The following is a 57,671-nucleotide window of genomic DNA, read 5'->3' as shown; positions in this document are numbered from 1 at the left end:
AAGATAGAAATATAACACAGGGGATAGCATTAGGAACTTCTGCTATGTCTTTGGTAGGGTCAACGGCAGTAGGTGATACAGCTGAAGCTGTATCAAAATTTAGTATAGCTATTGGCGCACACGCACGCGTTGACTTTGACACTCCCAATGCTATTGCGGTAGGATATCAATCTAATGTAAATGGAAACAATTCTGTTGCATTAGGTAGTAAGTCAATAGTTACTAGAGTATCAAATAATTCTGTTGCATTAGGTAGTAATTCTGTTGCAGATAAAGACAATATTGTATCAATCGGAAGCAGTGGCGATCATAAGGACGTTGACGGTGATATAAAGATACTACGGAAGCTAGTGAATCTTGATGACGGTGACATTTCGGCTGACTCAAAAGAGGCTATCAATGGTTCCCAATTGCAGACGGTACAGGATACTATAGAAGCTAACAAAAAGGATATTGAATCTAATAAGGATCTGCTTGATACGACAAATCTGATGACAGAGGAAAACGCAAGGAATATCATCGATATCATAACGAGAGTTAGTACGCTGGAAAAAAAGTGCAATCCATAGGTCACTAATTTGGCTTGATTGATTGATTGATTGATTGATTTCGAATTTATGTTGTTGGTAACATACAAGTGTAATATAGAATAATGTATGGTTGTGTACAATATCAAGATGAATTTTATTGATAAATAAAAGGCTGGGAATCTATTTCTCAGCCTTAATTATTATAAAAATAGATACAATAAATAGTTAGATTAGTTTATTAAAAATAGTGTTTATATTCAATAAAGATTATTATCACTGTATTGTGCATGAGATAAGCAACACAGCGCTGATCGCTATATAATAACGAATACCAGCAGAAAACGTTGAATTTACCTTCCAACAGATTATTCACTTGGCGAATAGACAGGTTTTATAATATGAATCCGTATATTAATTCGAATTAATTACTGTGTGACTGCATTCTATTGAGATTAAATTTAACTTAAGTAATATCAACTGGCAGTTTAGCAGTAGGATGAAACGACCTTTTACTTTAATGAATAATAAGTGAGGAAATTATGTCTGATGTAAAAAATAACGATTCGGTTGGGTTAAGTAGTGATTCAACTAATGATTCCCTGTTGAAATATATGCAGCAAGCTATAGATGATAATAAAAAGGATATTGAGAATAACAGAAAGGATATTGAGAATAACTCAATCGCTATTGCTGTCAATAAACAAGAGTTAGATGATACGCTTCCTTTGCTAAGAAAGTCCGTAACGGATCTCTCAACGTCTATTACTGCCAATCAGCAAGCGGTAGATAATAAGGTCGCTTCGCTAGAGCAGTCCGTAGCGAATTTCTCAAAGTCTATTGACGTTATTACTGCCAATCAGCAAGCAGTAGATAATAAGGTTGCTTCGCTAGAGCAGTCCGTAGCGAATCTCTCAAAAGAGGTTATCAATGGTTCCCAATTGCAGACGGTACAGGATACTATAGAAGCTAACAAAAAGGATATTGAATCTAATAAGGATCTGCTTGATACGACAAATCTGATGACAGAGGAAAATGCAAGGAATATCATCGATATCATAACGAGAGTTAGTACGCTGGAAAAAAGAATACAATCCATAGGTCACTAACTTGGCCGGATTGATTTATTTCGACTTTATGTTGTTGGTAACATACAAGTGTAATATAGAATAATGTATGGTTGTGTAAAATATCAAGATGAATTTTATTGATAAATAAAAGGCTGGGAATTTATTTCTCAGCCTTAATTATAATAAATATTACCCACATTCAAGCAAACTAACCGCTGCACTAATACGAGGTGTCATATCTGTTTCTGGCAATGGTGGAAGAATACCCAGTGCCATTTTTATGAGTGGTTCTGCAATTACCATCGAGATGATAAGTTCACTGATAATATGAAAATCCATTTTTTTTAGTAACCCTTTTTGATACTGGCGCTCAAGCCAATTTGCCAATATATTCCTGCTTTTTTCAATTCCACTTTGTTGATATTTATCCAATAATACTTCACGATGAGGAAAATCAGATTGTAATAATTTAAATAATCCTACTGCTTCTATAGATAAAGATTTCTCTGCTATTTCAGTCAGAAATATTTTCAATGACTTCATCAATTGCTGAAAATTATTAGCGTCTTTCTTAAAAGCGGGAATAAAATTATCTTCCCAACCCATAACCACTTGTTCAAGCAGATCTTCTCGGTTTTTGACAAAACGGTAGAGCGTTTTTTTAGCAATGCCGGCTTTTTTAGCAACCTCATCCATGGTTGTTTTGTTATAACCTTGATTAATCAGAAGTAGAAAGGTGACGTTGTGAATTTTTTGGCGTAAGACTTGCTCTGGAATGGTGGGGCGGCCTCGTGGACGTGGATGATTTTCTGCCATTTTAGCACCTTATAAGTTGTGAATATTTGTACTGCACTGGCGTGATCCTATATAAACAGAACAGACTGATACACAACTCTCAGGTACTTGTCAATCCTATCAAAGCGTGATTATCCGTTCATAAAATAACAGAATAGGGTGGGACCACGGTCCCACTTGGAGAGAGCAGTGTCATCGATTAGGGATGACGGTAATATAATCGCTGACAAAATCGATTAACTTGTCATCATTCGTGATGAGTGGAATCTTGTTGTGTTTTGCCTGAGCGACAATTAACCGATCAAATGGGTCTTTATGTAACTGTTCCGGTAAATCGCATACAACGAGCGTATGATCGCTTTTAATGGGGATTTCAATCAAACCAGCGTCAAACAGCCCATCCCTGAACTGTTCGGAATCTATGGAAAAATCAGGTTTGTTTAAATTGCTTTTAATGACCACCTCCCATATAGACGCCGCGCTAAAACACAAGGTTTTGCTGGTATCTTCCAGCAGATCAGTAAGATCAGCTTTCAGTTTTTCCGGTTCATATGCCATAAACAGCAATATGTTGGTATCTAACAGGAATTCCACTATGAATATTTCCCTTCGCACATATCAACAATTTCGGCGCTGTTCATATCGTCAAAATTGGCGGGAACACTACCCTTGCCTTTGAGGAAGCCTAATTTGCGTTTGGGCTGCTCTTCTCTGTATGCAATAACTTTAACCAGTGCATGACCATTTTTGGCGATCACGACCGGTTCTCCGGTGCGGGCGACTTTCTGAACAATTCTGGATAGGTTGGTTTTTGCATCGTAGATGTTAATTTGTTCCATAACATTACCTATTGATGTTTTAATGTACACAATTTTAGGATATTTATTCTTATTAGTCTGGTCAAGTTGACCAGACCTGTATCGCCCAAATACGTTCTCCATGCTCGAATCATAGCATTTTTTATTACCCACCCATTATTTATAACTTACTGTTTTTAATAAGTTATTGTCATAATTGATATTGTTGAATCATAGGGAATATTTCTATGATGTGACGTTCATCACAAGATGGCATTTTTTGCTAATTTTTGTTAGCAAAAGGTTTGTTTAGATCTTAGTATCGTCATTACTTGTTACAAATTTAACATTAAATTAACCAAAACAAGTAAAATACTCCGCCCACCTGATTATTGACTATTCCAGAGCAAGTTGTTCTTGGGATATGAATATTTTGGCGGTGGCTAAATAATAACAAGACTAATGAGGATTATGATAATGATAAAACGCAACGCACTCGCAATGGCAATTCCGGTACTTCTTATTACGGGGGGAGCAAATGCTGCTGAAATTTATAATAAAGATGGAAATAAAATAGATTTATATGGAAAAGCCGATGTACAAAGAACTTTCTCCAAATCAAATAGCCAGTCTGGTGATGGTTCTGTCGGTCGTATCGGTATTAAAGGTTCAACCCAAATTACAGATATACTCACTGGCTTCGGGCGCTGGGAATTCAATATGGGTGCCAATGGTACAGAAGTGGAAAGTGGGGCAAACACCAGAACACGTTTGGCTTTCGCTGGGTTGAAATTTGGCGAATACGGTTCGTTGGATTACGGGCGCAATTATGGTGTGGTTTATGATGCCAACGCATGGACAGATGCATTGCCAATATTTGGTGGTGATTCCATGGCCGCAACCGATAACTTTCTGATGGGGCGTTCAACCGGGTTATTAACCTATCGTAACACTGACTTTTTTGGTTTGGTCAATGGCCTGAACTTTGCCTTGCAGTATCAGGCTAAAAATGATGATGGTACTAAAAATGGCCGTAGCGATGTTGCAAGGCAGAATGGTGATGGTTTTGGCCTTTCCAGCACCTATGACTTTGGTAATGGCTTCAACATTGGGGCGTCATACGGCAACTCTAACCGGACTTCGGTACAGAAACTGGGTTCTACTGCCGCTAAGGTTCTGGCAAAAGGGAATAAAGCCGAAGCATGGATCGTTTCTGCCAAGTATGACAAAGATAATGTCTATCTGGCAGCCATGTATGGTGAAACCCGTAATATGACCCGATTTGGCAGCTCTGTGAATAACTACACGATGTTTGCCAATAAAACCCAAAACATTGAGTTGACGGCTCAGTATCAGTTTGATTTTGGTTTGCGTCCCTCTGTCGCTTTTGTTTATTCCAAAGGTAAAGATTTGGGTAATGACCTGGCTGATAAGAGCATACTGACAGACAAGGGATCTGAAGATTTGGTGAAATATGTTTCAGTCGGTGCCTTCTATAATTTTAACAAAAATATGGGCACGTATGCTGAATATCAATTTAACTTATTGAAAGACAATGATTTCACTAAGAAAGCGAAGACCAGTACTGACGACGTCTTTGGTGTTGGTTTAGTTTATCGCTTCTAATTGTCATTTTTTGCCGAACTGCCTTAATGGATTTAACTGTTAAGGCAGTTCGCTTGCCATTATCTTTCGGCTTCACCGCCCAGCGCATCAATCGTATTTTTGATCAATGCACTGAGTTCACCCGTCATTAAGGTAAAATCAGCATCTAATCGTTGGGCAACATCTTCACGATCGATATCATCATTTTGTTCACGTAAAGTTTCGCTAAATTTAATCCGTTTGAAAGCGCCATCATCTGACAGCATAAACTGAATACGCTCTTCCCAATCCAGGGCCAACTTAGTGACATATTTGCCAGATTCAATATGTGCTGCAATTTCATCTGAAACCAAATCCTGCTTCTTACAGCGGATCACGCCACCTTCTTCCAAAATGGCTTTGAGTTCGGCTTCATCCATCAGGGCATAACCGGTAGGAAGATCACCTGAACGTACCCACTCGGTTAGCGTCAATTCAATGGGATTGGTGAAAGTAAGAGGAACAACGGGCAGTGATCCCAATGTTTTTCTCAACAGTGCCAGATTATCTTCGGCCCGTTTTGCGCTGGCGGCATCAACGATAATTAAATGATTGACGGTATCGATCCAAATATAAGTTTGGCTGAAACGGCTGAATGCTCTTGGCAGCAGCGTATGAATGACTTCATCTTTCAGTGAATCTTTTTCTGTCTTTTTCAGTTTGCGATGTTGTTCACCTTCCAGACGGGCTATTTTGTCCTGTAATTCCTGCTTAATCACCGGAGAAGGCAGCATTTTTTCTTCTTTGCGTGCGCAGATCAGAATTTGATTGCCGGAAGCATGGGTTAATGCTTCACCGTGCGATCCCATTGGCGAAACCCAGCCCGTTTTCATCATATCCTGGCTGCCGCATGGGGTGAATGCCAATGGGCTTAATTGTTTTTCCAGTTCATCCGCAGAAAGAGAAATCTCTCGGTTTAAACGGTAAATCATTAAATTTTTGAACCATAACATGCGGTTACCCCATATTGTTGCGCATTGTGACAAAGGTCATCTTAAAAACATAAGGGGTATGATAACGAATCATGTGATGAAGCCCTAGAACTTCATGAGTTTCCTATAATCACATCTTCATTCTCATATTGGACCCGGATGTAATTGTACTTGGCGGTGGCATGAGCCATGTTGATCGCCTTTACCAAACGTTACCCGATTTAGTCAAAGAGTGGATTTTTGGTGGCGAGTGTGCAACACCAATCAGAAAAGCAATGCATGGGGATTCCAGTGGTGTGCGTGGGGCGGCATGGTTATGGCCTATTTGTTGAAACGGTTTATTATGATGCCTGGAAGCAATTCTATAAAGGGGCATAGTGATGAAGAATATGTTGAAAAGTAAGAACGTGTTGACAATGTCAACGCTGGCAATGCTGGTGGCATTCAATGTGAACGCGGCAACCGTTGATTTAAGGGTGATGGAAACCTCAGATATTCACGGCAATCTGATGGATTTCGATTACTTTAAAGATAAAACCACAGAGCAATTTGGTTTGGTTCGCACTGTAAACTTAATTAAGGCAGCCAAAGCGGAGGCAACCAATGCGATCTTGGTAGATAACGGTGACTTGATTCAAGGTAGCCCGCTTGCGGATTACATGGTGGCAAAGGGATTGAAACAAGGGGAGATTCATCCAGCCTACAAATTGATGAATACGATGGACTATACCGTCGGCAACTTTGGTAACCATGAATTCAACTTTGGATTGGCTTATCTGAAACAGGCCATCGCCGGTGCCAAATTCCCTTATATCAATGCGAATATCATCGATGCCAAAACCGGTAAAAACTACTTTACGCCGTATATTATCGTTGATACTCCAGTCAAAGATCGCGAAGGCAAAGAGCACACGATTAAGATCGGTTATATCGGTTTTGTGCCACCCCAAATCACAATTTGGGACAAAGCCAATCTCAATGGCAAAGTCGTTGTTAATGACATTACTGAAACCGCGAAAAAATTCGTCCCTCAAATGAAGAAAGCGGGTGCAGAGCTGATTATCGCCATTCCCCATTCTGGTTTCTCTCAAGATCCTTATAAAGCGATGGCAGAAAACTCGGTTTACTATTTGAGTGAAGTTCCCGGCATTAATGCCATTATGTTTGGTCATGCTCACGGCGTGTTCCCAGGCAAGGAATATACAGGTATCAAGGGGGTTAATGTCGCTAATGGCACGATTAATGGTATCCCTGCCGTTATGCCGGGGCAGTGGGGGGATCATCTGGGGGTTGTCGATATGGTAATCAATAACGGCAGTGGTGAATGGAAAGTCGAATCTGCTAAAGCGGAGGCTCGCCCTATCTATGACAAAACCCATAAAAAAGCATTGGTTGAACGCGATAATAAACTGGCTTCCATCATCGAAAAAGATCACTTGGGAACGCGCAAATTCGTGAGTAAATTCATTGGAAAAGCCACTGACAACATGTACAGCTATCTGGCGCTGATCCAGAGCGATCCAACTGTTCAGATCGTCAATGATGCGCAGGTAGATTACACCAAACGCTTTATCCAGGGCGATCCAAATCTGGATGGGCTTCCTGTTTTAGCGGCGGCGGCACCTTTCAAAGCGGGCGGGCGTAAAAATTCACCATCTGACTTTGTGGAAGTGGAAAAAGGGGATCTGACTTTCCGTAACGCGGCCGATTTATACCTCTACCCAAATACATTGGTGGTAGTGAAAGCAACGGGGGCGAATGTGGTCGAGTGGCTGGAATGCTCGGCGGGCATGTTTAACCAGATTGATGCAAACTCCACCAAACCACAAGAATTGCTGAACTGGGAGGGTTTCCGTACTTACAACTTCGATACCATAAGCGGGGTTAACTATAAGATAGACCTGACTCAACCCGCTAAATACGACACCGATTGTCAGCTTATCAATAAAGATGCGAACCGTATCAAAGATGTTACCTATCAGGGTAAGCCGATTGATCCGAAAGCCACTTTCCTGATCGCCACCAATAACTACCGTGGATACGGCGGTAAATTTGCCGGCACCGGAGAGGATCACATCGCATTTGCTTCACCGGATGAAAACCGTACTATTTTGGCTTCTTACATTTCCAGAATGACCAAAGAGCAGGGCGTAGTATCAACTCAGGTTGAAAACAATTGGTCATTCTTACCAATCAAAACAGATAAAAAATTAAATATCCGTTTCGAAACTTCTCCAACAGAAAAAGCGGCGAAGTTCATTAAACAACACGCCCAATACCCGATGAAGTACTTAAAAAATGATGATACCGGTTTTTCCATCTACCAAATTGATTTAACAGAGAAAAAATAAAACTTACTGAACGTAATCATATGAATGCCTGCTCTCCTGCATAGCTAAAGGGCAGGCAAATTTTGGACGTTAAGAGATAACAAAATGAATTATAAATATACCAATCTAACTTTAAGATGCATATGATTTCTCCCCGCGAAGCGGGGAAGAAATCACGTTTCATATAGTGTTGTAAATTGCAACTTGAAGTTTAATGCGTATATAAATAACTTCCGATTGCGATTTTGATATCGGAACAAAATAATGTGACGGGGATAAAAGATAACGCAGATCGGCGTAGATAAAACCAATAGATCAAAGATACTGTAACAGTTGTTTGATCCAGATCAGAAATGCAACGCTAATTATTATGTGTTGCATTTTAGTATGAGAATAAATTTCAAGTTACTTGAATAGATTACTCAATATAGTCATCTTGGTAATAGTCATAAGGTAATAATGATGTATGTATTGATGATTTAATAATGAAAACAATTATGGAGACCACTAATATGCAGACAATGTTGGTAAGGATAATAAAAAATAAAATAGCTAAAATATTTATCTGTTCTGTCAGTCTGATTCTGGGAAATATTACGTTCTCATATGCTGCGATTGTCCCTCCCAATGTGCAATTGGCGGATAAGCAGGAAATTACCCGCAATAATTTTTCCGAACCTGCTTCATTAGATCCGCATAAATCTGAGGGTAGCAGTGAATTTGATATTTTGCGGGATTTTTTTGATCGCTTAGTTGATACAGATAAAGAAGAGAATATTATCCCCGCTTTGGCTGAGCGCTGGGAAACCAAAGATAATAAAACGTGGATCTTCTATTTAAGAAAAGGGATTAAATGGTCTGACGGTACACCGATTACCGCCCATGATGTGGTTTTTTCTTTACGACGTCTGGTGACACCTGACACGATTTCGCCTTACGGTAGTTACCTGATTCAGGCAGCTGTCGTAAACGCACGTGATGTACTATCTGGTAAGAAAAAACCGCAAGAACTCGGTGTTAAGGCACTGGATGATACAACGGTAGAAATTGTACTGGAAAAGCCAAAAACCGTTTTTTTGCAAATGTTAGCGCATCCCGCCATGTCTCCGGTGAGTGAACAGGCTATTAAAAAATATGGCAGTAAATGGACTCAGCCCCAACATTTTGTTAGCAATGGGCCTTTTAAACTCTCTGAATGGGTAGTGAATGAAAAAATTGTTGGTGTCAGAAATTCCTATTATTGGGATGATAAAAATACCGTCATTAATAAAGTCACTTACTTGCCATTATCAGATTATAAAGCGGATCTAAACCGCTATATGACAGGAGAGATTGATATATCTAACGGAGGGCCATCGGAATTCTTGCCAATCGTTAAGAAGAAATTTGGTGATCAATTGCATGTTAAGCCCATGATGAGTGTTTATTATTATCTTTTTAATACACAAAAACCGCCCTTTAATGATATTCGGGTCAGACAAGCGTTGGCTTTAGCATTGGACAGAAATATTATCACTGACAAGGTATTAGGTAATGGTCAAAAGCCCGCTTATGATGTGGTGTCTCCGGGGGCTGGGGGGATTTATTTAAAACAGCCTGAATATGCCTCATGGACACAGGAACAGCGCATTGCCAAGGCCAAAACGCTACTGAATGAGGCTGGTTTTAATGAAAAGAATCCACTCAAGTTGACCTTATTATATAATACCTCTGATGGACATAAAAAAATTGCCATTGCTGCCACCTCAGCGTGGAAAAAGAATCTGGGGGTTGGAGTTATCTTACAAAATCAGGAAACTAAAACGCAGAATGATAGTATGACGCAGGGTAACTTTGAGCTGACGAGATACGCATGGAATGCTGATTATAATAGCCCAACTAGCTTTTTAGATATTTTCACATCAGGGAATACCAATAACCATATGAGATATCAAAATAAGGAATTTGATCGATGGGCTTTAAAAGCAGATGAAACGAATGATCCCGCTGATTACCAACAAGCCATTGATATTCTCAATGAAGAAATACCCGCCATCCCCGTTTATTATTATGTCCGTGTAAAACTCGTTAAGCCTTATGTTGGTGGTTTTTACGTAGATTCGATGGGAAATATCCCGACAAAAGATCTCTATATTATTAAATACTGATTTTTGCTTAATAAGATCCTGTTTTTATTAGGCTCTTGTTGCTTAATAAAGTTAGTTGAAATTATAAGTTAAATAAAAATGGTAGCGTAATGTAATAATGAAAATAGCAATTAATGGAGATTCAAAATATGAAAAAAATCATGGCGGGTTTAATGAAAAATAAGCTCCCCCAAATACTCACCTGCTTGATAGGAATACTATTAACAAACATCACACCCTCTTATGCTGCCGTTGTTCCACCAGGAATGCAATTGGCTGAGAAACAAGAAATTGTGCGTAACAATGGTTCTTTCCCCGCTTCTTTAGATGTCCATAAAGTAGAAAGTAATGTTGAGTTGAATATTATCCATGATTTTTTTGATGGTTTGGTTTACACCAACAGAAAAGGCCATATTGAACCCAGATTGGCTGAACGCTGGGAAACGAATGACAACCAAACCTGGCTCTTTCATTTAAGAAAAGGCGTTAAATGGTCTGATGGCTCGCCGATTACTGCCCATGATGTGGTATTTAGCTGGCGACGTCTGCTTGATCCCGAAATGGGTTCGCCTTATGGCAGCTACCTTGGAACAGCTCATGTAGTGAATGCAAACGACATATTGTCAGGCAAGAAAAAAGCGGAAGAGCTTGGCGTAAAGGCGCTGGATGATTTCACCTTGGAAGTGAAACTTGATAAACCTGTAGCTTATTTCTTGCAAATGCTCACCCATCCAATCTTGGTTCCGGTGAGTGCAACAGCGGTTAAAAAATATGGTGACAAATGGACACATCCTGATGTTTTTGTTGGCAGTGGTGCATTTAAGCTATCTGAATGGAAAGTGAATGAAAATGTGATTGGGGTCAGGAATCCCCATTATTGGGATGATAAAAACACGGTAATTAATAAAGTGACTTACCTTGCTATTACATCAGAAAAGTCGGATTTAAACCGCTATCTCGCCGGTGAAATTGATATGACGATGACCATTCCTCTGGATTCTTTTGCATCATTAAAGAAAACATTGGGTGATCAAGTTCATGTGAGTTCTATGCTCAGTACTTACTATTACGTGTTTAATACGCAAAAACCGCCGTTTAATGATGTTAGAGTTCGGAAAGCATTAGGTTTAGCCATAGATAGAGATGTGATTGCTGATAAAGTATTGGGAATGGGACAATTGCCCGCTTACGATATTTTGCCTCCTAATATTGGTGGTATCACATTAACCCCACCAGAATATGCCTCCTGGACACAGGAACAGCGGATTAAAAAAGCGAAAGAGCTATTGAATGAAGCGGGTTTTAACGAGAAAAATCCACTCAAATTCAACTTGCTTTATAACACGAGAGAATCCCATAAAAAACTTGCTATCGCTGTCACTTCAATGTGGAAACAGAACTTAGGTGTTCAAGCCAGTTTACAAAATCAGGAATGGAAAGTGATGTTGGATAATATGCACCAGAACAAGTTTGATGTAGTCAGATATGCATGGACGGCGGATTACAACAGCCCAATGTCTTTTTTGGATACTTTCCTGACGGGAAGCAGTCATAATATACCACAATATGCCAATAATGATTTTGATCAGATGGTTATTAAAGCAGGTGAAACGAATGATATCGCTTATTATCAAAAAGCGATGGCTATTTTTAATCATGATATACCGGTGATCCCTGTCTATTATTATGTCAGTAATCGCCTGGTGAAGCCTTATATTGGTGGGTTTTACGTTACCCCAATGGATTATATTTCTACAAAAGATCTTTATATTATTGAACATTAATAACTATACCAATCTAACTTCAAGATGTGTGTGATTTCTCCCCGCTTCGCGGGGAGAAATCAGGTTTCATAGAGTGTTGTAAATGGCAACTTGAAGTTTAATGCGTATATAGTGGATCGAGGCAACTATTAAAAGGAAAAGCAATAGCTGCTTTTCCTTTCAGGGTCATACAATTAAAAATAAATATTATTTAGAAATCAAAGATTCTTCATATTGTTTAGCTTTTTGCTGGTCAAATTGTTTTTCCCACTTAGCCACAACAAGTGCAGCGAGTGCATTACCGACTACATTTAATGCGGTACGAGCCATATCAAGAATCCGGTCAATACCCGCAATGAAGGCTAAACCTTCTAATGGAATGCCCACACTGCCCAGCGTTGCTAACAGAACAACGAAAGAGACCCCAGGAACGCCGGCAATTCCCTTTGAGGTAATAATCAATGTGAGGACAAGCGTAATTTCTTGCCAAAGGGATAAATCAATTCCATAGAGCTGAGCAATAAAAATGGCGGCTATACTCTGATACAGCGTTGAGCCATCAAGGTTAAATGAATAACCAATCGGAATAACAAAGCTGGTCACTGATTTTGAAGCCCCATATTGTTCCATTTTATCCATGATACGGGGTAATACGGTTTCTGAGCTGGCAGTAGAATAGGCTAACAGTAGCTCATCTTTTAGGATCTTAAAGAGTATAAAAATATTGATATTGCAGTAGCGGGCAATCAAACCAAGAATGACAATAGCAAAAAATAAAATTGCACAGTGAACCAAAATAACTAATTTTATTAATGGTAATAATGAGCTAAACCCGAAGTTAGCCACTGTTACTGAAATCAACGAAAATACCCCGATTGGAGCATACATCATGATAATATGAGTCACTCTAAACATTGTTTCAGAGAATGTTTGTAATACCGTTAATAATGGTTCTTTTTTTTCCTTCGGAAGTGATGATAAACCTAAACCAAATAATACGGCAAAGAAAATAACGGGCAACATGTCGCCACTGGACATCGCCGCAAAAATATTATCGGGTACTAATGATAGAATGGTATTAACAATACCGTGTGAATGACTTTCAACCTGCTGTGTTGTGTGTTCATATTGAGATATATCTACTTGATGGAGAGCAGACATATCAATACCTACACCAGGCTTAAACGTATTTGCCAAAAAAATGCCTACAATTATTGCAATTGTTGTGACAATCTCAAAATACAAAATTGTTTTTAAGCCTAGTTTTCCTAATTGCTTAGTATTACCAACACCGGCAATACCAACAACCAATGTTGAAATTACAATTGGAACAACAATCATCTTAATAAGCTGGATAAATATTTTCCCGGCAGGAGAAAGCACATTAACAATTATCCACTGTTTGTGTTCATTGTCATGTAAAACGGCTCCTGCAATAATTCCCAATATAAGCGCAGCTAAAATCTGCCAGCCTAACCCAAATTTAAATTTCTTTTTATTAACTGTTTCGGTCTTATTCATTAGACAACCTTATGCTTTCTTTTCTTTACTCCTCTTTCTTATACAATAACCTTGACCTAATGCACAATAAAATCTGAGATAATCTTTTAAACAATGTATAAATGATACTCGTAATCATTTAAGATGTTTATTTATCATTCAAATTAGAGCATGCTAGTGGTCATGAGAATCCATCTGACACTAACCCAGGAATAATTCCTTGGATTGATGCATCAACATTATCATTTTGGCTTCTGAGGTCAGATGATTGCTCAAGCCCTGTGTATTCATTAAAGTACGGTGAATAGTCACCTGGAAAGTTAATAATCATCTCTTTTTGCCTCTGTGCTGAAATTTGAAAACTATTGTGTATAAATACATAGCTATAAATACAGTATTTAAAAAAATTATTATTGTTGAACTAAATGATTTATTGAGTAATAAATAACATGTCATTCTGCAATATGGATTGAAAATAAAATAAAGGACAAAAAATAATTACAGCACAGCTATGGGGAGACATGACATGTTAAATCAAACCAGTAAAAAAACGGTTGAAACATTAGTTTGTTCTATCAGTATTATATTGGGTAGTACAACACTGTCTTATGCCGCAGTTATTCCACCTGGTACACAATTGGCGGAAAAACAAGAGATTGTTCGCAATAATGGTGCCGAACCTGCATCACTGGATGTCGATAAAGTTGAAGGTAATATTGCATTAAACATTATCAATGATTTTTTTGATACGTTAGTGGGAACAGATAAGCAAGGCCAGATCATACCTAAACTGGCTGCAAGCTGGGAAACTAAGGATAATAAAACGTGGATTTTCCATTTAAGGAAAGGAATCAAATGGTCTGATGGTACACCAATTACCGCTCATGATGTTGTTTTTAGCTGGCGACGGCTGACAAATCCTAAAACACTTTCTCCATATGGTAGCTATTTTGTTGATGCTTCAGTGGGTAATGCTAAAGAGATTTTAGCAGGGAAGAAAAAAGTGGAGGAACTTGGTGTTAAAGCCCTGGATGATTCGACATTGGAGGTCAGGCTAGAAAAACCGGTTGGATATTTTTTACAGATGCTGGCATTTAATATTGCGGCTCCGATTAGCGAAAAAGTCGTCGAAAAATACGGAGATAAATGGACTCAGCCGGAATTTTTTGTTTCTAGTGGCGCATTTAAATTAGCAGAGTGGAAAGTGAATGAAAAAATTGTTGGAGTAAGAAATCCTTATTATTGGGATAATAAAAATACCATTATTAATAAAGTCACTTATCTTCCACTTTCATCAGATACATCAGATTTAAACCGTTATCTGGCCGGAGAAATAGATATTACATTTACGATCCCGTTAGAATCGTTTGCCTCATTAAAGAAAAACATGAGTTCACAAGTTCATATTTCACCAATACTTAGCACATATTACTATCAGTTTAACAATAAAAAACCACTGCTTAAAGACAGTAAGATCCGACAAGCACTAAGTCTTGCTTTGGATAGAAATATTATTGCTAATAAAGTTGTTGCTCAAGGGCAAATACCTGCGTATATAATTTTACCTCCTGGCATTGGGGGTTTTAAATTTAAACAACCTGATTATGTATCATGGACACAAGCTCAACGTAATGAAAAAGCTAAACAATTATTGAATGAAGCGGGCTTTAATAAAAATAATCCCCTTAAATTTAATTTGGTTTACAACTCATCAAACTTACATAAAAAAGTTGCTATTGCTGCAACCTCGATGTGGAAAAAGAATCTCGGTGTTATTGCCAATATACAAACTGAAGAGTGGAAAGTGATGCTGGAGAACGAACATCAAGGGAAATTTGATGTCGTTAGAGGTGGATGGATTGGCGATTATAATAATCCGATGGCTTTTTTTAATATATTTACAACAAATCAAACCAATAATACTTCATTTTATTCTAATAAAGACTTCGATAATTGGATTCGTAAAGCAGGAGCAACAAATAAACAAGAAGATTTTCAACATGCACTCGATATTATGACAAGAGATACGCCTATTATTCCCATTTATTACTATGTTACTGCGATATTGGTTAAGCCTTATATTGGTGGCTATTACGCTGATCTTTTGGGAAGAATATCAACGAAAGATCTTTATGTTATTAAGCACTAAATTAAAGAGCCTGCTTAAGCAGGCTCTTCATAATCTATTGTAGTGCTTTACGAGCAGCCAGGGCTAAAAACCCACTGCGGCTACCATATTCGGGATGTTGTTTAACTTTCGCATCAATGCGATTGATTAAACGCAATGGCAGCGTAATATTAATCCGCTCTATTTTGTCTTCGAACTGGCTCATATCAACAGGAATTAAAAGCCATTGCCCATTTTTGTATTCATCGGCTTTTTCTGTAAGGTGTTGTTGCATGGCTTTTGGAAATGGGAATTCCAAGTTTTGTTCTTTCATTAACTCGAAATGTGCATTGATCGCAGATTGTGCATCAGAATGTGCTTTTTCAAGTGTGTCACCAGCAAAGATGCACCCTGCAACGTCAGGAAACCAGCCACTGGCATTACCATCTTGATCTATTTCGACAAATGCTGGATATAACATAATCTTATTCCATTTTTATTTACAGGCTTTTTCTGGGTACTTCGTCATCCATTAACTGGATTGTTTGAGTTTTGCATCTTTCAGAATCTTGCTAAGAGTTCCTGGTTTGATGTCTCTACGTGGATGAGGAACTGTTCAAGCAGCCTCCTTTCCACTTTAAATATTATATACACACTATACACATTTATCAAACGGTTGTTATTACTTGATTTCTATGTTTAAACTCGAAATTCTGCGGCTAATTGACTGAAACCTAAGCCATTCTTTTTTTCCACTTTTATTTGAACAGGAATTCGCTCTTTTAATGCTTCTACATGGCTAATGACTCCGATAGTTTTTCCTGATGCGTTAAGGTGGTCCAGTGCATCCAAAGCGATATCCAGGGTTTCAGGATCAAGCGTGCCAAACCCTTCATCAAGGAACAGGGATTCTATTTGTGTCTTGTTACTCACCAGATCAGACAAGGCGAGTGCAAGCGCCAGGCTGACAAGAAAACTTTCTCCTCCAGAAAGCGTTTTGGTATCTCTCATGGCTTCTGCTTGCCAGGTGTCAACGACTTGTAATTCTAGCCCGCTGTCATCTTTGCGTTGCAAGTAGTAACGCCCATGTAATTTTTCCAAGCGGATATTTGCCAGATGTACGAGATGATCCAATGTCAGACCTTGAGCAAAACGGCGGAATTTAGCGCCATCGGCAGAGCCAATGAGATTATTAAGATAACTCCAGTCATCATATGTTTGTTGTAAGCGTGCGATCTGTGCCAGTAACTCTTGTTGGTGTTGGCGGCGAATTGCATCACTGTTCAATAGGGTTCTGGCTTCACCTTGTTGCTGGTTGTTGTGTTTCAACTGAGCCGTAACGTCAGTCAATATGGCGGATAATTGTTGAGGTTCATACTGGTTAAGCAATTGCGGCTGTGTTTCCGTATGTCGTTGTAAAGTTACTTCTGATTCATGATGGCGTGTTTGGGCTTGCAATTGTTGCTGTTCAAGTTTTTCTTGTAATTGTTGTAATTTTTCCCGTTGTGCCGGTTCCAGTAAGGCACGTTCAAAGGATGATTGATCGGCAAAGCCTTGTTGTTCTAAACCTGTTTGGAAATGGCTGGCAGCAAGTTTGTAGTTTGCTTCGGCGGCAGTGTAGCTTTTTTCTATTTCACTGGCAGCACCAGTTAATTGGCTCATTTTGTTTTGTAATGTTTGCAGATGGAAAATGGCCTGTTTGTGGCTTGTTTCCAGTTCATTAGTTTTTTGCTGCAAAGCCTGACGAACGGTAATGATAGATTGGTCACCAAATAAACGATGACGTTCCAGGCGTGTTTGTTCCAATAACTGTATTTGTTGTTTCTGCTGTTCATTCAAAGCATGAAGCTGAGTGGAGAGCTTATTTTTTTGTTTGTCTAGTTCACCCAGTTTGCTTTGCAAGGCTGCTTGTTCTTTTTGTAGTTGCTGCCCTTTTTTTTGTGAATCGTGGTAGTGTTTTAATTCCTGTTCACGCTGTTGCAGCCAGTTTTCTGTTTCATGAGGGGCAGGGAGTGTGAAAGGTGTTGGTTGTAATTCCGTGTTTAACTGTTGTGCAGTCGCTGTGTAGTCAGCTTCTATTTGTTGAGCTTCTGCCGTCTTTTCTGCTAATTGTTTTTGGGCTGAATCCTGTTTGAACTTTTCCAATTCAATATTCTTTTTACAAGCCAGGTATTGCTCCCGGCTGGCAGCAAGTGCTTTTTCGGCCGTTTGATGGTTTTTCTCTGCCTGTAAGATTGTTGCCTGTTGAGCCTGATATTGGTGATAGGCAGATTGTCGCTGACTGATAAAATGCTTAACTTTATCTGCATCTATCGGTAATTCTGTAGCCTGTAACTGCTGGCAATGGTGTTTCCATTGTTTAATCAATACCGTCGATCTAGCACTGTATTGTGCAATATTTTGCTGCAATTGTTCGCAGTGCTGTTGTTGAAGCTGCTGTTTCTGCTGTAAGGCTGTACGATTTTCTTGCAGTTGATCAATCTGTTGGCGCAGGTTTTTTAAGCGCTCTTCTGAATGTGGTAGAGCAATATTCTGGTATTCGTTAATTAAAGGATGGTGAGTTGAACCACAAAGTGGGCAAGATTCCCCTGCTTTTAATTGTGCCCGTTCTTTTTCCAGGCTGACTATTTGTTGCTCCAAACGCATTCGATTGGAGAGATCGTCATAATGTTGCTGCTTATCTGCCAACTGTTGATTGAGGATTGCGATCTGATCAGGTAAGGCTTTTACCAATGCTTGAGATTGGATCAAGTGGCTTTGGTCGGCTGAGATCGCGGTTTGTAACTGCTGAAATTGAGGAAGCAAGATCTCCAGTTGGTTCTGTGATACCAATTGTTTCTGATAATTGTCTAAATTTTTCTGCAATTGTTCCAATGGATGCTTTTGTTGCAAAGTTGTGAGTTGATTTGCAGCAACGGCAAGGTTGTTGTGCAGTATTCGGCTCTGTTCATGTTGTTGAGCTAACTCTGCATTCAAGGTATGTAAATAATCGGTTGTCTGGGCAAGCTCTGAGCCAATTTGTTGGGTGCTTTGGGTAAGCTGATCTACTTTTTCTTGTCGTTCTTTCTGGCGAGTGAATAGCTGTTTCCATTCAGGCAGTTTGCTGTCCAAATTGCAGTAATAAGGATGCTGCTCATAGTAGGACTCCAATGCCTTTTGTTCACTATTTAGGGTTACCGTTCGATCCTGTGTAGCTTGGTATTGGGATAAAATCTCTGTGAGATCGCGGCCTTGCCCTGCAATCTCTTGTTCAAGTTTCAGTAGATCTTTAGATTGAGTTTCAATTGTATGATCGAGCGGCATAATTTGCTCTGAGATGAGCTTTTCTTGCTGATTTTGCTGCTGTTGATGCGCTTCCTGCTTTTTCTCCAACTGTGCCAGTTGCTGTTCGGCAGGTTGCAGCATTGTCAGTTGCTGTTGGCGTTCATGCGCTATTTTTGTGCGTTGTTCCACGATCCGCCGTTTTTCATGAGTGGCTCGGTTTTGTTCATCCCATAATGGGCGGATTTTCTCTGCTGGTTCTCCGGCAGCAAGTTGTTGCAATTGAGGTTGTGCTTCTTGAATTTCTTGTTCAGTTTGTTGTAAAAGTGAAGCACTGCTGGTCAGTGATTGCTGTAGCTCATCCTGTCGCAAAAGCCACTGCTCTGCTGTTTGTAATGCTTTCATTTGTTGGCTGAGTTGGTTTTCTTCTGCAATAAGCTGTTGTTGCTGGTTTTTGTATGTCTGTTGTTGTTCTGCCGTGAGTAATTCAATGGAAGAGGCTTTGGCTTGTTGGATATTCAGCTCAGATTGTATCTCTTTATGGCGTTGATAAATTTCCTGGGACAGGATGCCGTAAATTTCTGTACCGGTTAGCTCTTCCAGTAGATCGGCCCTGTCTTTATCCTGTGCATTTAAAAATGCAGCAAAATTTCCCTGTGACAAAAGCATGGATTTAGTAAAACGGCTAAAATCCAGCCCAGTTATTTCGGCAATTTTTTCTTTTTTCTCTGGAATTTTATCAGCCAGGATTTTTCCCTCTTTTTTGAGAGCCAATTCTCCTTTTGGGGGTTGGAGTTTGCCATTTGCCTGGTTGCGGGCACGGCGCTGACTCCAAAATGCCCGATAAGCAATGCCTTTGACTTCAAATTCTACTTCAGCAAGGCACTCTGCGGTATGACGGGTCATTAATTCATTTTGTGAGGCTGAAATGGTGTTGAGCCTTGGCGTCTCATGATAAAGGGCGAGGCAAATGGCATCCAATAAGGAGGTTTTTCCTGCACCCGTTGGGCCGATAATGGCAAACAATCCATTACTGGCAAGTGGTTCTGCCGTAAAGTCAATTTTCCATTCACCTTGCAGGGAATTGATATTTTTCAGCCGTAAGCTAAGAATTTTCATGACGGGTTCTCTTCAGATTATTGCTGAGAAATATCATCCAGCGTTTGTTTAAACAGGGTAGTTAGGCGTTGTTTTTGCGCGGGATCGTCGATTTCAGCCAGTGCTAAACGACGTTCAAAGACCTCATTGATGCTCAGTTCAGTAAGTGTTTCTTTATTTTGTGCAGACAGTGACAGTTGGCGAGCGCTTTTGCTGCGGCGTAGCAAGATAATTTCAACAGGCAGGCCTTCACTTAGGGCTTGAATGCGTTTTTGGATATCGGGCAGGTAATCCTGGGTTGCGACTTCAATATCCAGCCAAACCGGGCGCTTTCCTTGATATTCCTTGAAAAAGTGTAATTGCTCTTCGATTTGTTTCAAATTACCACGAATAAACTGCATAGGCTGATAATGTGGGATCGGTAACAGTGTGATGTTATCGAGTTTGCCTGATTTAAAGTCCACTAAGCAGACACTTTTCTCCTGTCCCACTTCATCAAAACTGAGTGGGATAGGGGAACCGCTGTAGCGGATATGCTCTGATTTACCGATGACTTGCGGGCGGTGGATATGCCCCAGTGCAATATAGTCAGCAGGAGGAAATGACTGTGCGGGGAAAGCCTCTAATGTGCCAATGTAAATATCGCGAACGGAATCCGTAGTGGAAGCGCCTACCGTAGTGAGGTGACCAGTGGCGATAATCGGTAATGGCTGGCCGAACTGTTCTCGTAATGCACAGGCTTGCTGGTAGAGTCTGTGGTAGTGTTCGGTGATAGCATCCTGTAGCGCCTGTTGTTTTTGTGCGCCAGATTGCCCCGCCTGGCTGGTGATGATATCCCGTGGACGCAGATAGGGAATGGCACAGAGAATTGCTCCTGCAAGACCCTCTCTGTTATTCAGGATCTTTATCTGCTGTGTTATATCTTCGATTTCAGCATGGGCAATCACAGTCGTATTCAGGTAAGAGAGAAGGGATTTTGATTCGTTGAGTGTGGCAACGGAATCATGGTTTCCACCGAGAATGACAAGTTGGCAGCCTGTGGGCTGTAGTGCCACAATAAATTGATTATAAAGTTCACGTGCATAGCTGGGAGGAGAACCGGTATCAAAAATATCGCCAGCAATAATCAGCGCGTCAACCTGATGCTGCACGATTTTTTCAATCAGCCACTGCAAAAAGTGTTTATGTTCAGCGGCACGGCTTTTAGTAAAGAAATATTGGCCAAGATGCCAGTCAGATGTGTGAATAATTCTCATGATTTTCCCGCCGTTGCCCGAATGTTTTTCTTACCTGTGACTTCTTATCTGTTGCAGGGGCTAATTATAATGGCAGCGTGAGGAATGTCCTGTGCAATTCGACATCCTTTACTGAATTTTCGAGCGACTTCGCATCCATAGTGAAATATAACAAAGGTGCAAGATTTTCTTTGCGAACCAGTTTGACTCTTGATGATTGAGAAATAAAGAATTTCATAAAAGTGTCATAAAATTGACTCATAATATTTGCAGTAAAAGCCGCTAACCTTAATGATATTAACGGGATTAACCATGGTTAAACGCATTTTGGTAGTTGAAGATGAAGTGCCGATTCGTGAAATGGTTTGTTTTGCATTGGAACAAAACGGTTATGAAGCCATTGAAGCCGAAGATTACGATACAGCAATAAGACGTTTGTCTGAACCTTATCCTGATTTGGTATTATTGGACTGGATGCTGCCAGGCGGTTCCGGGATACAACTTATCCGGCAAATGAAGCGGGATAATAACGCGAAGGCGATCCCTGTCATTATGGTCACGGCTCGGGTGGAAGAAGAAGATCGGGTACGTGGTTTAGATGTCGGTGCAGATGACTATATCACGAAGCCTTTTTCACCTAAGGAATTGATTGCCAGGGTTAAGGCTGTTTTGCGTCGCATTTCACCTATAGAGTCGGAAGACATTATTGATATGGATGGATTGATTCTGGATCCATCATCCCACCGCGTTTCCAGTCATGGACAAGATTTGGATATGGGGCCAACTGAATTCAAACTTCTCCACTTTTTTATGACTCATTCTGAGCGTGTTTATAGTCGTGAACAGCTACTCAACTATGTGTGGGGAACAAATGTTTATGTGGAAGATCGTACGGTTGATGTGCATATTCGACGCTTGCGTAAGGTGTTAGAGATAGGGGGTCACGCCAGGATGGTACAGACGGTGCGTGGTACAGGTTATCGCTTTTCTACCCGCTATTAACTGTTTGGAGTAAGGTCGCGTGCTTGAGCGTTTATCTTGGAAAAAGTTAGTATGGGGACTTGTGCTTTTTTGCTTGCCCGCTGTCATTTTGTCTTTTTTTATCGGTCAATTGGCATGGCTGCTGGTTATCGCGCTATTTTTGGCTCTGATATGGCATGGCTATAATTTGCTGAAATTATCCGATTGGTTATGGCTGGATCGCAATATGTTACCGCCAGCTGGTCGTGGCGGCTGGGAACCTATCTTTTATGGTATTTATCAGTTGCAGCAACGCAATCGCAAACGACGTCGTGAACTCGCATTACTCATCAAGCGCTTTCGTAGTGGGGCTGAATCGTTGCCGGATGCCATTGTGATAATGACCACGGAGGGCAATATTTTTTGGTGTAATCGTCTGGCACAGCATTTACTTGGGTTCCGCTGGCCTGACGACAATGGTCAGCATATTTTCAACTTGCTTCGCTATCCTGATTTTAGCCGTTATATTACCGCGAATGATTTTTCCCACCCTCTGTCCATCGAATTGAATAATGGCAATATGATGGAGTTCCGCATTATGCCTTATTCTGAGAAACAATTATTGATGGTCGCGCGCGACATCACCCAAAAACGGCAATTGGAAAATGCCAGACAGGATTTTTTTGCCAATGTGAGTCATGAACTCAAAACCCCTCTTACTGTACTGCAAGGTTATCTGGAAATGATGGAAGATCAGGCGTTCGACAATAAAGTGAACCCAAAGATTATCGGTACGATGCGGGAGCAAATACGAAGGATGGATGGTTTGGTGCAACAACTGCTGCATCTTTCCAAAATTGAAGGGGGGCCACAAGTGAACATAAATGAAGTCGTGGATGTTCCCAACATATTGAAAACATTGCAACGGGAAGCGTTAACCTTGGGAAATGGACAGTATGATATTGTGTTTGATATTGATGAAAAGCTGAAAGTGTTTGGTAATGAAGAACAACTACGCAGTGCAATGTCCAACCTTGTTTATAATGCCATTAGACATACTCCTCCGGGTACAAGGATTGAAGTGAATTGGCAAAATATTTCCCAAGGCGCACTGTTCAAAGTGAAAGACAATGGCGGTGGGATTAGCGTGGAACATTTACCACGTCTGACAGAACGTTTTTATCGCGTCGATCGGGCCCGTTCACGTCAAACTGGGGGGAATGGGTTAGGTTTGGCGATAGTGAAACATGCATTGCATCACCACAATACTCATCTTGATATTGTAAGTACTTTAGGGAAGGGCTCAGTTTTTAGCTTTTTATTGGCGCCTCGGCTTATTGCCACTGCCAAAAACAATTTTGTAAGAACATGATTTATTAATTAGCATGAACAAAAAATGCGCACGAACAGAAAATGAACAAATCATATAGTGTGTATTCAATGATAGGTAACAATAATAACTGATTTTAAAAACCACTTCAGAACATTGTTCTGGTTTTTGGTTTTACACTTGCCTTTTAGCGCTATAAAAGTTTTACTTGGGGGCAGTTATTGGCGATTCTAGCTGTTATTACTACTATCATTCTGTATCTTGCGATTATCAGTGAATATTATATCGATCACTGACTGTTAAATCAGAATTCGGTCTCGCCAGTGAAAATTCAAGTGCTTGCGATAGTGAATGTCGCAGATGCATCTCTTTTGACAATAATACATTAACAATCATTATGGCATACCGTTTATCATCTAAAGATATTTGGGCATTAGGTTTTATGACCTTTGCCTTGTTTGTTGGTGCGGGAAATATTATTTTTCCGCCTATGGTTGGCTTGCAGGCAGGAGAGAACGTTTGGATCTCAGCAGCCGGCTTTTTGCTAACCGCTGTTGGCTTGCCAGTCATTACCGTCATCGCGTTGGCAAAAGTGGGTGGGGGCATTGAAGCACTCAGCATACCGATTGGAAAAACTGCGGGTCTGATTCTGGCAACTGTCTGCTATTTAGCTGTCGGCCCCCTGTTTGCAACTCCCAGGACTGCAACGGTTTCTTTTGAAGTGGGTATTGCACCACTTACTGGAACCGGTGATCTTCCTCTATTTATCTATAGTGTGCTCTATTTTGCACTCGTGGTGCTGATTTCGTTGTATCCGGGCAAACTACTGGATAGTGTTGGCCATATATTGGCTCCAATCAAAATCGTAGCGTTAGCCATTTTGGGAATTGCGGCGGTGTTGTGGCCAGCAGGTGGCCCTGTTCCTGCTATTGAAACTTATCGGGAAATTCCGTTCTCAAATGGCTTTGTCAATGGCTATTTGACAATGGATACACTGGCTGCAATGGTATTCGGTATTGTTATTGTTAACGCTGCCCGTTCCAGAGGGGTTGCGGCTTCTTCCCTGTTGACACGCTATGCTATGTGGGCTGGCGTGATTGCCGGTCTTGGCTTGACGCTGGTGTACCTCTCTTTGTTCAAACTTGGGGAAGGCAGTGGCACATTAGTGCCTACCGCAGATAATGGGGCTGCGATTTTGCACGCCTATGTCCAAAGCATTTTTGGTAACTACGGCAGTTTCTTCCTCGCGGTATTGATTTTCGTTGCTTGTATGGTGACTGCTGTTGGCTTGACGTGTGCTTGCTCTGAGTTTTTCAGCCGTTATTTGCCATTATCCTATCGTACTCTGGTGCTGATTTTAGGCACATTCTCCATGTTGGTTTCTAACATGGGCTTAAGCCATTTGATTAAGTTCTCACTTCCCGTACTGACTGCCATTTATCCTCCCTGTATCGTGCTGATATTACTGAGCTTTACAATCCATTGGTGGAATAACTGCACACGTATTTTGGCTCCTGCCATGTCTATTAGTTTGCTGTTTGGGGTTTTGGATGCCATAAAAGTTTCTGAGTACTTCACCCATTTACTGCCTAAGTGGGCGAAGCATCTGCCATTAGCGGATCAAGGTTTGGCTTGGTTACTGCCTACTGTGCTGGCGATTGTTGTATGCGCTATTTATGACCGCGTCGTAGGAGGCGTCGTAAAGCTCCCAAAGTATGAAGTGCAGCCTGAAGAGAAGTAGGAATGAAGTCTGTTCATGATAAACATGGATAAGTGATGTTATAAGATGATAAAGGTGAGCTGCTGAAAACAGCCCACCTTTTTTGTTGATTTGTGCTGGATTAATAACCAATGGCGGCACCAGCAGGTCGCCGTGCATCGTTGGCACCGTAGATGTAGCCTTCACGAACAATACCTGATACGGCTGAATCGTTGCCTGAGGATTGTGGCGTCACACCAGCGGCACCCGGCAATCCAATCATAATTAATTCTGCTGCTCCCCAAGGGGTCTGTTCCACCATTTTGTAGCCCATTTTTTCCAGTAAGTTTAAGGTGTCTTTCGATAAGCCACGTTGCTCATAATAGACTTCGTCAGGTAACCACTGATGGTGGATCCGTGGGCTATTGACGGCTTCTTGTGGCGGCATATTGAATTCGATGATATTCAGTGCAGTTTGTAAAGTGATGGAGATAATGCGTGAGCCTCCCGGAGAGCCTAAAACCAGAAAGATTTTATTATCCTTGGTCACGAGGGTTGGACTCATTGATGATAGTGGGCGCTTACCAGGGGCGATTGAGTTGGTTGCTCCTTGCACTAGTCCATACAGGTTTTTCGCACCAACTTTAGTTGTGAAGTCATCCATTTCATCGTTGAGGAAAAAACCAGTTCCTGGTGCAATCACCCCAGCACCAAAGCGTCCATTGATGGTGTAAGTTGTTGATACCGCGTTTCCTTCTTTATCTACCACGGAATAGTGGGTCGTTTCCGGTTTTTCATGGGGACCAATGCCTGGCTGAATATTTACCGATGGAGTGGCTTTATTGGGCTGAATCTCTTTTCTGATCGATTCGGCGTAACTTTTACTCAACAGTCGATCAAGCGGGTTGTTGATAAAGGCGGGATCGCCCAGATAGGTATTTCTATCCATATAGGCGTGGCGCATGGCTTCTGTCAATGTATGAATATAAGCAGCGGAATTGAATCCCATAGACTTAAGGTCGTAGCCTTCAATGATGTTTAATATCTCGCATAATGTCACTCCGCCAGAGCTGGGAGGTGGAGAAGAGATAAACTTGTAGCCTCGATAGCTACAGGTGACGGGGGTTGTCTCTGTGATGTGGTAATTGGCGAAATCCGCCGCGGTAATAATTCCGCCTGATTTTTTTGATGCTTCTGCAACTAATTGGGGAATTTTGCCGTGATAAAAAGCATCAGGCCCATGTTTGGCAATCATTTCCAGCGTGTTGGCTAAATCGGTTTGGATGAGCCTGTCCCCTGGTTCGAACGGCGTGCCATTCTTGCGCAGGAAAATACGGGCAGCTTCTGGATCTTGAGCGAAACGCTTAACTGTGGTGTTCAGAATATCGGTATCGCCACGGGTCAGTATATAGCCTTCGCGCGCCAGTTTGATAGCGGGTGCCATGACTTGTTCACGAGTTAATGTGCCGTACTTTTTCAATGCCGCTTCAAATCCCATGACTGTGCCTGGTACAGCAATCGCTTTATAACCATACAAGCTGGCACCTTTGATAACTTTTCCATCTTTATCCAAATACATATCAGCGTTAGCGGCGGCAGGGGCTGTTTCACGGAAATTGATGAAAGTATCTTTTCCATTAGCGAGATGGATGGTCATAAAGCCACCACCACCAATATTGCCGCAGCAGGGATTCACCACGGCCTGAGCATATCCGACGGCAACAGCGGCATCAATGGCGTTCCCACCCATTTTGAGAATATCGATGCCAGCTTGTGAAGCAAGGCGTTGTGAGCTGACAACCATGCCTTGTTTAGCTTCAACAGCCGGCTCAGTGGCAGAATAAAGAGGAGTAGAAATAAGCAGGGATACAGCGATAAGGGGTATTTTCCATGCTTTGAACATGTGTTGTTCTCCTGAGGATAGGTCAACTGTTAATTGATTTGACGTTTTGTGGTATTTTTGTTGCGAATACGCAATTTACCTTATCTAAAGCTCAGGATTTTTGAAAGTAAAAAACCAGCCGATAGGCGGCTGGTTTGGAATGCTTCATAACATAAAGTTATGAACAGATTGAATCCTAACGGGATTACAGTTTGTCAGCGTTTTTGGTCAGGTATTTTGCGACGCCTTCAGGTGAAGCGCCCATACCTTCCTGGCCTTTCTCCCACTGTGCAGGGCAAACTTCACCGTGCTCTTCATGGAATTGCAGAGCGTCAACCATACGCAGCATTTCATCGATGTTACGGCCCAGTGGCAGATCGTTAACGACTTGATGGCGAACAACACCATTTTTGTCAATCAAGAAAGAACCACGCAGAGCAACGCCAGCTTCTGGGTGCTCAATGCCGTAAGCTTTCATGATGTCACGTTTGATGTCAGCAACCATTGGATATTTGACTTCGCCGATGCCACCTTCGCTGATTGAAGTTTTACGCCATGCGTTGTGAACGAATTCAGAGTCGAAGGAGACACCAACAACTTCAACACCACGTTTCTGGAATTCTTCATAGCGATGATCGAAAGCAATCAGCTCAGAAGGGCAGACGAAAGTGAAATCCATTGGCCAGAAGAAAATAACAGCAGCACGGCCATTCAGGTGTTTTTTCAGATTGAAGTTATTAACAATTTCACCGTTACCGAGAACTGCGGCAGCTGTAAAGTCAGGGGCTTGGCGGGTTACTAAAACCATAATTGACTCCTGTGATTTTAAAAGGTGTTATGTAAAAATGGGTTACAGCATAAGGAATTAGGGTATAGCAATAAAGGATAAAATACCAATCGCTATAATAGGTTTTGCCTATTAATAAGTTATTTTTAATTCCTTTTAGACTACATAAGATAAAACTATTTATGAAAAGTTCAAGATAGTTGCTACTCAAGTAGATGCTTATTTGTTGCTAGTGCCATCATTTCTGGATAGAACTGGAAAAATAGTGCTTCAAAATCAAAGTAATGATTTTCTATATCCTGATACGATCCTGCCAATGCGGATAATTTTGGGCGCCTGCGTGCCATGCTCTGCAAGACATTGGCGATGCATGACATATCGGTATAACGGATGAATAAGTTTTGTGACCAGAGGTAGTTGTTCAGTTCCTGAAATTTTTCAGGGGTTGAAGCGAGATGAGGCTCTATAGTGTTGCGGGCAAGATTGACAAATTCGACCAGGGAGTATTTTTTTTCAAATTTGTCCCAATGCCGAGAAAGAAAATGATCCCAGATGATATCAAGGGTAATGGGGGCAACGCGCCGATATTCGGGGCGAAATAATTTGCGAGCTTTCAGGACAAGTGGATGCTTGTCCGTCAGGCTGTCTACCCGACGGTGCATACGGATACCCGCTACAATATCAGAACGGAATGCGCCTTCTGGTGAGCCGCGGATGAAATCCGCCATCAAATTTCCCAGTAAGGAACTTTCCGCTAATGCAGCTAAATGAAGGTGTGCGAGAAAATTCATAGCGAGAGTATACCGTAAAGAGTGCACCGTAAATAGTTAAACCCGATGCTTCTTTGTTGCACCCTTACGCTTGCAGCACTAGACTAGTCCGCCTGTTTTTTTGAATGATACAGATAAAATGCGTGTCGCTGATTTTACATTTGAACTGCCAGAAGAGCTGATTGCTCACTATCCCCAGCCACAGCGAAGTGCTTGCCGCCTGCTTTCCCTTGATGGTGAAACAGGCAAGCTGGCACACGGTGTTTTTACTGATGTGCTGGATAAGCTGGAAGCCGGTGATCTATTAGTTTTCAATAATACCCGCGTTATCCCCGCGCGCCTGTTTGGCCGTAAAGCGACGGGGGGAAAGTTGGAAGTTTTAGTCGAAAGGATGTTGGATAATAAGCGAGTGCTTGCTCACGTTCGTGCTTCCAAGGCACCGAAAGAAGGTGCTGAACTTATCCTCGGTGAAGCGGAGAACATTAAGGCAACGATGCTGGCGCGTCATGATACGTTGTTTGAAATCCGTTTTGATGATGAGCGTGATGTGTTGACTATTTTGGAGCAGATTGGTCATATGCCTTTGCCGCCTTATATCGCTCGTCCTGATGAAGATGCGGATCGTGAATTGTACCAGACAGTCTACAGTGAACGTCCAGGAGCCGTGGCTGCACCGACTGCCGGATTACATTTTGATGAACCTCTTTTGGCTGCCTTGCGAGAAAAAGGCATTGAAATGGCCTTTGTCACCCTGCACGTTGGTGCCGGCACTTTTCAGCCTGTGCGAGTGGAAACCATCGAAGATCATGTGATGCATGCCGAATATGCAGAAGTGCCACAGGATGTCGTGGATGCTGTACTGGCATGTAAAGCGCGTGGTAATCGGGTGATTGCTGTAGGAACAACATCGGTTCGTTCACTGGAAAGTGCCGCAAGAGCTTGTCAGGATGGGATTATTGCGCCATTTTGTGATGATACCCAAATCTTTATCTATCCTGGGTTTGAATATCAGGTTGTAGATGCACTGATCACCAATTTCCATCTGCCAGAATCCACACTTATCATGCTGGTTTCTGCGTTTGCCGGTTATAAGAATACCATGAACGCCTACAAAGAAGCGGTAGCAAAAGAATATCGCTTTTTTAGTTATGGTGATGCAATGTTTATTAATCGCAATAAAATGGCCGCAAAAGAACGGATATCAGAAGAGTGAGTACCGCAAGAAACGGTGCTGATATAGATTAAATGCTTTGCAATAAAAGATTTTAAAATCAAAATACTTTTCATTTCGGCTTCGCTGATTTGAATGGCGTCTAAACATAGCATCAGACTGTTTTTCTGATGTCTTGGAGAAAATGGCTGATTAATGACATTTAAATAACATTTAAAATCAGCCAGTTACTAGCCTTAAGTGCTGTTGCTGGCTGTCATAATTATCGGGCTGTGTCAAAAATGTGACAGCACCGCTATATTTGGCTAAATATCCACCACTTAGGTGTGCGTATTTATTGACCATTTCCAATTTCTCCCATCCTCCCATTTCTTTCAGAACCATCAGAGGCGTCCCGTCTTGAACATGCCAGCTCGCCCATGTGTGTCTCAGGTCGTGAAATCTGAAATTATCAATTCCTTATTTTCACGCGATGCTCGACTTTCGAGGTGAGTTGAAATGACATAGCCAGACCTTTATAACTTTAAGTGACCAAACTGAGGGAAATAAAGGAACAAAAGGCTATGTCACAGCAAGATTTTATCGTTTGGGTGTTTTGTTGGGTAGATGAAACTGGCGTGGTAACGGGGTTTACGCTGACGCCCACCAATGTCAGTGAGCGTGAAGCGACCTGGGATGTGATCGGCTCGATAAAAGGCTATTTTCTCGGTGATAAAGGGTATTTATGTGTTGAATTTAAACAGGAAATAAGAACGCAGGCATCGAAATGATAACGCCAGTGCGTGCCAATACGGATAATCCCATCCGCAGGCAGAGAGACGAAAAAGCGCATTAATGCTAAACGGCGTTTAATTGAAACCGTCATTGGTCAACTCGCTGGGCAATTTGCTATCGAAATGTGCTGGGCACGGGATTTATGGCATTTGAGTAATCGAATAGCGAGAAAACTTCTTTCTCACACCTTGGGAATTTTTGCCAATTTTCAACAAGGTAAAAGTCAACGCGACTGGCTTCAACAAGCCAACGTTATAGGATGTCAAAGTTGAGCATCGCGTTACTATATGAAATTTTTTATCAACCATTTGAGTGCGTTAGGGGAATTAAAATCGATTTCAGGCATTTTGATGATGGCTAACGGGCGGTTTTGGTGGATAAACTCGCCCGTTTAAATTTTTACCTAAATTGTAGCAGTGTTACAACATTGCAGCATCATTCTCTATCCAATAAAAACGGATGAAAAATGATACTTAACATAATCAAATCAGTCCGTGTACCAAAATTACCCCAATACATAAAGGTCCGACATATCGCCATATAAACCGTAAACACTGACGCTTCCGTAATGACATATTATCCGGTATTAGTGCATTGACCTTATGGGACCAGCCAAATGCGAGACAAATGATAATGCCGAACAATGGCATTAGAACGTTGGACGTAATGAAGTCCAGCATGTCGAAGATGGTTTTTCCACCTAATGTAATATCACTTAGAGGTCCAAAAGATAAGGAAACAGGGATCCCCATTAACATAATCGATGCCGTCACTCTTAAACTTGCTTTACGACGTGACCATTTAAAGCGCGATTGGCAATAGGCAACAATGTGCTCAAGTAATGAAATTGCTGAGGTCAGTGCCGCCATTAATAACAATAAAAAGAAAGTCACTGCCAAGATTGAACCACCCGGAAGGCTGGCGAAATAAATTGGCATTGTCATAAACGTTAAGCCAGGCCCTGCATTGGGTTTTAAACCAGCAGCTGCCAAAGCAGGAAAAATCATCAGGCCAGCCAATACGCAAACCAGACAGGAAAGGATGACAACCCAGATACTCGATCTACTAATACCTTTATTATTCGGTAAATAGGAGCTGTACGTAATATGAATACCTAATCCGATAGACAGTGAAAAAAATGCCAACCCTAAAGCATCTAAAACACCTTTTCCGGTCAAACTATTAAAATCTGGGTATAAGAATAATTTTAGCCCTTCTGATGAACCGGGTAAGCGGATGCCGATAATAATTAACACTATCATGATAAAAAACAATAACGGCATCATGACCTTAACTGATTTTTCCAACCCTTTTTGCACACCGGATAATACCACGAAACAAGTTAGCCCTGAAAATACCAGATGTGCGATTATCGGCCACCACGGATTGCTGATGAAATTGGTGAAAATAGATGTCAGTTGAGAGATGTCCGTAATATTCAACTTTCCCGTAGCCGCCATGACGGTGTAGCCTATGGTCCAACCGCCGACAACACTGTAGAAACTATAGATACACCATGAACTGAATATGCCGATAAAGCCAACCCATCCCCAGTGTTTACCCAGTGTTTTTTTAAACGCATTAACGGCGACTTCACTCGTACTACTTCCTAGCATGTTTTCGGCTAATAGAATTGCCAATCCAATCACAAAGCTAAACAATAAGAATACAATCAGAAATGCGCCACCACCATTTGTGGCTGCAACATATGAGAATTTCCAGATGGCACCAATGCCAACGGCAGATCCGGTTGCTGCTAATATGTGCCCCAGACGGGATGTCCATTGTTGACTCATGCTAACCCCCGAATAAATACAGTGTTAGCATATGTATCTGGCCCCATAGCTGTAAGCAAAAAACCAGCAGCAGGACGCCAAACATGCTCACCCGCTTGCAGGTCAACCATAGGCGGGATGATATTTCCTGTCCCGACGAATAGGGCAAAGGCCATACAGCTCAATGCCCAAATATCTTTAGATGATAAACGGTATGTCATAATAATTGTTAACTTATTGTATTAAAAATAATTGCGAATGTAATAGTAACTATCACAACCTCTTGAATTTCCATTGGCGAAACTGGATTCTGATTTAACAATCAGTGATAAGCATCATATTCACTGATATTCGCAAGATACAGAATGATAGTGGTAACATCAAAGATATTATCTTCGTTATAACCTAACGCATTAACAGAGAAGAGTTCGCTGAGCATATTTAATACCCCACGGCAAGACGCCAATCTTGGATCGGCATGGTCCATTTTTTGGAAGTCGCTTGAATCGCCAGCCACACAACTTCAGCAATCGCAATCGAGCTGACAGGCTGTGCTGTCGCCCCTGCTAAAAAACAACTCGAGGTACGGAAAATTAATACCTATATTTGGTATTACTGAAAATAGTTACACCAACATGAAGTGCAAATGAGACTCTTCAATTATGGCGTTAATTAAGAGAATAAAAATTAAAGGACATTAATAGAAAGGACATTCAAGAAAGGACATTAATAGAAATGGCATTTAATACACCACAAGAAAACCATAAAAAATATTCACCACACAAATATGGTGGAGCCAGCATTACTGACTCCACATATTTTATCGAATATTTACATCCCAACTGTCATCAGAATTGCCATCTAAAACCGACATTCATACTATTGTCCTGATGACTACTGGAGAGCAATCCACTATAGCCAAGCGTAAATGAGACGTTATTACTTGCACTCATCTCCGCATTAGCTTTTAACACCACACCATCACGAGAGGCAGGCACGCTACGAGTCACAAATGTTGTGTTGCTGCCACGGAACGATAATCCTGTTGCCCGTTCACGCTCACCGTATTGGTGTTGCCAACCTAATTCTCCATTTAGGGTAATTGAAGAACCCCATGCAGCCTGCCAGCTATGATTGGCACGCAATCCCAATGTGGAGAGAGTTGCTTCAGTATGTTGGCTGTTACCGTGAAGTGCGGCAGCAGCACCGTCTTCATTAATGCCTTCATTGCGGAAATTGATGTAAGCCAGGTTAATGAATGGCTCCAAATTCACAGCCTCTGTCGGCAGAAGGTAAGCAAGTTCAGCGGATAATTGTGCAGTTCGCCCACTGTACTTGGCATTCTCACTGTCACGCTGACTGTCATAGCTGATAAAGCGTTTGGTATCAATACGGTGCCACGTGAACCCGCTATTGGCACGCAAAACAAAGTCACCAAATTGACGATCACCATAAAGGGCAAGGTGATAGTTATTACTGTCAGCAGTAGCACTGTTACCGCCATCAAGGGAAGTACGGGTGTAACCCGTTGCGACACCAAGACGGCTGTATTCATCAATAAGCGCATCCGCACCAAGGAATAAACCATAGTTGGAAGCCTGATAACCCATCGCATTCGCTGTACCAGAAGCGTGGCTCCATGCACCAAGCAGCCGAACCCACGCACCGTTATTGTCTCCATGAATATCGGGCGAAGATGAACGGCCTTCAGCCTGACTCAAACGAGAATTCAAGGTATCACGTAAATAACGGCTGTCATTAACCAACTGAGACGCGATATCAGCGTGAATTTGCCCATCAAGCTGACGGAACGCAGAGCGGGCTTGCTCCGCAGAACGAGTGGTTAAGATACTTTCGTAAACCGGATTACCCATGCCAAGGGTATCAGCGGCAACAGCCACTGCACGTTCATTTTGTGTCTTAGCAAAATCGACAAAAGCCGTTTCATTACGCCCAACATGGAGATTGACTTCATCAGGCTGATAAGACAATCCAGTGCCAAGGAAGAGATAATTTGGGACGACGCCATCAAAGCGACCATTGATATTCTGCTTCGCACTAAGAATAGTGTATTGCTGACCACTCAGGCTTCGCACATCTTCAAAAGAAAGTAAGTTAACCGTATTCTCAAGGGAAACGGTAACCTTTCCGCCATTGAGCTGTGCATTTCTTTCAACCTGAATTTTGTCACTGCGCCCATCGGAAGCGATTTCAACAGCGTAATGTGAACCGGGTTCAAAGGTCATTTTTTCGGTAACCTTAAGCGTACCCATAGAGTTACCGGGAGCTACCGTACCGCCACGCTGCACATTGAGCGCCCCTACCGTACCATTCCCACCAAGGGTGCCACTTTCCATTACTGAAACGCCAGAAGAGACACTACCGCTAACGTTCAGTAATCCCTGTTTGACCAGAGTTGGACCAGAATAGGTATTCTGGCCACTGAGAGTCAATGCACCTTTACCTTGTTTGATTAATCCACCATGACCACTGATGTCATTGCTCCATTGATCCTGAGCACACTGATCAGCATCACAGATGCGTTCAGTCAGTTTACCCTTATCGAGCACAGCGCCAACACCCGGAATATCAGCGATAAACTGCCCCTTGCCGTAGGCGACTCCGTCAGGATCTGGAATGCGGAATTTTTCAGGAATATCTTCTGCGGTATAGAACATGCCAGGGCCATTTATTGCTTTACCGAGGTTGATCAATCCCCAGCCGTAAAGCTCATCAATGCCCTTTTCTCCCATATCAGTCGCCGTAGTACGAAGCACGGAGGTGACTTGATCGCCGCTCATATAGGGGAAACGCTCCATCAATACCGCAATACTACCACCAGCATGTGGTGCAGCCATTGAAGTCCCTCTATAACTGTCATAACCGGTAGTAATATCATCGATTCCAGTTCCCTTAATAATTGAGCTATAGATCCCGCTACCGGGCGCACTAACGCAAAAACTGGCAGTATAACCACAGCGGGAGGAAAAATTGCTGATGGAATAAGGCTCGCTATTGGTCGTATTTGGATCTTGTTGCAAGCTCGCGACTGTCAACCAGTTTGGTGCAATCTCTGGCACAAACCAGGCCAGGCCCGCGATAGCATCTGGATTACTGTAGTTATTACTATTGCCCGCAGCAAAAATTGTCACAATACCGCTGCGGGCAGCATCAATTGCGCCTTGATATGCCCCACCAGGTTTAGTGCCTAAAATCGGTTTGATTTCATCAAACTGCTGCTGGGCTTCTGCTAAGGTAAAATGGGCTGCATTCGGATCTTTCCCGCCTCTCTCAAGCTCCCTATCAATACCAATCCCCCAGCTATTGTTAATGATACGAGCGCCGCTGTCTCTCAGTGCATTCCAACCCGCCTGGTAAACACCACCATCATTACCTAAGATAATGCCATCTTCAGGGCCGGGATCGCCGTTATCCGCAGTGAGTATTTGGGCGTTATAGGCCACGCCATGCATCTCTCTGCCATCTCGGTCAGCCGCCGCTATACCTGCAACATGGACACCATGTGTTCCTAGCCTCCCGTACCTATCCACGGACGGCGTGCCATCATAAATAAATGAATCACCTTTCTTCACCGGAATATAGGGATCGGTATATTCACGTATCCCAGAAGTCACTAAATTGGTGACCTTATCTTTTCCCATAAACTCAGGATGCTTGGCATAAACTGCCTGATCAAATATACCTAATTTGATCCCTTTACCGGTATAGCCTCTGGCATAGGCTTCATCAGCGTGAATTGCACTCAGCCCCCATTGGGCCGAAAACTCACTGGAACGCCAACTGGCAGGATTGCCAATCCGTCCTTTTTCAACATAATTTTCTGCATAGGCACCTGCGCTGGCCGCAGCCAAACAGCAAGCTATAGCGTGATAAAGCACTCGTGGTTGGGTTTTGACTGATAAACGCGTGGAAGTCAGGGGGCTCCAAGGTATTCTGTATCTCTTATTCATTTTAGTCACCATCCATTGTTGATTTGCAAAAATACCAGCTCTTATGTTTTTTTATAAAATGCCACATTTAATTAGCCTTTATATTCACAAATTCCAACAGCACCATAACACTCCATGTTATGGCGTTATTTTGATACATTGAAATCGTTCTGTATTTCCGTTATACCCAATGAATTTCAAGTTGCAGCTTGCAAATCAATGTGATTGTTGACATCTCCCCGCTACGCGGGGAGATGTCAGACGCATCTTGAAAGACGATGGGTATAACCCTAGTTTCAATTAATTATCATCTTGCTGGAGCCCCTGTTCTAAGGTGCTTGTTTCTCTGTCACGCAGAGTAGAATGACGTAAAGGTTTTACTACTGCTGCAAGCAACAAGCAGGTAAGTGCAGCAAAAGTGCCAAACGAAAAAGCGGTGATTACTGGTGATAACAAACGGCCCATAAAACCTAATCCCAATGCCCCCAAAGAATCGCCAGTAACATCTTGAGCAGTGACAAAACTGTTCACTCGCCCCAATAAATGATCCGGTGTATGACTCTGAACAAGGGTAAATTGCAGCAAGGATGCAAATGCATTCAAATATCCATAACAAACCAACACAAGTAATGCCAGAACGATATTGGTCACGATCCCTAGCATGGATAACGTGATAAAGGAGCACAGAGCACATATAACAAGCAGAACACCAGGCCGAGCACTTCGTCCTATCCAGCCGCTGGTAAAAGCGCCGATCATGGCTCCCAGAGGAACAGCAGAATACATCAGCCCCGTTGCTGACGGCCCTTGGTGGTAGACTTCCTGAGATAAGGCAGGAAACAGAATACGCACGGCTCCTGCGATACTGATCATCATCCCTACCAATATGACACTGCCCACAATTTTATGCTGACAAACAAATTTCACTCCGCTTATCAACGCACTGATTGGATGCTCTTGCTTACTTGGTTGGGGCTTCATTTCAGGGAGCCTCATCAGGGGTAACAATGTGGCTAATGTACCGATGGCTGCCACGGCAAAGTTCCATCCTGGCCCACCAGCAACAATAATAATCCCTGCTAATGCCGGTGAAATAATGGCACCGATGCGAACAGTAATCATGCTCAAGGCGCCTGCCGCCGCCAGATTCTCCCGCCCGACTAAATTGGGGATGGCTGCCATTAATGCCGTCATCCCCAACGCACCAAAAAAACCATCCCAAACAGAAAGAAAATAGAGCATATACAGGGACGGAGAGTCCAGGAATGCGTTAACACTCAGAGCGACAAAACCGAGACCACAGGTGCCACGGGCAAACAAAATGAGTTTACGTCTATCATAACGATCAGCCAGTATTCCTCCTAAGATTAACCCGATGAACATACCGACTCCGTCCAGTGCAACCACAATTCCTACCTGTAAGGTAGATCCTGTCAGAAACTGCATTTGGACAGGCACACCAACCGTCAGCATCCCTAATGCAAAGACAGATAACATACGGGCAATAAAGATAGCGCGAAAATGGGCATTATTTTTAAGTAAACTAAAATCCAAAAAAATTGATGAAGTAGCCATAATGTTCCATACGGTTCGTTAAATACGATAAAGTCAATTGCTGCAAGCTTAAGTACGACGTTTTTTCAACATGTTATTGAGCAGCGGACCCCACTGTTTCAATGGACCTGGAGAAAGGATATCTGCATGTTCACAATCTTGCCGATAAATCCGTAAATGGCGAATCCAAGGAGCCCATGTCTCCTCGACATCCAACTCAGGCGGCAATGTTCGGGTAGCGACAAACAACGTAGCTTCGCCATCATATTTCTGGTTAACAGCGGATAATAAACTGCGGACAGCGTCTCGATAGTTAGCCACGATATCCTCAAACATGGCCTGCTTTTCCTTACGCAGTTGCGGATCATGTTCATCTTCTGTAGCCGCCATAAACTCAGCCTGTTCACGGGCAATTTCTTGTTTGGCTTCTTCTTCGCTTAACCCACCCCAATCCTGACCTTCTGGAGGATAAGCATCCAACAATCCCAAAAAAGCAACTTCCTCGCCTTCTTGCTGTAAACGGATAGCCATTCCCTGGGCCAACATTCCTCCCAGAGAATAACCCAGCAAGTAATAAGGCCCATGAGGTTGGATATTTCGTAAAGTCGCCAAATGGCGTGTACACATTGCGTCGAGACTGTCGCAGTCAGCAATGACACCGTGAGGACGAGGAGATTGTAAGCCGATAATCGGCCAGTCTCCCTCCAGATAACGCAAAAGCCCACTGTATTGCCAGGCAAAACCTGACGCTGGATGCACACAGAAGAGTGCTGGCCCCGTACCTTCCCTCAACGGTAAGACTTCACCTATTCCGCCGTTTTCGGCCGAATTTTTCTTCTGTTCATCCACCAGTAGTGCACTCAATTTTTCTACACTTCGCGCGACCATAATATGACCGACTGAAACACGGAGATTAAGGCGTCGATGTATTTCGGCTGCCAAACGCATTGCCAGCAACGAATGTCCTCCCAAAGCAAAGAAATCATCATCAGCCCAAACAATGTCGCACGCTAGAATTTCTGCGAACAACTTAGCTAGCTGACTTTCCAAACCCGCCTGCGGTAACCTGCCTGTTGTTAATTTCTCTGGCATCGGGAGTGCCTTGCGATTCAATTTTCCATTGGCACTCAGGGGAAATTTTTCCTGTATTACATAGCTGACCGGCAGCATATAAGCAGGCAATCGTTTCATCATTGCTTGTTGCAGTGCTGCAATATCCAATATCACACCTGATTGCGGGATCACCCAGGCAATTAGCTGACGCGCATCAACATTCTCAATTGCCTGATTTGACTGCCCCAACTCACGTGCAGCAACCGCGGCCTGAGCGACTTCTGGCTGTTCCAGTAACACTTGTTCAATTTCACCCAGTTCAATACGCTGACCACGTATTTTTAATTGATCGTCACTGCGTCCAAGGTATTCAACCTCACCGTTTTCTGACCAGCAGGCAATATCCCCCGTTCGGTACATCCGCTCACCCGATGTAAACGGATCGGCCACAAAACGGCTGGCTGTCAAATCAGCTCGATTCAGGTAGTTTGTGGCTAACTGAATCCCACTGAGATAAAGATCACCCGCCACCCCAATGGGAACAGGGCGCAACCAAGGATCTAAAATACGTAATTGGGTATTCCATACCGGCCGACCGATAGGGACACCAGCGCTACTGCAACGCTGCAATGCCTCACCAAACGCAGGTTGCCATGTCACATCCACCGCCGCCTCTGTTGGCCCATAAAGATTATGCAAAGGTGCAGTAATCAGCATTTGATAGCGATGTGCCAGTTCACAGGACAAGGCTTCTCCACTACAGAAAACACGTCTCAAGCTACGGCAGAAAGGGGCTTCTTGTTCTTGTAACGCGAAAGAATCAATGAAAGTTGCCAGCATTGATGGCACAAAATGCAATGTCGTGACGTGGTAATCATCAATCAGTTGCCGAAGGCGTGTGGGATCGCGATGCGCTTCCGGTGGTGCCATCATTAACTGAGCACCGGTCATCAACGGCCAGAAAAACTCCCATACAGAAACATCAAAACTACAGGGAGTTTTCTGCAATACCACATCATCTGTCGTCAATGAATAAGCATCCTGCATCCACAATAAACGGTTAACAATGGCTTGGTGGCTCACTACCACGCCTTTTGGCCGCCCTGTAGAGCCAGAGGTATAGATAATGTATGCCGCATGTTCAGGCGTCACATTGGCGGCAGGATGGATAGGCTTTTGTGTTTCATCTGCCAGCTTATCCAGCAGCAACAACGATGCCTGATGGACAAAACGTGCCTGATACTCACTTTCTGTAATCACTAATCGAGGTTGCGCATCTTCCAGCATGATGGTTAAGCGTTCATCAGGATAGCCGATATCAAGAGGCAGCCATGTCGCCCCTGCTTCCAGAATCGCCTGTAACGCCAGATTTAGCCGAACCGAACGTGATAATGCAACCCCAACAATGTCCCCTGCCTGTACACCCGCATCAATTAGACGATCAACCAACAGCCGAGTTTGAAGGCGCATTTGCTGGTAAGTCAGACGATGATGACAATCCAACAACGCCAGATCGTCAGGCGTTTTGCCTGCCTGCTCAATTACAGTCTGATGAAGTGTTTTGGCAGGAATATCATGATAAGTGTTATTAACTTCCTCAATTAGTGCGGCTTCATCGGCAGATTGTAAGCCCCACTCCCACAGCGCAACCTCTGGCCGTTCAATTAATTGTTGGAACAAGAACAATATGCGTTGAGCCAAATAATCAGGCTGTTTAACGCTTTCACGATATTCCATTAATAAACGCAGACGCTTACCCGGCAATACCAGTAACGTCAAAGGGTAATGGGTATAACCACGGTTATTGATATTTTGGCAGATGATGCCTGCAATATTCTCGTTATTCCCTTTGTCCTGTTCCACATCAGGGTAATTTTCAACCACCAATAAAGTATCAAAAAGCGTGCCAGTATCTGCAATTCGCTGAATCTCGCCCAGACCAATATTGTCATGTTCAATCAATTGGATCTGTTGTGCCTGTAGCTGTTCTAGTTGAGGTAACAGTGGTTGCTCCATATCCAAAATAACGCGAACGGGTAAGGTGTTACTAAACAGTCCGACATGCTGATCCAACCCGTCAATCTGCCCAAACCGTCCCGATACAGGAGAGCCGAAAACAACATCAGATGAGCCGCTTTGTATACTCAATAGCAACGCCCAAATGCCTTGCATCAGCGTATTGAGCGTTAAACCACGTTGCTGACACAAGTCAGTCAATGCCTGTTCCATTTCTGGTGCGAGTAATATCTCAAGCTCTTTAACCTCGCCAACATGGCGTTGTTCACCGAATAAACATGTTGGTTGAACACCGTTCAATACCTGTTGCCAACATTGACGGGAAGGCTCCGTCTCACGCGCCAATAATTGCTGAACTACGTCTTGATAACGTAACTCAGGTTTGTGCAAGGCTTGCTCTCCTTGATTCAACAAAGTCAAAAGGTCCCGAACCAGAATAGGCGTTGACCAACCATCAACGATCAGATGATGAGCATTTAGCAATAGCGTATGGCGTAAGCTTTTACCGTGACGTACCAGCAATGCATGTAACATCGCTGCTGGTTGTTGAAAGAGGTTCCGCGTGAGTTCTGCTTTTTCCAGTTCTTGTAACGCTGCTTCTTCCTCTTCCACTGTCAACTCAGGCAGTTGATGGAAATCAACTGTCCAATAATCTTTGTCATCAAAAATGATGGGGATCAATTGCAGTGGAGAGAGGTATTGTTCAGTATCAAATTTCGCAGCAATCTGAGGATGAAGCCGAACTAAAACTGACAGAGCCTGACGTAACTCAGTAACAGACAATGACCCGAACAGGGAAAGACGTGTCAATGAGTTATAGCTACCCTGCGCGGTCGCTGTCTGTGCATGGAATAATAACCCCTGTTGTAGTGGTAGTAACGGTAATACGGCAGATAGTGGACCATAACGCTCAGTCAATTGAGTGAGATCGTTCTCCTCGATATCTGATAGCCCCGTTTCTGCGGCGACTAACGTTGCTATAGCTTGTAAAGGCTGCTGTCTGGCAAATTGGATTAAACAATCAGCCGCACACGCCATGCCGCGATGTAATTCCGCAATATCTTGGTGACTGAAAATACCATCAACCCATTGCCAATTAATCACCAACTGTGGCATGTTGCCCTGCTCATCCACAAACAAATTAATTTCCAAGCTATGGCTTAGAGACATTGCGGGATCTTGATAAACCGCAAAAGCATCCCGGAAAAGATTTTTAGTTCGTCGTGGGGCCCATAAGTGATCTGTCTCGACAAAGCGCCCCAGATAATTAAATAAGATCTCTGGTGTCTCTTGCGTTGCCAGTATTTCCCGCCCTGTTTGATCAAGGTAGCGTAGTAAGCCATAACCGACCCCCCGATCGGGCACTGCACGTAGAACGCTTTTCACTGCCCTGACTATTTCCGCAGGTTGGTGTTCTCCTGTTAGCGGTAAATTGACCACTATTGGATATTCAGCGGTTAACCAGCCAACAGTGCGGGCTAAATCGCCTGTTTGATCGAATTCAATGCGGCCATGAGATTCTAACTGGAAGCGTAACTTATTGACGTTAAAACGACGATAACAAGCCATTGCCAACATTGTTAATAAAATTTCTTCAATATTCGCGTGGTATTGCTTTGGCAATATCCCTAATAATGCGGCCGTTTGTTCGCCACTCAATAATGTTCGCTGCTTGCAGGAGGTCATTTGGCGATCCCGCTGTATATCCAGCGAACGCTGCCCTAAAAGGGGTGTTTTTTCATGTAGCATTTGTTGCCAAAAAGGCAATTCAGTTACACGTTGTGGCAGATTTTGGCGCAGATAATCATTCCAATCGTACAAAGTGTATTCTTCTGCCGGCAAAACTACGGGCTGACCGGCGATTGCTGCTTCTACGCCTTGACGTAACTCATCCAATACTATTCGCCACGAAACACCATCTGTTGCCAGATGGTGAATAACAAGCACTAATCCTTTAGACACACCGTTATGTTGTAATAAACAAGCATGGAATAATTGACCACTTGCAGGTTCCAAACGCATAACGGCATCGTGGAAAGCTTGCTCAGCACAAGCTTCAATATCTTCGCAATCTTGCCATAGGCTGTAATGAGCGGTTTTGGATAACGGAATAGACTCACCTACAATCAGCCGACCATCACGAGTCAATGCGCGCAGTACAGGGTGCGCTTGCTCTAAGGCCACCAATGCTTGTGATAAGTGTTGCGGCTGCAATTCTGCCGGAACATGTATAAATACACCGTGGACAAAACGGGTATTAATGCCATGAGACTCAGCAACCCAATGTAAAATAGGCAGGCTATCGATCGCCCCCTTCTGCATGCGTGTAGAAGCAGGTTTAACAATGGCAATAGGCGTCATCTTCAACGCCATGCGCACAGGTGTACGTTCACTGAAAATATCCCGTGGACGTAACTGCCAACCAAGGCGACGCAATTGCGTTCCCAGCGCCATCGCAGAAATACTGTCTCCCCCCAGCGCAAAAAAATCATCATCTGCACTGACTTCTTGCACACCTAACAAGCTGGAGAAAGCTTCACAAATGGATTTTTCCTGCTCACTTTCCGCTTTTCTGCCTACTGGCAATGGAAGTTGCTGTGGTTTGGGTAATGCATTACGGTCTATTTTGCCATTGATCGAAATAGGTAAGGTTGCCAATACCATCAAAAGGGAAGGCACCATGTAATCAGGCAGTTTCTTTGCCAGTGCCGCCAACAGCAGAACAGAGATATTAGGTAAAGCACGTTGTTGCTCATCAGGTACAGCACAATACCCCACCAACCGATATGTTGCGCCGATAGGTTCAGCAATCACAACCGCAGAACTGACTTCCGGCAAATCAACCAGAGCATTTTCTACTTCGCCTAATTCAACGCGAAAACCTCGTACTTTAACCTGATGATCCACGCGGCCAATAAATTCAAGTAATCCATCAGGGCGCCAACGCATAAGATCACCACTGCGATACATTACTTCGCCATGACGGAATGGGTTAGCGACAAAACGTGTTGCCGTCATCCCTGGGCGATGCAAATACCCACGGGCGATACCTGCGCCAGAGAGATACAATTCTCCCGCTGCACCTATTGGCACGGGTTGTAAGTAACGGTCTAAAAGCCAGATATCGGTATTAGCAACTGGACGTCCAATCACCGGTTGATCGGCCAGCCGAATACTGCTTCCCAGCGTATCAATCGTATATTCTGAGGGGCCATAATAGTTGTGGATATCCATTTGCGGCTGCTGTTTGAGTAATTCCCATAACCGTGGCGTAGCAGCCTCACCACCAATCATAATAAAGGCAGGTTGGTGATTACCTTTTTCCAACAACCCACTATCGATAAGTTGGATCAAAAAGGAAGGCGTAATATCCATGATATCAATCGGTAGCAGATTCATCTGCTGTACCACGCCCCACGCATCCCGCCTCAGTTCCTCATCAAAAATATAGAGTTCACTGCCTAAGATCATACAAAACAGTGGCTCCCAAGAGGAATCAAAGGAGAAAGACGCAGTATGCCCTGCGCGTGCTCGTCGGCCATGTTGCCGATAAAAATTCTCAATGGCAGGCCCAAATAAATGCGTTGCATGGGAAGTTAATAAGTTCAGCAATCCGCCATGTGTGCTCATCACCCCTTTTGGCTTACCGGTAGATCCTGAAGTGTAGATCATGTAAGCCAAGTGTTCACCGCGCAGTTTTTCGCGGCGTTCTTCGTCTGTGACGGGTAACGGGGATAAACGGGAACACTGCGTCGCTATCTGCGGATCATCCAGACAGATGGCTTTAAACGTTTCGGGCATTTGTTCCCGTGTAGTCAAGTGAGTGATCAGCAAGGCTGGCTGAACATCGTCACACATTAACTGCAAACGTTCCTGCGGATAATCGAGATCAAGGGGGATGTAAGCTGCACCGCTGGCCAAGACGCCTAAAATAGCAATAATTGAATCCACTGAACGAGGAATGCCAATGGCAACTACATCCTCAGCCCCCATTCCCTGTAATAGCAAGAAACGTGCAAGTTGCATCACTTTTACCATCAATTGATGGTAAGTCAGCTGTTCATTGTGACAACGTATCGCGATAGCATCAGGCTGCTGTTCAACCTGTTGCAAAAAGAGATCCAGTACAGAAACACTATCTACAGACGGCTGAGTTCTCGGCCCGCATGACCAGCTATCAAGCCGTTGCTGTTCTGGTGGTGGAATCAGTGGGATGAAGGCTATAGATTGCTGCGGCTGCATAATCAATTGATTCAACAAATAGCTGATCCGTTCACCATGCCACTGGAGTGTTTGTTCACTGTACTTGTTTCGATTCGCAATCAGCGTCAGATGAAGCTGATCATCATAACAACATAATTCAAACTCTAAATCATCTACTGGCCCCATCGCGAGTGTATGCGTCTTGATGGATTTTCCGTCTAGTTTCAATGCCTCATTATAGATTTTGTAATTGAAAACAGGCCCATAAAGCGCATTGTTGCTACCGGATAATCCCAGATCACAACGCAGTTGTTCGGCTTCATATCGCTGGTAACGACGCACTTGCTTCATTTCATCCACAAACGCTTTTGCGACTTCTGCCAGGGACATCCTGTCTTGCAATTTTATTTGCAGCGGTAAGAGATTGACCACGGGGCCGAGGGCACAAAGCGCTTGTGATCCCAGACGCCGCATAAAAGGAAAACCAATCGACAGATGTTTTTCTCCACTCATGCGAGAGAAATAGAGACAGAGTGCAGCCATCACAATTTCAGCTGGCTGGAATTGCCGCAATAAATCATCCTCCCTTACTGAAACAAACTGAGTAAGTGGAAAATGACAATGATAATGCAGAGGTAACACATTGTTATTATTAACAATATTTTCAGTGGAAAGTGAAACAGCAACACCTCGTTCACGGGTATGCTTTCGCCAGAACGTAGCTGACTCTGCTTTTGCAGAGGATTGCTCCCAGCTCTGATACTCTTTGACGACTAATTCAAAGGAACAAAAAGGATTTTCAGTTGGCTGGCGACCTGCGCTGAATGCATTATAGATATCAATAATGCGTCGAGTCAGAGCATCAAAACTGAAGCCATCCAACATAAGATGGTGAAAACGCTGATACCAGTACCAGCGCTCTGGTTGAGCATCAACCTGCATGATCACTTGCCGATATAGAGGACGTTCTCCATCGGCGGGTAACTCAGCAGCCAGATCTGTTCGCATTAATTCCTGTGATCGACTTTCTCCCTTTTCGCTTTGTCCATGAGAGAAATCAAACCACTCAGGAGCAATTACTTGCTGTGCATTACAGAAGGCAGGAATTTGCTGTACAGGCTCTCCCTCTTCATTAACAAAATAGCGCGCGTGAATGGTATCAGCCTCAGCCAATCCCTGGCGAATAGCGGCATCAAATAGGGCGCGATCCAGTCTCCCATTAATTTCAATATAATGCGCAATGGTGAACACATTACGGCGGTTGGCAAGTTGATCAGCCACCCAAATTCCAGGCTGAGCAGCGACGAGTGGCAACGTTAAATCGACTGACTTAATTTCAGTACATGGCAATACATTGGGCACGTTTAATTTCCTTTCTTATCGACAGGTTAAGCCATCAGCATTATCAGTTTGATTTATCTGTGGTTCGCGCAGATGGTTGACGTGGTTCGAAATTGCGCAGACTAGCCGGACGCATATCCACCCAATGCTCTTCTATGTATGCGATACAGGCGGCCCGTGAATCTGGGCCAATAACCCGCTCCCAGCCGGCGGGTTGTGCGGCAAAAATCGGCCAAAGGCTATATTGTTGTTGATTGTTTATCAGTACATAAAAAGTGGCTTCGTCATCATCAAAAGGATTCTTTTGTTCCAAATTCATTTTTAATTCTCATCAATTCTTAGATTTCAATCATCGGTTTGTCGTATTATTTTTTAGCCAGTAACCAACTAAGGCCATCAAATAACCCACCGCGCCAGCACAACACATCATGCCCACCATTAAACACGCGATAATTCACGTTGTGCCCTGCCCCTTGCAACGCGGCATGCATTTGATCATTGACAAAATGGATATCTGCTTCACGGGAACCCGCTTCCTGAAAGATTTTTAATGACGAAGGAATAACTTTTTGCCCAAGAACCTGCTGTGTCAGCCAACCGGGTTTATGGTCAGAAGATGGCATAAACTGTCGAACAATTTTGCTATCAGGCCACCAGAAAGAGCCTGATTGTGTGAGAACACAGCCAAAACGGTGTGGCCAATGGAGTGCGGCATACACTGCCGCCAGCCCACCGTAACTCTGCCCTGCGATCACTGTTTGTTCAGGATCATCGCTAAAAGCTGCATACTGTGCGACAAGTGGCAATAATTCATCCTGAATCGCTTGCCAAAAATCTGGATTGCAGGGAAGTTCCCGCTCTCGATGCGGCATATCAATAACATCAATCAATAGCCAAACCGCTTCTGGTATCTGCCGTTTTTCAGTTGCTACATCAATCACCGGAAAAACCGGTATTCTCTCCGCCCAAGTCAACCCATCCAACAGAATGATGAGAGGGCGAGGATGAGCGGTTTCTTCCCCCGAGGAATAAAGCCAAACACGCCTTTGATTGTTAAGTCGATCACTGTGCCAATGCAAAAGCAAAGGCTCTCGTTTATCTGGCTGCGCAGTATGATGTGGGCTGATTTCATCAATTAATGACCATGCGGTCTGTGCAGGAGCATGAGGCATATGAATCGCCGATAAAGGCAAACCAAGCCCATTACGATGACATCCCCGTGAATTCAAAGGATCTGAAATAGATAATGGAAAAAGTGAAATCCACCATTTACGTTGCTGTTGATTACGCTGCTTAATTTCATCGGAAAATGGGGGGGGCAAATGTACGTCAGTAACCGGTATAAATCGATAACTTCCTCTCCAGTTATCTTCAAGATTCACTGACCAATACCAGATATCCGTCTCAGGCAATCGTTGTAGGCTCTGTGGTTGCGGACGGTGGTGATCTGTGATGCCATTGATATCGATGTAGACTTGGTGAAAAGGTGAATTTTGTTCGTCCCCATTAGGATCTCGCCAAAAGAAGGTTGTTTTAACTTGATGATTATTCGCAATTTCTATAATGGGTGTTCCCAAAATAGCAATATTTTTCCACCACAACTCACTGCCAACATGACGAGCAGATAATAAATCATCTGCCGTACCTGGTGGCTGAAATACTAACGTCATCCCTTTATCCCCTTCAAAAAAATCCGCTCACAAATGACATATCCATTTGATACACCACACCAGCAATGATCCTGGAAAATAAAAATGATTATCATTCACCAATCATATTGATAATGATTTTTGTTTGCAATATCATCCAATTTATTTTATTAATCTTAACCACTGGCTAACAGAGTTAATGGCGCATTATCAGGAGTAACGAGGCAGGAGGCCTTCACTATTCAGCTTAGCCATAATGGTGTCGCCTTAATTATTAATTTGATTTTTAAATAGTTATTTAAAAAATATCTATATTGAGAGATGAAATCTATGGTACTGCCTATCACGAATAAGACATTAAAAACCACAAAAAGAACAAGTAGAAACTATAACTATAATAAATTATTCTTATCGTTTACTTCTATCTTACTGTTAGCTCCTTATGCCTCAGCCAATCATGGGACTGCCAATAACAGTGAAGATACCTTAATCGTCACAGACAAGATGAAAGGGTATTCTGAAAAAAACGTTGTAGAATCAGACAGTGCCGCAGGCACCAAAAGCCTCACTCCGCTTATCAAGACTCCCCAGTCAATCAGTGTCATCAATCGCACACAAATGGAAGCACAAGGCGCAATGAGCGTTGCCGACACCCTGAATTATTCAAGTGGCGTTGTGACTAATTACCGCGGCTCTTCTAACCGTAATGACGAAGTGATTACCCGCGGTTTTCGTTACGCGCCTAAATTCCTTGATGGCTTGAGTTATGGTAATCAGCTCGATCCTTGGTTATTGGAACGTGTGGAGTTAGTGCATGGACCAGCATCTGTGCTATACGGTCAGGTCAGCCCTGGCGGCTTAATTAATATGACCAGCAAAAGGCCAACTGACCAACCTATCCACAAGGTACAGATGAAAGCGGGTAATCGGAGCCTGGGTGAATTGGCTTTTGATTTTGGCGGTGCTCTGGGGGATGACATTCCCATTCTTTATCGTTTAAATGGTGTACTCAGCACCCAAAAGCAGTTCGTCAAAGACTATAAAAAAGAGCGGATTGCCATCGCTCCTGCGCTAACATGGATACCCAACAATAATACGACGTTTACATTGTTGACCAGTTATCAGTACGATCCCAAGGCGGGATTCCGTAATTTCTACCCTAAAAAGGGCACCGTAACATCTGTTCCCAATGCAGGCTATATTCCCTACAAGATGAATCTCAGTGATCCTTCTTTTAATCAGTCCAGACGGGAACAATCCTCTATCGGCTATATTCTTGAACATGACATTGATGATGTCTTCTCTTTCCAACAAAACCTGCGTTATTCAAGAGCAAATGAGCGTTTTAAGCTTTTCGTTTATGTATCGGATGTAAAAAACCTACCAACCAGTATCCAACGCCGTCCACAGAGGGAATACAGCGAAACACAGTCATTTAATATGGATAATCAGCTTAAAGCCCAATTCTCAACCAGTAACATTGATCATAACGTCATCAGTGGAATCGATTACAAATGGGCGGATAGCCACAACAAAAGATGGAATAAAAGTGGTAGTCAATACGACTTTGATTGGTCAAATCCAGCTTGGGGTATTCCCGTCAATGAAAATGAGTTATCTCTTTCTTTAAATGACAAAAAGAAACTTTACCAGTTAGGTGCTTACGTACAAGATCAACTCAGTTGGGAAAACTGGAATTTAGTTCTGTCCGGGCGTTATGACTGGACTGAAACCAAGCAACGAAACATTATCAAAGGCCACTCAACAACACAGAAAGACCGCGCTTTTACAGGACGTGCCGGTTTATTGTATGCCTTTGATAACGGCATTTCGCCTTATATTAGTTACAGCACTTCCTTTGAACCTAATCTGTCTCAAGGGGCACCTGGTACACCAGCATTCAAACCCACAACAGGTGAACAAACTGAAATCGGTATTAAATTCCAGCCAAAAGATCACGATACCCTGTTAACACTTTCTCTGTTCGATATCACCCAGAAAAACGTAACCACCCGTAACCCAGTCACCCGCTTTAGCGAGCAAATTGGCAAGATTGGTTCAAAAGGAGCAGAAGCCGAAATTCATTCCCAACTCACGCCAGAAATTAACCTGATAGCAAGCTATACCTACACAGATACTAAAACTAAAGACGATAGCAATACCGCACGTATTGGCCAAAGAGTCCCTTCAGTGCCTGAACATGCAGCTTCTGCCTGGGGTAGTTATACTTTCACGCAAACGGCTCTGAAAGGATTTACCTTGGGAACAGGTGTACGCTATATCGGCTCGACTTCCGGTGATTATGAAGAAACATTCCACGTCAAGCCCTATACCCTCTATGACTTGATGGCGAAATACGATCTTGGCGAAGCCTCTCCACAATTAAAAGGTGCCAGTGTACAACTGAATGTGAATAACCTGACCAATAAACGTTATGTCGCTTCGTGCTCGAATGTAGAAGCCTGCTTCTATGGTAGCGGACGCAGTATCGTTGCCACAGTGGAATATACTTGGTAAGGCAAAACTCATTTACTCCAGTGGCATAAGGCAAAGCTTTTTGCCACTGTGAATTGCGTCTATCAACATTAATACGTATTAAATGACTTTTTTATTAACTGACTTTTTATTAACTGACTTTTTATTAAATAGTAACAGGGAAATATCGTGCTTAAGTTAACGACTGAATATCACACATCCGAATCATTGGATTTTAGTTGTGATGATTTTGTGTTCCTATCTTCAAATAAGAGCCTACATGCACGAGGACATTTTGCCGAAGTAACCACACCTGCCAATCATTATGATGATATTGATAATCGATTAAGTGACCATCTATCTCAATTATTCCTTCAAGCTGAACAAGCTGGAATTAAAAATCCTATTGCAGTCGGGGCAATCCCTTTTGATAAACGTCAACCTTCCGCCCTCTACATACCTTATGAATACCGTTGGCTGGAACGGGAAATCGCACATTTTTCCACTCGATCCTCTATGCCACCGTTACAAATACAGCAGTGGCATTTATGGCCGGAAAAAGAAGAATTTTGTCAGATGGTCTTACAAGCTGTTGACACCATCCATCATGGCTTACTTGATAAGGTCGTCCTTTCGCGTCTACTGGATATTGAATTTGATCGCAAGCCTGACTCTATCCAGCTTTTTACGCAACTTAACGCCCAAAACCCTTATAGCTACAACTTTCATATCCCACTAGAAAACAGCACGTTAATTGGTGCCAGTCCAGAACTTCTACTACGTAAACAGGGCAATACCCTTATTTCTCAACCACTGGCAGGTTCGTCACGCAGAAGTCACAATATCCTGGAAGACAATGCGTTACGCCAATCACTGCTACATTCAGCTAAAGATCACCATGAGCATCAATTAGTGATTGATGCGATCCGAACCGCACTCACTGAACATTGTACTGAATTGATGATCCCAGACTCTCCTGCAATATTCAGCACCCCTTTACTTTGGCACCTCGCGACAGAAATACGCGGCGAATTGCGCAATAAACACGCTAACGTCCTCTCCGTTGCTGGCTTACTCCATCCGACTCCAGCACTTTGTGGCACACCAAGAGAACGAGCCTACGAACTTATCGCTCAGCTCGAACCCTTCGAGCGCAACTATTTTGGCGGTATTGTCGGTTGGTGTGACGCCAAGGGTAATGGTGAATGGGTTATTACCATTCGTTGTGGTGAATTATTCGAAAACCATATTCGACTCTTTGCCGGAGCAGGCATCGTTGCTGATTCACAACCTCATGCTGAATGGCAAGAAACAGGGGTGAAACTTGGCACTATGCTACAAGCTCTAGGATTATCTGACAGTAAGGAACGTGTGTTATGAGTATTGAGTTTAATCGCTGGCCTGAAACCTTATCACAACGCTATCGCCAGCGCGGCTATTGGCTTGATCTTCCCCTTTGCGACATACTCAAGCGTCATGCTGACAACGAAAATATCGCTCTGATTTGCTCATCTCAACAATATACTTATCGCCAACTCAATCAACTCGTGGATAATCTGGCCGCTTCCCTTAAGTGCCGTGGTGTTAAGCATGGACAAACCGCATTAGTGCAATTAGGGAATATTGCAGAATTTTATATCACCTTTTTTGCTTTGCTGCGTTTAGGCGTGGTTCCCGTCAATGCCCTATTCAGCCACCAGCGGAGTGAACTATTCGCTTATGCCGAGCAAATTAAACCGTCACTATTGATTGCAGACCGTAGCCATTCACTCTTTTCTGACAATGTATTTATTCACGAATTGCATACACATTACTCTTCACTGACACACCTATTTCTGCGGGGAGATAACGACAGCCCGATAGACCTAACAACATTGATTAATGAACAAGAAAACACGTTTATCGAGACGCCCACGCCAGCCGATGAAGTCGCTTTTTTCCAACTATCGGGCGGGAGTACGGGTACCCCAAAACTGATCCCCCGAACTCACAATGATTACTACTACAGCATTCGAGCCAGCGTTGATATCTGCCATTTTAATCCTCAAACACGCTATTTATGTGCCCTTCCTGCTGCACATAATTATCCAATGAGTTCACCAGGCGCATTAGGGGTTTTTTATGCTGGAGGCCAAGTGATTATGGCCAATGATCCCAGTGCATCAAGTTGCTTCCCGTTGATTGAACAATATCGGATTAACGTTGCTGCTTTAGTTCCTCCTGCGGTAAGCCTGTGGCTGGAAGCTATTGCTCTGACAGAGGATAAATCACCTCTGGACAGTCTGGCGTTATTGCAAGTAGGAGGTGCCCGCCTGAGTGAATCGCTGGCACGAAGGATACCTTCAGAATTAGGTTGTCAACTGCAACAGGTATTTGGCATGGCCGAAGGATTAGTTAACTACACACGTCTGGATGATGACCAACAAACTATTTTCACGACTCAAGGTCGCCCGATGAGTGATGATGATGAAGTGTGGATCTCCGACAGCCTGGGTAATCCACTACCTCTCGGTGTTGCTGGTTTGCTGATGACACGTGGGCCTTATACGTTCCGTGGATACTACCAAAGTCCTCAATATAACAATCAACTGTTTGATAAAAATGGGTTTTACTGTTCGGGTGATTTAGTTATTCAAACAGAAAAAGGTTATCTAAAAGTTGTGGGCAGGGAAAAAGATCAAATTAACCGTGGTGGCGAAAAGATTGCAGCAGAGGAAATAGAGAATTTACTGTTACGCCATCCACTGGTGATCCATGTAGCACTGATCGCCATCCCTGATTCAATCATGGGAGAAAAAAGCTGTGCCTTTGTCGTTACCCGCGAAGAGGTAAAATCATCCCTATTACGTCTTTTTTTACGCGAACAAGGTATCGCTGATTACAAACTTCCCGACCGCTTTGAAAACATGTCTTCCCTTCCCATGACACCTGTCGGAAAAATCGATAAACAAAAGTTACGTCACATCGCACACAGCACGTTAATCCATACTGCACCTTAACGTATCACAGAGGGACAAAATGAGTATTCCAACACTGAGTGATTACCTTCTTCCCACTTCTCAAGAATTACCAATCAATAAAGTGAATTGGCCACTTGATAGCAATCGTGCCGCATTACTCATCCATGACATGCAAAATTATTTCCTCAATTTCTGGCAAGCTGACAGTCAGCTTGTGAAGCAGGTTGTCAATAATATTGTGCATCTAAAAACAATGTGTAAAAAGCAGGGAATACCGGTTTTTTACACCGCCCAACCTAAACATCAGGACGATGCAGACCGTGGTTTGCTGAATGATATATGGGGCGCGGGAATAAATCGGTATCCTGAGCTGCAAAGCATTACTCATGTATTGGCACCCGAAAGCGATGACACCGTATTAATAAAATGGCGTTACAGTGCCTTTCAGCGCTCAGATTTGGAACAACAATTGAAAGGCATGGGGCGTGATCAATTAATTATCTGCGGTATTTATGCTCATATTGGTTGCATGATAACGGCGACAGATGCTTTTATGCGTGATATCCAACCTTTTTTTGTCGCTGATGCACTGGCAGATTTCAGCCACGATGAGCACATCATGGCATTACATTATATTGCTGGCCGCTGTGGTCGTGTACTAACGACAGAAACACTACTCAATGAAATATCTCCACAACCTGAATGGACGCGAGAACGTCTCCGCGCTGAAATTTTACCCCTGTTGGATGATGACTGTGGCGATATTGATGACCATGAAAACATGCTGGATTACGGTCTCGACTCAGTGAACATAATGTCACTGGCAGCACGCTGGCGCTATGAAAACCATAATGTTGATTTTATCTCACTAATGAAAACCCCAACGTTGGCAAATTGGCTCAGTTTGCTGACTGCTAGCTCAGGGTCCAAACTATGAATATAGCTTTTGATTTCAACAATAAACATGTTTGGGTGACAGGCGCCGGAAGTGGTATTGGTTATCACATTGCCAGCCGATTTAGTCTGGCCGGAGCGAAAGTCATCGGATTCGATCTGGCATTTCCCGATTCTGCTCTTCCTTTTACTGCTTATAAGTTAGATATCAGTGACCCTATCGCTGTAAGTCAGCTTTGCCGTGAATTACTCGCGGCAGAGCCTCACCTGGATGTATTGATCAATGGTGCTGGCATCCTGCGAACAGGGCTAACAGAAAACCTGAGTTGGGAAGATTGGCAACAATGTTTCAATGTCAATGCTGGTGGCGCTTTTAACCTCTTTCAAGCCGTAATTCCACAATTTCAACGACAACGCAGTGGAAACATCGTTTCTGTTTGCTCTAACGCTGCTCATGTTCCACGAGTTGAAATGTCGGCTTATGGTGCTTCTAAAGCGGCAATGCGTAGCCTGTGCCAAAGTGTTGGGCTTGAATTGGCGCCCTATGGTGTGCGTTGTAACCTGGTTTCTCCTGGTTCAACGGATACGCCTATGCTACGCAATATGTGGCAAAATGATACGTGGCAAGGCGCTGCAACCAGGCAAAATATCATTAATGGCTTTCCTGACCAATTTAAGTTAGGTATTCCTTTGAAAAAAATTGCCCTACCGGAAGAAATTGCAGATACGGTTCTTTTTCTTGCCTCCGATCTCGCCAGCCATATTACCTTGCAGGATATTGTTGTTGATGGTGGAGCAACGTTGGGTTGCTAATTAATGGAATAGTGCAGGCTTTTTATAACAAGCCTGCATCATAAATAGTGTCTACCTATGTCTATGAGCGATTGGCTGCGATATGTATTTCATAGCTTTCACACTCTTGATCTATACTATTGCCCCTTTTGTAACACATAAAAAACACAATGGAACGCTTTCTCGAAAACACAATGTATGCCTCCCGCTGGCTACTTGCACCGGTTTATTTCGGTTTATCATTGGCATTATTTGCCCTTGCGGTTAAGTTCTTTCTGGAAATCATGCATATCCTGCCGAATCTTCTTTACATTACGGAATCCGACCTAATCCTGACGCTGCTTTCTCTGATTGATATGGCTCTGGTTGGAGGATTGCTGGTAATGGTGATGTTTTCTGGCTATGAAAACTTTGTTTCAAGCCTGGATATTCACGAAAGCAAAGAAAAATTAAGTTGGCTGGGGAAAATGGATGCAACCTCACTCAAAAATAAAGTTGCAGCCTCAATTGTCGCCATTTCCTCTATTCATTTGCTGCGCGTCTTTATGGATGCCAAGAATGTGCCGGACAATAAGCTTATGTGGTATGTCATTATTCACCTCACCTTTGTTTTATCCGCATTTATGATGGGATATCTGGATAAACTTACACGCCACAATCATTAAACGAACAAGCAAACCAACAATCATCGCCCTGATGCCAGTTGAACCCAACCGGCTGGCATTACGGAATTCGCCTCTTCGATGAGCTTCCTTTCACGGACTCTTTGAGCAATTTTTCAATAAACCTATCCACGACCATTTCAACGACATCACTTCTGGTTGTCTCCAGGCGATTAGCCAAACTATCAATTTTTCTGATAACAGACATTCTTAAGGAAAGAGAAACCGGCTTTTTTTTCTCTTTATCAAGAAAGACATGGCTGGTGGTTTCTTCAGATTTGCAACTGAGATGCTGAACAAGGAGTTCTTCGATCCTTCTCACATCTTTCCTGGTCAGGATCCCTTTATCAACTAACTGATAAGTATTGCCCATTTTGCTAAACCGGATATCCGCACAGTAAAGATCTCTCAATTCCCGCAATGCACGTGTTAACGTTGGTTCCGAACAATTCAATTCCCTAATGATCCTAACCTTACTGACCGGTTTACCCTGTGAAAGTAATAAAGTTAATTTGAAATTTCTAAATTGTTTGGGACTAAGCAGCATTTTTTTATTACCAAGTCAGGGATAAAAACCCCCCAAGCTCTCTACTGTTAACGACAAAAATAACTTTCAGCATAGCTACTATCACAAGTAAATCAATATCAAAACGAATTAAAAGCCTTAGCTATATTTTCGACCGTTTAGGATCCTATGCTGCATCAGGTTCTATACCATAATGCGCTGCCCGCTCAAGAATATTCACTGCCCAGCGTTGATGGGTGGCAGGTTCACACATCACTCCCTGCGATTTGAAAACGGCTCTATTGGCATTGAGAATAGTCAGCGCCTCAGCATGATCATGAGCATTAACCATTAGCGCTCGTTGGATGCATTTAATCTGCCTTGGGTGTATGGCCGTTTTTCCCACCAGACCGTGAGCAATATCCAATTCCAGCTCTTTCTCCAGCAATCTCAAATCATCAATATGCTCACAAACCGGTGCAGTCAGGGCAAATCCCCGCGCAACAAAAACGGCAACCAACATTTTAATGACATATCCCATTGGCCCATCATACAGGGTAAAATTACGGGAGCGCCGCAGGGACATGACATTCATCAGATCATTACCGCCAATACGCAGGGCAATAATACGATCCTTGCAAGGGTGTTTTTTGAGCATGTCCGCAAGCTGGTTCATTTTCCGAACGTCAAACACCTCTTCACTCTCCAGTGTTGGCATAATGCACAGATGGGTTGGGCCAATAACATCCCACCAGCCGGACAACGAAGCATGGGTAAATTTGGGCAACACCAGTCCATCAATGGCATTCAGATTCACATTGGCAACCAAATAATTTGCCATTTTTTCATCACGTGGACGGATAAAAATCAGGGGACGATGGCAATCGATATTGGAAGAAAGACTACCCGCTTCGGTCAATGTTTGCATAACCTCCCGAAGATTTTCGAGGGCAATGGGAATATCCTGTTCACTAACGGCATCTTCCAGACAAATAACCAGCGAGCGCAGATCAGGGATCTTATTCTGTAACACAATTTCTGCAATATCCTGGCGGGTGGCTGGCATATACAGAGTTGCGCCAAGTCGGTGTGGAGAAGGGATTGGTTTCATCACGCGACCTTCTTAATGATAGTTACAGCACGATATTGACCGATTAGATCACCGACTTCCGTAATAACAACATTTTTCTGACGTGCCAAATGAACCAACAGGCCAACATCAGGATCATCCTGAGAACGCACGAGTACATGTTCTGGCACACGTCGTAATACTGCACGAGTTGC

General features: G+C 43.0%; 40 protein-coding genes and 4 pseudogenes (2 of these 44 cut by a window edge). 20 read left to right on the top strand and 24 right to left on the bottom strand.

Translation table 11 applies throughout. The features are described 5' to 3' along the window. Positions 1 to 569: the 3' portion of a hypothetical protein gene (locus tag IQ209_RS07060; protein WP_193850285.1), read on the top strand. It extends 247 nt beyond the left edge of the window; the window shows 569 of its 816 coding nt (coding positions 248-816); its start codon lies beyond the left edge, outside the window; its stop codon occupies positions 567 to 569. Between the two features lie 500 nt (positions 570 to 1,069). Continuing rightward, entirely contained in the window at positions 1,070 to 1,636 is a 567-nt protein-coding gene (locus tag IQ209_RS07055) for a hypothetical protein (protein ID WP_193850283.1), read from the top strand. A gap of 150 nt (positions 1,637 to 1,786) precedes the next feature. On the opposite strand, the gene IQ209_RS07050 is transcribed toward IQ209_RS07055, so the two are convergent. From IQ209_RS07050 to IQ209_RS07040, 3 genes are all read right to left on the bottom strand, one after another. Beyond that, complete coding sequence (locus IQ209_RS07050; protein ID WP_193850281.1) at positions 1,787 to 2,413, bottom strand: TetR/AcrR family transcriptional regulator; 627 nt, start codon at positions 2,411 to 2,413, stop codon at positions 1,787 to 1,789. Between the two features lie 171 nt (positions 2,414 to 2,584). Beyond that, complete coding sequence (locus IQ209_RS07045) at positions 2,585 to 2,986, bottom strand: type II toxin-antitoxin system VapC family toxin (RefSeq protein ID WP_193850279.1); 402 nt, start codon at positions 2,984 to 2,986, stop codon at positions 2,585 to 2,587. Next, positions 2,986 to 3,231, bottom strand: coding sequence for a type II toxin-antitoxin system Phd/YefM family antitoxin (locus IQ209_RS07040; protein ID WP_193850278.1), 246 nt, complete (start codon positions 3,229 to 3,231; stop codon positions 2,986 to 2,988). The genes IQ209_RS07045 and IQ209_RS07040 overlap by 1 nt, the downstream gene beginning before the upstream one ends. Positions 3,232 to 3,666: 435 nt before the next feature. Between IQ209_RS07040 and IQ209_RS07035 the strand changes: the two genes are divergently transcribed. Next, positions 3,667 to 4,815, top strand: a complete 1,149-nt coding sequence (locus IQ209_RS07035) for a porin (protein WP_228005756.1) — start codon at positions 3,667 to 3,669, stop codon at positions 4,813 to 4,815. Positions 4,816 to 4,874: 59 nt separating this feature from the next. Here IQ209_RS07035 and rdgC read toward each other — a convergent pair whose 3' ends face one another. Then, positions 4,875 to 5,786, bottom strand: coding sequence for a recombination-associated protein RdgC (rdgC, locus tag IQ209_RS07030; RefSeq protein WP_193850276.1), 912 nt, complete (start codon positions 5,784 to 5,786; stop codon positions 4,875 to 4,877). A 125-nt stretch (positions 5,787 to 5,911) separates the two neighbouring features. Here rdgC and IQ209_RS07025 point away from each other — a divergent pair. From IQ209_RS07025 to IQ209_RS07010, 4 genes and pseudogenes are all read left to right on the top strand, one after another. Beyond that, positions 5,912 to 6,097: pseudogene (locus tag IQ209_RS07025) on the top strand (ROK family protein); the annotation flags it as partial. A 48-nt stretch (positions 6,098 to 6,145) separates the two neighbouring features. Continuing rightward, positions 6,146 to 8,116, top strand: a complete 1,971-nt coding sequence (locus IQ209_RS07020) for a bifunctional 2',3'-cyclic-nucleotide 2'-phosphodiesterase/3'-nucleotidase (protein WP_193850274.1) — start codon at positions 6,146 to 6,148, stop codon at positions 8,114 to 8,116. A 476-nt stretch (positions 8,117 to 8,592) separates the two neighbouring features. Next, the gene (locus IQ209_RS07015) at positions 8,593 to 10,242 is read left to right on the top strand and encodes an ABC transporter substrate-binding protein (protein ID WP_228005755.1); all 1,650 of its coding nucleotides are present in this window, start codon (positions 8,593 to 8,595) and stop codon (positions 10,240 to 10,242) included. Between the two features lie 128 nt (positions 10,243 to 10,370). After that, entirely contained in the window at positions 10,371 to 12,005 is a 1,635-nt protein-coding gene (locus IQ209_RS07010; RefSeq protein WP_193850272.1) for an ABC transporter substrate-binding protein, read from the top strand. A 186-nt stretch (positions 12,006 to 12,191) separates the two neighbouring features. On the opposite strand, the gene gltP is transcribed toward IQ209_RS07010, so the two are convergent. Further along, a complete protein-coding gene (gene gltP, locus IQ209_RS07005) occupies positions 12,192 to 13,505 on the bottom strand; it encodes a glutamate/aspartate:proton symporter GltP (protein ID WP_193850270.1) in 1,314 nt (437 codons plus the stop codon). A gap of 505 nt (positions 13,506 to 14,010) precedes the next feature. Here gltP and IQ209_RS07000 point away from each other — a divergent pair. After that, positions 14,011 to 15,633: an ABC transporter substrate-binding protein gene (locus IQ209_RS07000; protein ID WP_193850268.1), complete on the top strand. Its 1,623-nt coding sequence runs from the start codon at positions 14,011 to 14,013 to the stop codon at positions 15,631 to 15,633. 34 nt (positions 15,634 to 15,667) lie between these two features. Here IQ209_RS07000 and IQ209_RS06995 read toward each other — a convergent pair whose 3' ends face one another. The 4 genes and pseudogenes from IQ209_RS06995 to sbcD form a co-directional block, all read right to left on the bottom strand. Continuing rightward, positions 15,668 to 16,072 carry a type II toxin-antitoxin system HicB family antitoxin gene (locus IQ209_RS06995; RefSeq protein WP_193850266.1) on the bottom strand — a complete coding sequence of 135 codons (405 nt, stop codon included), beginning with the start codon at positions 16,070 to 16,072 and terminating at the stop codon, positions 15,668 to 15,670. 51 nt (positions 16,073 to 16,123) lie between these two features. Continuing rightward, positions 16,124 to 16,201 (bottom strand): annotated as a pseudogene (locus IQ209_RS18665) (toxin HicA); the annotation flags it as partial. Positions 16,202 to 16,290: 89 nt separating this feature from the next. Beyond that, positions 16,291 to 19,971, bottom strand: coding sequence for an AAA family ATPase (locus IQ209_RS06990; RefSeq protein WP_193850263.1), 3,681 nt, complete (start codon positions 19,969 to 19,971; stop codon positions 16,291 to 16,293). 17 nt (positions 19,972 to 19,988) lie between these two features. Further along, the gene (sbcD, locus tag IQ209_RS06985) at positions 19,989 to 21,206 is read right to left on the bottom strand and encodes an exonuclease subunit SbcD (RefSeq protein ID WP_193850261.1); all 1,218 of its coding nucleotides are present in this window, start codon (positions 21,204 to 21,206) and stop codon (positions 19,989 to 19,991) included. A gap of 291 nt (positions 21,207 to 21,497) precedes the next feature. Between sbcD and phoB the strand changes: the two genes are divergently transcribed. The 3 genes from phoB to brnQ all read left to right on the top strand — a co-directional run bounded on the left by phoB (position 21,498) and on the right by brnQ (position 25,216). After that, positions 21,498 to 22,187 carry a phosphate regulon transcriptional regulator PhoB gene (gene phoB, locus IQ209_RS06980; RefSeq protein WP_193850259.1) on the top strand — a complete coding sequence of 230 codons (690 nt, stop codon included), beginning with the start codon at positions 21,498 to 21,500 and terminating at the stop codon, positions 22,185 to 22,187. Between the two features lie 19 nt (positions 22,188 to 22,206). Continuing rightward, on the top strand, positions 22,207 to 23,517 hold the full coding sequence (gene phoR, locus IQ209_RS06975) for a phosphate regulon sensor histidine kinase PhoR (RefSeq protein WP_193850256.1): 1,311 nt from the start codon (positions 22,207 to 22,209) through the stop codon (positions 23,515 to 23,517). 355 nt (positions 23,518 to 23,872) lie between these two features. Continuing rightward, positions 23,873 to 25,216 carry a branched-chain amino acid transport system II carrier protein gene (brnQ, locus tag IQ209_RS06970; protein ID WP_193850254.1) on the top strand — a complete coding sequence of 448 codons (1,344 nt, stop codon included), beginning with the start codon at positions 23,873 to 23,875 and terminating at the stop codon, positions 25,214 to 25,216. Between the two features lie 100 nt (positions 25,217 to 25,316). Here the strand turns inward: brnQ and ggt are convergent, their stop codons facing one another. From ggt to IQ209_RS06955, 3 genes are all read right to left on the bottom strand, one after another. Further along, positions 25,317 to 27,077, bottom strand: a complete 1,761-nt coding sequence (gene ggt, locus IQ209_RS06965; protein WP_193850252.1) for a gamma-glutamyltransferase — start codon at positions 27,075 to 27,077, stop codon at positions 25,317 to 25,319. 184 nt (positions 27,078 to 27,261) lie between these two features. Continuing rightward, positions 27,262 to 27,864: a peroxiredoxin C gene (locus IQ209_RS06960; protein WP_193850250.1), complete on the bottom strand. Its 603-nt coding sequence runs from the start codon at positions 27,862 to 27,864 to the stop codon at positions 27,262 to 27,264. Positions 27,865 to 28,046: 182 nt separating this feature from the next. Continuing rightward, positions 28,047 to 28,634, bottom strand: coding sequence for an ACP phosphodiesterase (locus IQ209_RS06955; protein WP_193850248.1), 588 nt, complete (start codon positions 28,632 to 28,634; stop codon positions 28,047 to 28,049). Positions 28,635 to 28,752: 118 nt separating this feature from the next. Here IQ209_RS06955 and queA point away from each other — a divergent pair, with 118 nt between their 5' ends. Beyond that, on the top strand, positions 28,753 to 29,826 hold the full coding sequence (gene queA, locus IQ209_RS06950) for a tRNA preQ1(34) S-adenosylmethionine ribosyltransferase-isomerase QueA (RefSeq protein WP_193850246.1): 1,074 nt from the start codon (positions 28,753 to 28,755) through the stop codon (positions 29,824 to 29,826). Positions 29,827 to 30,098: 272 nt separating this feature from the next. Here the strand turns inward: queA and IQ209_RS18745 are convergent. Continuing rightward, positions 30,099 to 30,243: pseudogene (locus tag IQ209_RS18745) on the bottom strand (tyrosine-type recombinase/integrase); the annotation flags it as partial. Positions 30,244 to 30,347: 104 nt separating this feature from the next. On the opposite strand from IQ209_RS18745, the gene IQ209_RS18260 reads away from it, so the two are divergent. Then, positions 30,348 to 30,554 carry a hypothetical protein gene (locus IQ209_RS18260; RefSeq protein WP_228005754.1) on the top strand — a complete coding sequence of 69 codons (207 nt, stop codon included), beginning with the start codon at positions 30,348 to 30,350 and terminating at the stop codon, positions 30,552 to 30,554. A gap of 12 nt (positions 30,555 to 30,566) precedes the next feature. Beyond that, positions 30,567 to 30,830, top strand: a complete 264-nt coding sequence (locus IQ209_RS18255; protein ID WP_228005753.1) for a hypothetical protein — start codon at positions 30,567 to 30,569, stop codon at positions 30,828 to 30,830. Between the two features lie 210 nt (positions 30,831 to 31,040). Here IQ209_RS18255 and IQ209_RS06935 read toward each other — a convergent pair whose 3' ends face one another. The 8 genes and pseudogenes from IQ209_RS06935 to fes all read right to left on the bottom strand — a co-directional run bounded on the left by IQ209_RS06935 (position 31,041) and on the right by fes (position 48,120). Next, the gene (locus IQ209_RS06935; protein ID WP_193850243.1) at positions 31,041 to 32,354 is read right to left on the bottom strand and encodes a sodium-dependent transporter; all 1,314 of its coding nucleotides are present in this window, start codon (positions 32,352 to 32,354) and stop codon (positions 31,041 to 31,043) included. Between the two features lie 41 nt (positions 32,355 to 32,395). Beyond that, a pseudogene (locus IQ209_RS06930) lies at positions 32,396 to 32,554 on the bottom strand (branched-chain amino acid transport system II carrier protein); the annotation flags it as partial. A gap of 101 nt (positions 32,555 to 32,655) precedes the next feature. Next, positions 32,656 to 32,850, bottom strand: coding sequence for a hypothetical protein (locus IQ209_RS06925; protein WP_193850240.1), 195 nt, complete (start codon positions 32,848 to 32,850; stop codon positions 32,656 to 32,658). A 331-nt stretch (positions 32,851 to 33,181) separates the two neighbouring features. Next, complete coding sequence (locus tag IQ209_RS06920; RefSeq protein WP_193850238.1) at positions 33,182 to 36,304, bottom strand: autotransporter outer membrane beta-barrel domain-containing protein; 3,123 nt, start codon at positions 36,302 to 36,304, stop codon at positions 33,182 to 33,184. Positions 36,305 to 36,583: 279 nt separating this feature from the next. Beyond that, the gene (gene entS, locus IQ209_RS06915; protein WP_193850236.1) at positions 36,584 to 37,858 is read right to left on the bottom strand and encodes an enterobactin transporter EntS; all 1,275 of its coding nucleotides are present in this window, start codon (positions 37,856 to 37,858) and stop codon (positions 36,584 to 36,586) included. Between the two features lie 48 nt (positions 37,859 to 37,906). Continuing rightward, a complete protein-coding gene (locus tag IQ209_RS06910; protein WP_339378925.1) occupies positions 37,907 to 46,471 on the bottom strand; it encodes an amino acid adenylation domain-containing protein in 8,565 nt (2,854 codons plus the stop codon). Positions 46,472 to 46,514: 43 nt separating this feature from the next. Continuing rightward, complete coding sequence (locus IQ209_RS06905; RefSeq protein WP_193850234.1) at positions 46,515 to 46,769, bottom strand: MbtH family protein; 255 nt, start codon at positions 46,767 to 46,769, stop codon at positions 46,515 to 46,517. Positions 46,770 to 46,815: 46 nt separating this feature from the next. After that, positions 46,816 to 48,120 (bottom strand): enterochelin esterase, encoded by a 1,305-nt coding sequence (fes, locus tag IQ209_RS06900; protein WP_193850232.1) that lies wholly within the window; start codon positions 48,118 to 48,120, stop codon positions 46,816 to 46,818. Between the two features lie 309 nt (positions 48,121 to 48,429). Here fes and IQ209_RS06895 point away from each other — a divergent pair, with 309 nt between their 5' ends. From IQ209_RS06895 to IQ209_RS06870, 6 genes are all read left to right on the top strand, one after another. Further along, complete coding sequence (locus IQ209_RS06895; protein WP_193850230.1) at positions 48,430 to 50,616, top strand: TonB-dependent siderophore receptor; 2,187 nt, start codon at positions 48,430 to 48,432, stop codon at positions 50,614 to 50,616. A gap of 147 nt (positions 50,617 to 50,763) precedes the next feature. Continuing rightward, entirely contained in the window at positions 50,764 to 51,954 is a 1,191-nt protein-coding gene (locus tag IQ209_RS06890; RefSeq protein ID WP_193850228.1) for an isochorismate synthase, read from the top strand. After that, positions 51,951 to 53,573: a (2,3-dihydroxybenzoyl)adenylate synthase gene (locus IQ209_RS06885; RefSeq protein WP_193850226.1), complete on the top strand. Its 1,623-nt coding sequence runs from the start codon at positions 51,951 to 51,953 to the stop codon at positions 53,571 to 53,573. The genes IQ209_RS06890 and IQ209_RS06885 overlap by 4 nt, the downstream gene beginning before the upstream one ends. Positions 53,574 to 53,592: 19 nt before the next feature. Then, complete coding sequence (locus tag IQ209_RS06880) at positions 53,593 to 54,471, top strand: isochorismatase family protein (protein ID WP_193850224.1); 879 nt, start codon at positions 53,593 to 53,595, stop codon at positions 54,469 to 54,471. Further along, the gene (gene dhbA / locus IQ209_RS06875) at positions 54,468 to 55,241 is read left to right on the top strand and encodes a 2,3-dihydro-2,3-dihydroxybenzoate dehydrogenase (protein WP_193850222.1); all 774 of its coding nucleotides are present in this window, start codon (positions 54,468 to 54,470) and stop codon (positions 55,239 to 55,241) included. Before IQ209_RS06880 ends, dhbA begins: the two co-directional genes overlap by 4 nt. A 149-nt stretch (positions 55,242 to 55,390) precedes the next feature. After that, positions 55,391 to 55,885 (top strand): TIGR00645 family protein, encoded by a 495-nt coding sequence (locus IQ209_RS06870; RefSeq protein WP_193850220.1) that lies wholly within the window; start codon positions 55,391 to 55,393, stop codon positions 55,883 to 55,885. A gap of 58 nt (positions 55,886 to 55,943) precedes the next feature. Here the strand turns inward: IQ209_RS06870 and IQ209_RS06865 are convergent, their stop codons facing one another. The 3 genes from IQ209_RS06865 to IQ209_RS06855 all read right to left on the bottom strand — a co-directional run. Further along, positions 55,944 to 56,429: a tellurium resistance protein TerW gene (locus IQ209_RS06865; RefSeq protein WP_193850218.1), complete on the bottom strand. Its 486-nt coding sequence runs from the start codon at positions 56,427 to 56,429 to the stop codon at positions 55,944 to 55,946. Between the two features lie 145 nt (positions 56,430 to 56,574). Beyond that, positions 56,575 to 57,498 carry an HpcH/HpaI aldolase/citrate lyase family protein gene (locus IQ209_RS06860; RefSeq protein WP_193850313.1) on the bottom strand — a complete coding sequence of 308 codons (924 nt, stop codon included), beginning with the start codon at positions 57,496 to 57,498 and terminating at the stop codon, positions 56,575 to 56,577. After that, on the bottom strand, positions 57,498 to 57,671 hold the 3' portion of the coding sequence (locus IQ209_RS06855) for a cysteine protease StiP family protein (protein ID WP_193850216.1). Its footprint extends 906 nt past the window's final position; the window shows 174 of its 1,080 coding nt (coding positions 907-1,080); its start codon lies off the right edge, out of view; its stop codon occupies positions 57,498 to 57,500. The genes IQ209_RS06860 and IQ209_RS06855 overlap by 1 nt, the downstream gene beginning before the upstream one ends.

Origin of the sequence: Xenorhabdus sp. BG5, assembly GCF_015163665.1 — a bacterium.
GTDB lineage: Bacteria > Pseudomonadota > Gammaproteobacteria > Enterobacterales > Enterobacteriaceae > Xenorhabdus.
Note: the sequence above shows the minus strand (reverse complement) of the source record. Positions and strands in the feature narration are given on the sequence as shown.

Excerpts from the sequence above, each read along its gene's own strand:
- phoB (WP_193850259.1), top strand. The coding sequence starts at position 21,498 with ATGGTTAAACGCATTTTGGTAGTTGAAGATGAAGTGCCGATTCGTGAA.
- IQ209_RS06870 (WP_193850220.1), top strand. The coding sequence starts at position 55,391 with ATGGAACGCTTTCTCGAAAACACAATGTATGCCTCCCGCTGGCTACTT.
- entS (WP_193850236.1), bottom strand. The coding sequence starts at position 37,858 with ATGGCTACTTCATCAATTTTTTTGGATTTTAGTTTACTTAAAAATAAT.
- IQ209_RS06960 (WP_193850250.1), bottom strand. The coding sequence starts at position 27,864 with ATGGTTTTAGTAACCCGCCAAGCCCCTGACTTTACAGCTGCCGCAGTT.
- IQ209_RS06935 (WP_193850243.1), bottom strand. The coding sequence starts at position 32,354 with ATGAGTCAACAATGGACATCCCGTCTGGGGCACATATTAGCAGCAACC.
- IQ209_RS07035 (WP_228005756.1), top strand. The coding sequence starts at position 3,667 with ATGATAAAACGCAACGCACTCGCAATGGCAATTCCGGTACTTCTTATT.
- ggt (WP_193850252.1), bottom strand. The coding sequence starts at position 27,077 with ATGTTCAAAGCATGGAAAATACCCCTTATCGCTGTATCCCTGCTTATT.
- IQ209_RS06920 (WP_193850238.1), bottom strand. The coding sequence starts at position 36,304 with ATGAATAAGAGATACAGAATACCTTGGAGCCCCCTGACTTCCACGCGT.
- IQ209_RS06860 (WP_193850313.1), bottom strand. The coding sequence starts at position 57,498 with ATGAAACCAATCCCTTCTCCACACCGACTTGGCGCAACTCTGTATATG.
- IQ209_RS06885 (WP_193850226.1), top strand. The coding sequence starts at position 51,951 with ATGAGTATTGAGTTTAATCGCTGGCCTGAAACCTTATCACAACGCTAT.
- IQ209_RS07020 (WP_193850274.1), top strand. The coding sequence starts at position 6,146 with ATGAAGAATATGTTGAAAAGTAAGAACGTGTTGACAATGTCAACGCTG.
- IQ209_RS06955 (WP_193850248.1), bottom strand. The coding sequence starts at position 28,634 with ATGAATTTTCTCGCACACCTTCATTTAGCTGCATTAGCGGAAAGTTCC.
- IQ209_RS07000 (WP_193850268.1), top strand. The coding sequence starts at position 14,011 with ATGTTAAATCAAACCAGTAAAAAAACGGTTGAAACATTAGTTTGTTCT.
- IQ209_RS06880 (WP_193850224.1), top strand. The coding sequence starts at position 53,593 with ATGAGTATTCCAACACTGAGTGATTACCTTCTTCCCACTTCTCAAGAA.
- IQ209_RS07015 (WP_228005755.1), top strand. The coding sequence starts at position 8,593 with ATGGAGACCACTAATATGCAGACAATGTTGGTAAGGATAATAAAAAAT.
- queA (WP_193850246.1), top strand. The coding sequence starts at position 28,753 with ATGCGTGTCGCTGATTTTACATTTGAACTGCCAGAAGAGCTGATTGCT.
- fes (WP_193850232.1), bottom strand. The coding sequence starts at position 48,120 with ATGACGTTAGTATTTCAGCCACCAGGTACGGCAGATGATTTATTATCT.
- IQ209_RS07050 (WP_193850281.1), bottom strand. The coding sequence starts at position 2,413 with ATGGCAGAAAATCATCCACGTCCACGAGGCCGCCCCACCATTCCAGAG.
- IQ209_RS06865 (WP_193850218.1), bottom strand. The coding sequence starts at position 56,429 with ATGCTGCTTAGTCCCAAACAATTTAGAAATTTCAAATTAACTTTATTA.
- IQ209_RS07040 (WP_193850278.1), bottom strand. The coding sequence starts at position 3,231 with ATGGAACAAATTAACATCTACGATGCAAAAACCAACCTATCCAGAATT.
- gltP (WP_193850270.1), bottom strand. The coding sequence starts at position 13,505 with ATGAATAAGACCGAAACAGTTAATAAAAAGAAATTTAAATTTGGGTTA.
- IQ209_RS06905 (WP_193850234.1), bottom strand. The coding sequence starts at position 46,769 with ATGAATTTGGAACAAAAGAATCCTTTTGATGATGACGAAGCCACTTTT.
- IQ209_RS06990 (WP_193850263.1), bottom strand. The coding sequence starts at position 19,971 with ATGAAAATTCTTAGCTTACGGCTGAAAAATATCAATTCCCTGCAAGGT.
- brnQ (WP_193850254.1), top strand. The coding sequence starts at position 23,873 with ATGGCATACCGTTTATCATCTAAAGATATTTGGGCATTAGGTTTTATG.
- IQ209_RS06895 (WP_193850230.1), top strand. The coding sequence starts at position 48,430 with ATGGTACTGCCTATCACGAATAAGACATTAAAAACCACAAAAAGAACA.
- IQ209_RS06995 (WP_193850266.1), bottom strand. The coding sequence starts at position 16,072 with ATGTTATATCCAGCATTTGTCGAAATAGATCAAGATGGTAATGCCAGT.
- sbcD (WP_193850261.1), bottom strand. The coding sequence starts at position 21,206 with ATGAGAATTATTCACACATCTGACTGGCATCTTGGCCAATATTTCTTT.
- IQ209_RS07055 (WP_193850283.1), top strand. The coding sequence starts at position 1,070 with ATGTCTGATGTAAAAAATAACGATTCGGTTGGGTTAAGTAGTGATTCA.
- dhbA (WP_193850222.1), top strand. The coding sequence starts at position 54,468 with ATGAATATAGCTTTTGATTTCAACAATAAACATGTTTGGGTGACAGGC.
- IQ209_RS07010 (WP_193850272.1), top strand. The coding sequence starts at position 10,371 with ATGAAAAAAATCATGGCGGGTTTAATGAAAAATAAGCTCCCCCAAATA.
- IQ209_RS18260 (WP_228005754.1), top strand. The coding sequence starts at position 30,348 with ATGTCACAGCAAGATTTTATCGTTTGGGTGTTTTGTTGGGTAGATGAA.
- rdgC (WP_193850276.1), bottom strand. The coding sequence starts at position 5,786 with ATGTTATGGTTCAAAAATTTAATGATTTACCGTTTAAACCGAGAGATT.